Origin of the sequence: Pseudomonas sp. MAG002Y (assembly GCF_019400845.1) — a bacterium.
GTDB classification, from domain to species: domain Bacteria; phylum Pseudomonadota; class Gammaproteobacteria; order Pseudomonadales; family Pseudomonadaceae; genus Chryseomonas; species Chryseomonas luteola.
Window position 1 is genome coordinate 1 of sequence record NZ_WOEJ01000013.1, and the last position, 57305, is coordinate 57305.

The window sequence follows — 57305 nt, forward strand, 5'->3', positions numbered from 1 at the left end:
AGTGAAACGATGCATCGCCGATGGTAGTGTGGGGTTTCCCCATGTGAGAGTAGGTCATCGTCAAGCACCTATACCCAAAACCCCCAGGCCTAACCGCCCGGGGGTTTTGCTTTTGCAGCAGAAATAAAAAGAGATAGGCTGCTCTTTCTTGCGTGGCCTGCTGGCTAATCTGGTAAGGCGATATGATATAGCAGCCGTATAGACAGCTGCTATGCGAAGGCTTTCTATGGCTTTTCGGCTATGAATGTGGCACGCAGTGGGGCCGGAAGACCTTCTATAGTGCGGCTCATATCAGTAGTGTCAAGAAAGTCGGGCAAAGATTGAAATTTCATCCATTCAGTAGAGCGCTGCTCCTGAATAGAGGTTCTGCTGATATCCGCCAGTCTTATATTTTTGAATCCCGCCCGGCGCAGCCATAGTTCTAATGCTGCAGGCGAGGGCAGGAACCAGACATTTCTCATTTGAGCATAACGATCTTCTGGTACCAGTACAGTCTGCTCGTTTCCTTCTACAACTAATGTCTCGAGTACTAATTCACCTGATGAGCGCAGACATTCTTTCAGTGCTAGAAGATGATCAATAGGCGAGCGTCTATGGTAAAGCACGCCCATCGAGAAGACGGTATCGAACCCGTTGAGAGAGGGGGGAAGCTCTTCAAGCGTTAGAGGAAGACTCCAAACTGGAATATCGGGCAAATACTTTTTCATGGCCATAAACTGACATAAAAAGAGCCAGTTAGGATCAATCCCGATTACTGTATGAGCGCCGGCACCTACCATGCGCCATGCGTAATAGCCGTTCCCGCAACCTACATCCAAGACAACCTTATTGTTCAGATCCAAGTGTTTGGACACGCGCTCCCACTTCCAGTCGGAACGCCATTCTGTGTCGATGTGAATACCGAAGATATCGAAAGGGCCTTTGCGCCATGGTGATAATTGAAGTAGCGCGTTTTTTAAGGTTTGTTGAGCCTCAACGTCTAAAGGCTTTTCTAGACAAAACCTATCCTTTAAAACAATCGAGTCGGGTTTTAAGTCAGGCAGGGTCTTGAGAGCCGTTTGCCATCTCGTGAGGTCGCCATGACCTTTTTCAAGCTTTGCTGCAATCGCAGGTGGCAGACTGGCTAACCACTTTTCTAAGGGGCCTTCACCCAAGCGATTGGCAAGGCCTTCAATATTTAGTGTATTGATCATGGAAGAGCTATAAATGAAGCGAAGTTGAAGCATTGAAACCAAGGGATAACCGAGCTAAAGCCAGCCTCTTTCAAGCGCGCACGATGTACTTCAATGGAGTCAATCATCATGACATTCTCCAAAGCGCTACGCTTTTGAGCGATTTCCATTTCGCTGTAGCCGTTAGCTCGCTTAAATGCGATGTGAAGGTCGTTAAGCAGTACTTGCTCTTCCTGAAATTCAAATCTGATCTTTTCCGATAGAAGCAAAGCGCCCTTTGGGTGAAGGGTGCTGTGAATTTTACGCAACAGGCCTAGGCGTTTTTCAGGGGCGATAAACTGCAAAGTGAAATTCAAAGCCACCACTGATGCGGGCTGAAAATCCAGCGAAAGGATATCCGTTTCAACAATATCAATAGGTAGCAGTTGCTCATACATTGAGCTTTGCGCAGACATGTATTCACGGCAACGCTCAATCATGGCCGCTGAATTATCAACCGCAACAACCTTTGTTGATTCACTCTGAACGTGCCGTCTCAGCGACTGGGACACCGCGCCTAGAGAGCAGCCTAGATCATAGAGAATCGTGTTAGGCTGAGCGAATTGTGCAGCAATAACGCCTATATTTTCGACGATAGTGGGATAGCCTGGTACTGAACGCTTGATCATGTCGGGGAAGACCCGAACGACATCTTCGTTAAACGCGAAGTCGGCAACAGTAGCCTGTGGCTTGGCAAATAAACGGTCCTGCTCACTCATTAAGAGGTACCACTAGAAAATGTAAATGGTGTAGCCGAGCGGCGAGTGGCTATTTTACTTCGATACGACAAGTAAAGGCCTTTTCGGGAGCGCTATCTGCGTCCCATGGCTGCTGATATTGCAGCTTAAGCTCAGTCGCTCCTGATTGAATCGCTTGGAAGCGCCAGGAAGATATTCCTGCCGAGCCTATTCCATCTTCGCTCTCGTCAGAGGATGAAAATACCTCAGGCCCTAGGCTTTTCAGCACGGAAGGAACCGTGTTTTCGAGCTTCCATCTATAGCCTGTTGTAGGGTCGCTGGGAAGTGAGAGGTGTAGCTCTTGACCTTGTGTTAGTAAAAGAGGTTTACAGCGCGTGCGCTCGTTGATTGCGACGGTATGCTCGGGGCTGCTTGCACAGCCGGTCATTAGCAGCGTTGTCAATAAAGCGCAAAGCGTAGCTGATTTTAACATTCGTATCTCCAACCAAACTCTTCAACCGGCTGCAAGGATAACGAAGTTAAGGTAGGCAAGGGCAAGCTTGTACACAAACTGCCCTTGCTAATGGATTAAAAAAGGATTTTGGCTACATCTGCAAAACGCTTTGCAAAGTGGACAGTCAGCCCCTCCTTCAAGTACTCAGGAAGCTCTTCGAAGTCTCCTTTGTTGGCGTCTGGCAAAATAAGCTCAAATATTTTCTGCCGACGTGCTGCGATAACTTTTTCCCTGACGCCACCGATGGGCAAAACCTGGCCAGTTAAAGTCAGCTCGCCTGTCATGGCTACGTTTTTCTTGGGTGCCTGATTTCGTGCCAGAGATAACAAGGCGCTGGCCATGGTAATACCGGCACTTGGTCCGTCTTTAGGAGTAGCACCCTCTGGAACATGCAGGTGTACAAAGGCTTGGTCGAAGAACGTAGGATCTCCCTTGAATTCCTTCAGGTGGGAGGTAACGTAGCTGTATGCAATTTCAGCAGACTCTTTCATGACCTCGCCCAATTGACCGGTCAGTTTGAATCCACGGTTTAAGGTATGAATGCGCGTAGCTTCTACAGGTAAGGTAGCGCCTCCCATGCTGGTCCAAGCCAGGCCGGTGATAATGCCTACGCCGTTTAGAACCTGTTCCTTACGGAAAACAGGCTTCCCTAGATAACTTTCGATGTCACTCGCCCCAACCTTTATTCGGAGCTCAGGTTCCTCAATGAGCTGTAGAACAGCCTTACGCACCAACTTACCCAACTGTTTTTCAAGTTGGCGTACGCCAGCCTCTCGAGCATAGCCTTCAACGATACTTTTCAACGCACTGTCGCTGATGATCAGGCGCTCTTTAGGCACACCGGCTTTTTCCAATTGCTTGGGCCACAAGTGGCGTTTGGCAATCGCTTGCTTTTCTTCCGAGATATAACCCGAGAGGCGAATGACTTCCATGCGGTCCAGAAGAGGCCCAGGAATGGAGTCCATGGTGTTTGCGGTGCATACGAACAATACATTAGATAGGTCTAGCCGCAGATCCAGATAGTGATCCAGGAAATCTACATTCTGTTCAGGGTCCAGCGTTTCCAACAAGGCAGACGCAGGGTCACCTTGATAGCTGGCTCCCATCTTGTCTATTTCATCCAGCATAATGACTGGATTCATTACTTTCACATCACGTAAAGCTTGAACAAGCTTGCCCGGCATGGCTCCGATATAGGTGCGACGATGCCCCTTAATCTCTGCCTCGTCTCGCATACCGCCCACGCTGAAGCGATAGAAGGGGCGGCCCAGTGATTCGGCAATCGATTTGCCGATACTGGTTTTACCTACGCCTGGAGGGCCTACCAAAAGCACGATGGAGCCAGATACTTCTCCTTTGAAAGCGCCAACAGCCAGAAATTCGAGAATGCGGCTTTTGATGTCATCAAGGCCGGCGTGGTGACGGTCCAATACCTTGCGCGCACGTTTTAGATCAAGGTTGTCCTTGCCCTGTATACCCCAGGGTAAATCGGTAGCCCAATCCAGATAATTGCGCGTGACACCATATTCAGGCGAACCGGTTTCAAGAATGGATAACTTATTGAGCTCGTCGTCGATGCGTTTACGTACCGGTTCCGGTAGGACTTTGCCCTCCAGGCGCTGCCTGAAGCTTTCGAGATCGCTGCTGCGGTCATCTTTCGTTATACCCAGCTCCTGCTGGATCAGTTTGAGCTGCTCTCGAAGGAAGAACTCTCGTTGCCGCTCATTGATTTTTCGGTTGACCTCAGCAGACAGTTCTTTCTGCAGGCGTCCGACCTCGACTTCTTTACGCAGCAATGGCAAAACCTTTTCCATGCGCTTAAGGATCGGGACGGTATCCAAAACCTGCTGCAATTCCTGGCCAGGTGCGGTTGTCAGGGCAGCAGCGAAATCTGTTAAAGGCGAAGGGTCGTTGGGGCTGAAGCGGTTGAGATAGTTCTTTAGCTCTTCACTGTAGAGTGGATTGAGCGGAAGCAGCTCCTTGATGGCATTTATCAATGCCATGCCATATGCCTTGACCTCATCGCTTGGGTCAGTCGGGGTCTTGGCATGCTCGACTTCAACAAGGTAAGGATGCTTACGTCTCAGCCAACCGCTGATCCTGACGCGTGAAAGACCCTGCGCTACGAATTGCAGCTTGCCGTTTTCCCGACTGGCATGATGGATACGAACCAGTGTGCCGTGCTCTGGCAGGTTATCAGGGTCGAAGCTGTTTCCATCCTCGGGAGGATTGTCCATATAGAACAATGCCAGACAGTGATGATCGGTTTTGGCCACCAGCTCCAACGTTTCGGCCCAAGGCTCTTCATTCACAATAACAGGCAATACCTGCGCTGGGAAAAAAGGCCGGTTATGGATGGGAATGATGTAAAGCTTGTCGGGAAGATTTTGTCCAGGCAGTGCAAGGCCGGTCTTTGAACCGTCGCCACTGATGATTTCGGGAGTATGTTCCTGATCGCTCATTGACTTACCTTAGAATGACTATTTGCGACCAACATGGGGAGGGCTTTGAAGCTTTTCAATGTGGTCGATGGCTCCTCTAGACTTGACCGCAGATAAATAGGCAAGTGCGCTTCATTTGAGTAAGTGCACATAAACAAACTGGCTCCGTCCTATGTTGTTTGCTTGGCTATTATCTCTGTAAGGGCGAGGTAGAGAGCGTGCCGCCTGCAAGCCTGCACTGCTCTTGGCGAACGTGTTTATGCTTTTGCAAGGTTAGGCGATAACCAGACGTTGATTGTCTATCTTGATGAAGATGACATGACGGAAAACGTTTCTGATGTCATGGAAAGGTTGCGTGTTTTAGCGCGTTATCCTGCGCCGGACCCAGTTTTCAACACATGTTGTATTACGCCTGTGAAGAACTGTTCTCGTTACGGCAATGACCAGCCTCTTTCCAAAGCTCTGTTGACGGGCCTGCTTCAGGCGCTTTATGCCCTTTAGATCGATAAGTGATCATTTCCATTGCCGGGGCGTTGGATTTTGAGGCGATTGAGTACTATTTAAGTGTTCACCTTGATCGCCGAATCACGATGGCGAATTAGCCTGTCAAGTCTCGCTAAGCCTAGTCATTTCCATATCCAGTTTAGGACGTTACAGGCATGACGCCGTATTGATAGCTGTTGAAGGCTCGCCTGGGTTAGACGCTCCATCTGCTGAGCGAGACGGAGATACCCTTCAGGCGAGTAGCGGCCAGATGCGGCGTTTCCTGCCTATTGGGCTTCGCCTTGGCTAGAGAGCGCTAGATTCCTTTACAAACATCATAGCGCCTCAACTATCCCGACACTGTGCCGATAAGGACGAGTAGGTAATTGCCAAGCCGTGTTCGAAGGATAACCTCATGTCTTCATCTATGATGCGTATAGCGCGGTGGCTAACCGGTGGGCTTATGGCGCTCTCTGTTCCGGCATGGGCCACTCAAGCGAATATCGCAGTTATCGATGGACAGGATAATCCGTCAACGGATGCGGTTGTTACGTTAAGCGGAGGCACTAATCCTGCTGTGCTCCAGCCTTCGGTCATGTATCAACGGGAACGTCGTTATGTGCCGCATGTACTGGCGGTTCATACCGGAACGCAGGTCAGTTTCCCTATTAGTGATAATGTTCGTCATCAGGTGTATTCCTTTTCACCTGCCAAACGATTCGACTTGCCTCTTTATCACGGCATTCCAGCTGATCCAGTAACTTTCGACAGACCAGGCGTTGTTGTGTTGGGTTGCAATATCCATGATTGGATGGTGGGTTATATCGTTATTACCGATGACCCATGGTTTGCTGTCAGTAACGAAAAAGGTGAAATAACGTTCGATTTGCCACCCGGCAAGTACCATGTCTCTTTATGGCACCCCTTTGCAAAGGCCAGACAGCTGCCTCATGGAGGGGATCTGATTGTATCGGCCACTGCGGGCACAGCTCGATACGCTATTGAAATAACACCTGATAATGAACCCTCAGAGCCGGCGCCGAGTGCGTTGGAGCAAGCCTTTCGGAGCGCTGCCGATGACGCTGCGAAATAGCTTTCAGGCGCGCATCGCTAGCGCCATGTTCATCCTGGCGTTGCTAACCATCGGAACGGTTTATTTTGCCGTAAAGGCTGCTACCCAATCATCTGTACGGGCTGAGTCGCTTTCACAGCTCAATACCGGCGCTCGGGTATTCGAGCGTCTTGTGGAAATGCGCGGACGGCAACTGCATGACACGGTACAGGTTCTGACATCCGATTTTGCTTTCAAAGGAGCTGTCGCTTCTGGAGATGGGCTAACAATAACTTCAGCGCTAGCTAATTATGGCGCTCGGATCAAGGCGGATGAGGTGTTGCTGCTTGACCTGACGGGAAGGGTAATCAGTAGTACCGTTTCGCTCTATACAGTTGGGTCGATATTTCGCGAGGGTAATAAGGTCCAGATAGACGGTGCGACTGATCAAGCGATGCGTATCGTTTCCCTGCAACGTGTTCCGCATCTGATGGTAGAGGCTCCTGTACTTGCTCCTCTACCAGTTGCGCGCGTGGTAATGGGCTTTGCCATGGATCAGAGCCTGGCGAGCGAATTGCGCTCGCTAAGCGGCCTGGATGTGTCTTTTATTGCGCAAGAGGGGGACGTTCCAGGTGAGCCGATCAGTACCCTTTCGGATCAAGCCGCTGACGAACTGCTAAGCCATCCGGCCAATGAAATCAGGCTAGGCAAACCGTTGCCGCTCAGATTGGATGGTCGTAACTATCTGACGGAGCGGCTGACGTTAACTGATGCCGATACCTTCAAGGTATCCGCTTTTCTGCATCGCCCGCTCGACGAAGCTATGAAAGCGTTTTCTCCTCTGATGCATCAGTTGTTCTGGATAGCCATACTGACGCTTGTCCTGGCGCTGGGTCTGGCTTTACTTATTGCAAGAGGGGTTGCTGAGCCTGTTCGACGATTGGCAGCTGCTACCCAGCGGATCGGTAACGGCGATTACACCACGCCAATTGCCCTGGCGCGAAGTGATGAGTTTGGCCGGTTAGCCAGCACACTTGACACCATGCGGATCGGAATCGCCGAACGAGAACGGCAATTGAGTCATAACGCACTCCATGATGCGCTTACAGGGCTTCCCAATCGGGCGTTGGCCATGGAGCGACTGTCTCACGCCATTGCGGGAGAACAGTCTGTTGCGGTCATGTATCTGGGGCTTGAGCGTTTTCGGGAGGTCAATCAGAGCAGTGGTACTGCAGGTGGAGATGTGGTTCTGCAAACCATTGCAGATCGACTTAAACGTCTTGTAGGAAATGGAGATTGTGTTTCTCGTCTGGTTGGCGATGAGTTCCTGCTCCTGCTCAATCCAGGTACTCCTGATACTGCTCTGGCAACTGCGGAAGAAATTCAGCAGGCAATTGCTTTGCCTATTGCTGTAGGGCTGAACGAATTCAAGATGAGCTGCCGCGTAGGGGTGGCTTGCTACCCTCAGGATGGTCATGAGGCCCATGAGTTGCTCCTGCGGGCTAGTATTGCAATGCGGGACGCAGGCAGCCAGGCCGGGCGTCTGCAGCTTTACGAGAATGGTCGGGATGATGCTTATTATCGTCAGATCAGTCTTATCAGGGATCTTCAGCATGCAGGCTCAAGGGGTGAGCTGCTCTTGCATTATCAGCCCAAGCTGAGTCTGGATGGACGGGGGCCTTTCATGGCTGAGGCGCTTCTACGTTGGCAGCATACTCAGTTCGGTATGGTATCGCCTGGGGAATTTATCCCGTTGGCTGAGCGTACCGGCAGCATCACCCTATTGACGATTTGGGTAGTCGAGGAGGTGTTTCGGCAGTTGGAAGAGTGGAACGAGCGAGGCCTTACTGCACGAGTGTCTCTCAATATATCCGCTGCCGACTTGGTTGATGGCGATCTCCCCAATCGTTTGGAGCGACTACTTAAAGGTTCGACTGTACGAGCAGACCAGCTTGTTCTGGAGGTAACGGAAAGTGCCATCATGCAGGATCCTGAGCGAGCAGTAAGCATTCTGCAACGTCTCCGGGATCAGGGTATTAGTCTGTCCGTAGATGACTATGGCACCGGCTATGCCTCATTGGCTCACTTGAAACGTCTGCCGGTAAGCGAGTTAAAGATCGATCAGTCGTTTATTCGCGACCTGAGTGATAACAGCGAGGACGCTGTGATTGTTCGCTCCACTATCGATATGGGGCATAACCTTGATATGAAGGTTGTTGCCGAAGGTGTGGAATATGCTCAGGCGCTGGAGTTGTTGACGCTATGGGGCTGCGACATGGTGCAGGGCTACCTGATCAGTCGTCCGCTGCCGGCGCAGGCGTTTGAACATTGGATGAATGACCGCCGTGTTCAGACCCCTGTTGAGGCGCTAGCACTGTGACGCGCTCATAGATCGCCGTGGTCGCGATACTGCTTGTCATGAGCTTCCGACCCGCTTGGACGAATGATGGGTGTCTGCTGGCTACCCTGTTCCGACGTAAAACAGATTACTTGCGCGTCTTTCGCCTATGCGCAAAGACATTATTCATCAATGATAAGCGTGTGAGGCGCAACCAATCGGTTGCACCTGTCTCTTTCGTCGCTCAATCAATCCTGCTGACATAGAAGGTTAAGACCTTGTTTCAGGAAGCGTTTTTGATTGTCAGTGGCTATCCCAACTTGTTTGCCAATTCCGTAGAATGTTCATCCGGCTACGGTTGCACTTCGTCTGATGACGCTTTTGTCGTCTGGTAGCCCAAGGTAATACCTAGTTTGATCCAAACACGCCAGGAAACTGGTAGTTCCAGAAGACAGAATGGAACTCTGTCTGGTGCATACCTGATGGGTTGCCCAACGGTGACGGCATGTGCGTCGCCCTCTGCCAACGTGGGAGCGATGAGTAATTGATCCCACAACAACAAATAATGAGGGAATAATGAGCGTCAATACTCCAACGTTGATCACTTTCCTGATCTATATCGCTGCCATGGTCCTGATCGGCTTTCTGGCATGGCGATCTACAAAAAACTTCGACGATTACATCTTGGGGGGAAGAAGCCTCGGTAGTGTAGTGACAGCGTTGTCCGCCGGTGCTTCGGACATGAGCGGCTGGCTGTTGATGGGCCTGCCAGGCGCTATTTTTCTCGCCGGTATTTCTGAAAGCTGGATTGCCATTGGCCTGATAGCAGGTGCCTGGCTGAATTGGCTTCTGGTTGCAGGTCGGCTACGTGTCCATACCGAGCACAACAATAATGCTCTGACACTGCCAGACTATTTTACGCATCGCTTTGAGGATCACAGTCGTGTCCTGCGTATTTTCTCGGCAATCATCATCCTGGTTTTTTTCACCATCTACTGTGCTTCCGGTATTGTGGCTGGGGCTCGTCTGTTTGAAAGCACCTTTGGCCTCTCGTATGGGACAGCCTTGTGGGCGGGTGCACTGGCGACCATTCTCTATACCTTTGTAGGTGGCTTTCTGGCAGTAAGCTGGACGGATACTGTGCAGGCTACGCTCATGATCTTCGCCTTGATTCTGGCGCCAGTCATGATACTCAATGCCACAGGTGGTCTTGAGCCAGCATTTGCTGCCATCGAAAGCGTAAACCCCGCCCATTTCGACCTTTTTAAAGGGGCTACCTTCGTTGGCGTTATTTCATTACTGGCCTGGGGACTGGGTTATTTTGGCCAGCCTCATATCCTGGCACGCTTCATGGCTGCAGATTCGGTCAAGTCAATGCGCTCAGCACGTCGAATTGGTATGACCTGGATGATTCTGTGCCTGGCGGGTGCGGTGGGTGTAGGCTTCTTTGGAATTGCTTATTTTGCCGCGCATCCTGAGCAGGCTGGCGCAGTGACAGAAAACCCTGAGCGGGTTTTCATCGAGCTGGCGAAGCTGCTGTTCAATCCATGGGTGGCCGGTGTTCTGCTGTCAGCCATTCTGGCAGCTGTCATGAGTACGCTAAGCTGCCAGCTGCTGGTCTGCTCAAGTGCGCTAACTGAAGATTTCTATAAGGCTTTCCTTCGCAAGCACGCATCCCAGAAAGAGTTGGTGTGGGTAGGACGTCTCATGGTTCTTCTGATTGCAGTCATTGCGATCGCAATCGCTTCCAATCCTGAAAACCGCGTATTGGGATTGGTCTCCTACGCCTGGGCAGGTTTTGGTGCAGCCTTTGGTCCGGTTGTCCTCTTCTCGCTCCTATGGAAGGGAATGACACGTAACGGTGCATTGGCCGGCATGATCGTTGGTGCTGTGACTGTGGTGGTCTGGAAGCAGCTGGGATGGCTTGGCCTGTATGAAATTGTGCCTGGCTTTATTCTTGCGAGCCTAGCTATTGTTGTATTCAGCCGACTGGGTAGCGCTCCGAGCGCATCAATGAAGCAGCGCTTCGAGGTCGCGGAGCAGGAATACCGCAATAGCTGAGAGGTGTGTCAGCTAAGCGTAAAGAATGGTGAGCAGGGGTAAAGTCGTTCGAGAAAGAACGATGTGCCGGGTAGTGTTAGCTTTAAAGGCTCCTTTGAGGAGGAGCCTTTAAATAAGCTGATCGACCCACGAGGTAAACCATGCGTCATCGTGTTTTGCTAGCGACTACTTTAGCGGTCAGTTTGCTGCTGAGCGGCTGCTGTGGATGGTGGGGGCCTCATGGAGGTCACCATAGAAGTCCCGGTGGGCCAGGGCCAGGATTTGAACAAGGGCATGGCCGTCCGTAAAAAAGCCGGAGCAATTGCTCCGGCTTTTTTATCGCTGCTTTGTAGCGTCAAACCTGGTACGTCATTTGCTCAACCGATGGTTATCGGTCAAGTATTTATCCAATAGTGTTCGGAGAATAATCATGCCATGGCTTTTTCGACATAGCCGCTGGACAACAGGCTTGTTGCTGATTGTGAGCCTAAGCGTAGCCGCAGCGCCTGCACCTTTCTTCAAATGGCGTAGCAAGTTCAACGGGCAGGTGGTATGTCAGAGGACATCGCCCGGCGATGGATGGGAACGACTGGCAGGGCCGTTTCGAGATATCGGCTGTCAGCAGTCTGGAGAGAAGCCGTTACAGCGATGGGACAGGGTAACTGCTTCCCCACGGTCCTAAGGAAGCAGTATTTATCAGGTCAAGGCGTCTCGTTGGTGTACAGGGCGGCCTTGATCAAGTCCTGCCCGATCTGTTTCTCGAAGTGCTGCCATACAGGTTGCATGGCTGCTCTCCAGCGCTGACGCTGATCATTGGTTAACGTGATGACTTCATTGTTACCAGCACTCACGATCTTGGCCTTGTCTTTCTGATTGAGTGCGTCTGCCTGTCGATTCACCTCATAGGTCACTTCGCCAAGAATAGTTTCCAGCTTGATGCGAACGTTAAAAGGAATCTGGCGCCAGAAGCTGGCGTTGGTAATAAGCATGTAATCCAGAGAGCCATGGTTGCTCTCAGTGATATAGCGCTGCTGCTCGTAAAGATGCTTGCTATAAAGGTTGGTCCAAGGGTTTTCTGCCGCGTTGATGGTCCCGTCAGCAAGTGCCTGGTTTACCTTGCTGAACGACAGCTTGACGGGCGTAGCACCCAACGACTGGAATTGAGACTCAAGGACGTCCGAATCCTGAATGCGAACCTTTAGGCCTCGCATGTCTTCCGGCTCACGCAGCGGCTTCTGAGCGGAAAGCTGCTTCATTCCGTTATGCCAGTAAGCCAGCCCTGCGATGTTCTGCTTTTCCATGGACAGGAGCAGCTGTTGTCCGGTTGGCTTGCTTTGGAACCGATCCAGTGCGGCCTGGCTGTCAAACAGGAAGGGTAGGTCAAACAGCTTCAGTTTGGGTGAATAAGTACCCAGTTTGGCCAATGCCACTGCCAGCATTTCTACCTTGCCATCTTGAAGCGCCTGAATTTCTTCCTTATCGCCATACAAGGATGAGTTGGGGTATACCTCTACCTTGACGGTCCCTCCCAGCTGTTCCTCTACCTTCTTCTGAAACAGTAGCGCACCCTGGCCTTTAGGCGTATCTGGCGCGGCAACATGCGAGAAACGGATAACGATAGGGTCGGCTGCCATGCTTATTACAGGAGAAAGCATGGTGAGCGTGCATACCAGGAGTTTGGAAAGAGAGCGGTACATGTAGAAGTCCTTGAGGCGCATCAAGTAATTGCCAGTTCCAGGTTTGGCGGGGGCGCCACTTTATCAGTGAGATCCGTCTCAATCGAGTGCCGACAGGCAGGCGACGTATGGTCATTCCGACCTTTTGACAGAACGCAAGACAAACACGGCGTCTAAGTTCAATAGACTTCAGGAGGATCGTTCATGACTTCTATCCCTTCGGCGGCACATGGCTTTGCCATTCCCTACCTTCGCTACCACGACGCCCCCGCTGCCATTGACTGGTTACGCCTGACGTTTGGGTTCGAGGTAAAAAGCCTGATCTCGAATGAAGACGGCAGTATCGAATATGCACAGCTTGTTTATGGACAGGGAATGCTCATCGTAACGTCCGTGCTGCATAACGATGTGGATGCCTATATGGTCCAGCCGGAACAGGCCAGAGGGGTTACTCAAGGAGTGTATCTGGTAACCGATGAACCTGATGTCTTATGCGAGCGTGCCAAGGCATCGGGTGCCGATGTGATCATTGATATCCGTGAGGCGCCTTATGGAGGCCGTTCCTTTACTTGCCGGGACCGTGAAGGGCATCTCTGGAGCTTTGGCAGTTTTAATCCGTGGAAGGATGAGCCTGCCAAAACATCGGGTAACGGGTATGCCACCGAAGGGTACACGTCATGAAAACGGTTCGTTTACCTGACGGCACAACTGTCCCTGCGCTTGGCCAGGGTACTTGGCATATGGGTGAACAGGCATCAGCGCGCGAAAGAGAGATACGCGCTCTACGCCGTGGGATCGAGCTGGGTATAACCTTGATCGACACGGCTGAAATGTATGCCGAAGGAGGTGCTGAACATGTCGTTGGCGAAGCCATTCAAGGTCAGCGTGACAGTATTTTCCTAGTCAGCAAAGTCTATCCCCACAATGCGAATCGCGAGGGTGTTTTGCAGGCATGCGATCGCAGCCTCAGTCGTCTGCGTACAGATCGTATCGACTTGTATCTTTTGCATTGGCGGGGAAGAACACCGCTGAGCGAAACGGTAGAAGCATTCGAGACGCTGCGAGAACAAGGCAAGATTCTGCATTGGGGCGTGTCGAATTTTGACGTGGACGATATGCTTGACCTTGCGGACGATCGCTGTGCCGCGAATCAGGTCCTGTATAACCTGGAGGAGCGAGGCATTGAGTTTGACCTCCTGCCTTGGTGCCAACGGCAGCAAATGCCTCTTATGGCTTATTGTCCGGTAGGGCAGGGTGGCGGCATGCTCCAGCATCCAGCTCTTCTGGCCGTCGCGGCGCGACTTGAGGTTACACCGGCTCAGGTAGCGTTGGCTTGGGTGCTTCGACAGCCTGGGGTGATTGCCATACCCAAGGCCGTCGGGCTTGATCATATCGAGCAAAATGCCAAATCTGCGACGCTTCAACTATCGGAGCACGATCTGGCATTACTTGACGCGGCGTTTCCTCCGCCCCAGCGAAAGCAGCGGTTAGCGATGGTATGAGTATGTCATCAAGCTTGGCCCCTGATAACGGCTCTCAGAGGAAACCGGTTGGGGTGACAGGCCTCTGCTACGGCACGAGGTAATGGCAGTGGCTCATTGTTCAACCAAGCCGCCAACAGCTCGCCGGAAAGTGGCGCGGTGATCAGGCCTCGAGAACCGTGGCCTGCGTTGACAAACAGGTTATTCAGCCAAGGTACCGGACTCTTCGGTACTTGCCGAGCATCTTTGCCGAGAATGGAATAAGTATGCGCAAAGGCGGCAGCATCAGCTATCGGGCCCACGACTGGAAGATAGTCAGGGGTCGTACAGCGATACGCAGCCCGTCCTTCCAATGTTGCTGGATCCAGTTGTTCGGCGCCAAGTGCCTTGGCCAGCACGGGTGAGAGGGCATTAAGTAATGCAAGATTACCTTTATGTTCTTCAGTGCACAGCTCAAGATCGTCACGCTTGAAGTCGAAGCTGGCTCCCAGCGTATGGAGATGATTCCGTGAAGGAGCAATGTACCCTTCACCGCAAACAACGCATTGCAGCGCCTGGCTTGCGCGTGTCGCTGGTAAATGAGTTATCTGTCCACGAATACGTTTGAGTGGTAGTTGGGTGTTCTCTATCAGTGTTGCCGTCTCGGTAGCGCTGGCCACCACAACAACAGACGCTTGAGCTAAAAGTGCTTCGTTGCCGTACACCTTCCATTGGGCGTGGTGACGCTCGAGCCGAATAGCCTCCTGATGGGTCATCAGCGTGATATTGGGATGCTGCAGTAAAAATCGACAGAGCGCAGGTGGATGAACCCAGCCCGACTCCGGAAAGTGAACTCCCCCTTGGGAAAGCTCAACCCCAGAAAGCTTTGAGGCTTCATCAGCACTGACTCGGCGCAGTAAAGCTGATGGCAACCGTTCTGCCAGTTGCTGCTGACGTTTGTCCTCGGCAGGGTCAGTAGCCAGTTGTATCGTACCGCACCCATCCCAGTTCAATGTTTTGTCCAGACCCTCCAGCAGACGACGGGTATAGCCAAAACCGCTTAAGGCTAAGCGGGTAAGGGGTGTGAAGTGAGGGGAGAGTTTAAGGTATAGAACGCCTTGCAGATTGCCAGACGCCTCTGCTGCAGAAGTTGCATGGCGCTCCAGAACCGTTACCTGCCAACCGCGCGTTGCGAGACTGGCCGCTGTCGAAGCGCCTGCCAGCCCTGCACCTATTACTATGGCTGTTCTAGGGCCAATATGGAGCGGCGGCCGCTCAAACCATGGTTTGACAGAGCCAGGTACCGGCGCCACAAGACTGCCTTTGAGCATTTCCCGCTTATGTCCAAAGCCTTGTACTTTCTTCATTGCAAAGCCCGCCTCTAGCAGACCGCGGCGAACAAATCCGGCACATGTAAAGGTAGCGAGTGTTGCATCATCAGCCGACAGCCGGGCTAGTTGCCCAAATAGAGCGCTTGTCCACATATCCGGGTTCTTGGCTGGAGCAAATCCGTCAAGAAACCAGGCATTGCACCGAGCATCCAGCTCCGGCAGACAATTGAGTGCATCACCTACCAAAAGCGTTAGCGTAACTCGGCCATCATCTAGGGAGAAACGCTGAAAGCCAGCATGTACGGCAATGTATTGAGCCAACAGAGCGTCGGCGTAATCCACTAATTCAGGCCAAAGGGCCAGCGCTTTTTTCAGGTCTGAAGCACTCAGCGGGAATTTTTCAACGCTAACGAAGTGCAGCCGTGCCTTAGCGGGTGCTGTCTGTGTAAAGAGCTGCCAGGCACAAAGAAAATTGAGTCCCGTTCCAAACCCTGTCTCACCAATCGTAAAGACCTCACCTGCATGAAGCGCGGCGAAACGACGTGGGAGCTCATTTTGAGCCAGAAAAACGTAACGGGTTTCTTCAAGGCCACTCGCCTTGGAAAAATAGACATCGCCAAAGGAGCGGGAGATCGGTTGACCCTGATCGTCCCAGTCCAACTCAGCGTGAAAGGTATCTGACATCGACTGCACTGCTTATTTGGGCCAAGCAAAGCGCAAGTCTAGCCGATCCGAACGCGAGATTTTAGAGGAATTAGCCAGCTCGCTTTTGAATTTCAGCGGCCTGGGTCATTCTGGAGATATACCGTCCGATCTGGTGCTCGGCCTCTTCACGGGTAAAAAAAGGTCCTTCGAGCGTACCTTCTCGCGTTGTGAAGAAATAATTGCCATTAACCCAGCTAATGCGCTCGCTGCGAAAATGAGTGGCTGAAGTACTATCTTCAGTGCGCTTACCAAACATGACTGATCTCCGAACCGATTTACTTTCTGACCGCGCAAAACAGCGTTGGTTTGCTTTACCGTCAACTATTTTGGCTATGGATATATTGCCAAGCGTTTCCAGAATGGCAGGGTTACAGCGCGAGTCGTATCACTAAAGGTGTAGGTGATAATTCGCTACCTGAAAAGCTTGAGATATAACCCCTGAACATTAGAGTTCAGTTTTTAGGTATCTGTTGCATCCATTCATCCAGACATGGTTGATTGGTAGTCGCCTCGCTGTTATCTGTATATACATCCACCCTGTGCTCGAAAGACCTCCTTCATTCAACTACGCAAAAACGGGTTTCTTTTGTTAAGGCCCGTAGCGGTACTGTGACCCTCCATGCACGCTACTCGAATTCTGGAAGATCCGTTTTATTACCTGAATAATTTCCACACGGTACTGGCCTGGACCGGCGAGCGTTACAGTGATCTTCTGAATGAGACGGAGAAGGTGTTTCTCCAGGTTTTTCCTTCGCTTCCTAAAGCCTCGCAGGCCCTCTTGGTTAGAATGGTCATGCGCAAAGGGGCGCTGTTCCGAGGCAGCAAGCTGTGCTACCAGGAGATTGGCTGCCCCCATCAAGCAGTGTTGCCACTGGTTGGGCTGGGCTGGGTATCGGATAGGCCAGTACTTTCTCTAGAGCAACTGTTCGGGTTGCTGAAAAAGGCAGAATTGGCTCAGGTCTTTCCTGAGCAGTTATCTCGCTCATCTTTAAAGAAGTCAGAGCAGCTTGAAGTGCTCAAGGCTGACTTTAATGATCCGAGGCTGCTGACGGAATGGTGCAGCTCGCTGGATGACCGCGTCTATGAAATTACCGTCACAAACATATGTGACCGATTAAGGCTTATGTTTTTCGGTAATTTACATCAGGACTGGAGCGAGTTCGTCTTATCGGATCTCGGAATTTTCCGTTATGAAAAGGTGGAATTTTCTGATTCATCACGAGGCTTCCGTGTCCGCAAAGACATCGATGATTACGTAGCACTGTATGACTGTCGTGAGCGCTTTCGTGACGGAACTGCATTGGACGACATTCTAGATGTGCTCCCCAGATTACCGTTAGATAATGATTGGCTGGAGGCACGCAGAGGTAAACTGACTTATGAGGTTGCCTACTGCTGTGAACAGCAGGGTAACTTTATTGCCGCCCTGGATCTCTATCAGAGTTGCCGGCATCCTGGCGCAAGAATTCGCGCTATCCGTGTACTCGAAAAAACCGAGCAGTATAAAGCCGCTTTCGAACTGGCCTGCCAGGCAGAGCGAGCTCCAGAAAGTGATAGTGAAGCCCAGCTATTGGCCCGTATGTTACCCCGGCTGCGGCGTAAGCTGAGTATGCCCAAGTTGCCCAAGCGCATCGAACGCTGCGTTGAGCGTATCGACCTGACGTTACATCGTCTGGATGCTTGTCGTCCCGTTGAGTTATGTGTTCAAGAGCATCTGTCGGAACCTGATGCGCCGGTCTTTTATGTTGAAAATATCCTGATCAATGCGCTACTTGGTCTTTTATGCTGGGACGCAATTTTTGTTCCTTTGCCTGGAGCCTTCTTTCATCCTTTTCATCGCGCTCCTGCCGACATTCATATGCCGCAATTCGCAACCAGGCGTGCACAGCAATTTGAAGCATGCCTGTCTCAGCTCGAAAATGGTTGTTATAAGGAAACCATCAAACGCAACTTCCTGGAAAAGCAGGGTATCCAGGCCCCTTTTATTGCATGGGGAGCCGTAACGGCAGAAGTATTGGAGCTAGCATTGCAGTGCTTGCCTCCCCAGCATTTACGCGTGTGGTTCGAGCGAATACTTCAGGATGTAAAGGTCAACCGGACAGGATTTCCAGACTTGATCCAGTTCTGGCCCCACGAGCGACGGTACCGCATGATCGAAGTGAAGGGGCCGGGCGATCGTCTCCAAGATAATCAGGTTCGCTGGTTGGATTACTGTATGGCTCATGAAATGCCGGTATGTGTGTGTTATGTGCAATGGGAGGAGTCTGTTGCGTGCAGTACAGCGTTGCTGTAAGAGCTCTGTGTGAGTTTGTTGCTAAGCAGGGAGACCTTGATCTACGTTTCACGCCATCACCGACAGCCTTTGAGGGCATTCAAGGACATGGCATCGTTACCGCACGTCGAAAGCAGTCTTACCAGCGGGAGGTAGCGCTGGAGGGTGAGTACAGGCATCTTCGCATCAAAGGGCGGGCCGATGGATACGACCCGGAGCTGAACCGGCTCGAGGAAATCAAAACTTACCGGGGCGACCTGACTCACATGCCGCCCAATCATCGTCACCTGCATTGGGCGCAAGCGAAGATATATGGATGGCTGTTATGCCAAAAATTGTCGCTTCATGAGCTTGAGCTGGCTTTGGTGTATTTTGACGTAGGCAGTCAGAAGGAAACTACTCTGCTTGAGCGGTTTACATCTGGAGTGCTTAAAGAGTACTTCGAACGGCAGTGCAGCCTGTTTCTGGACTGGGCTGAGCAGGAACTGACTCATCGCGAGCACCGCCAGCGTTGCCTGGAGACGTTACCCTTTCCACATGCCTCCTTTCGTACGGGGCAGCGTGATCTTGCCGAGGCTGTCTATAAAGCGGCCCATGTAGGCTGTAGCCTCATGATCCAGGCGCCCACGGGGATAGGCAAAACCATTGGCACCTTGTTTCCATTGCTCAAGGCTATGCCACGGCAAAATCTGGACAAGGTCTTTTTTCTTACCGCAAAGAATTCTGGTCGGCAGTTGGCTTTCAATGCGATGGGCGCTATCACCCAAGCCGCACCAGAGCTTTCGCTGCGTATTCTGGAACTGAGGGCACGCGACAAGGCATGTGAACACACGGATAAAGCATGCCATGGTGAATCCTGTCCTCTGGCCAAGGGATTCTATGACCGTTTGCCCCAAGCCCGGCAAGCTGCCTTGAAGGAAAAGGTACTGGATCATGACTCGCTACGCACCATAGCGCTTGGGTGGCAGGTTTGTCCCTATTACCTGAGTCAGGAGATGGCGCGCTGGTGCGATGTCATTGTAGGGGATTACAACTACTACTTTGACAGCAGCGCTATGCTTTTTGCCTTAAAGGAGCAGAGCCAATGGCGGATAGGAATCCTCGTTGATGAAGCTCATAATCTATTGGAGCGTGCGCGGGGGATGTATACCGCCTCTCTGGATCATGCTGTGGTAGCGTTACTTCGCAAAGAGAGACCTCCAGTGCTGAAGCAACCACTGGATCGGATCAATCGTTGCTGGAATGCCTTAATCAAGGAACAACCTTCAACCTATCAGGCATACGACGAAATTCCCGCGAAGTTGTTATCCGCGCTGCAAAAAGCGATTTCAGCTATAAACGATCTGCTTAACGAGACGCTGGCTCCACTGGATGCCACGCTTCAGCGTTTCTATTTCGATGCAATTCAATTCGTTCGGATGGCTGAAAGTTTTGGTGAGCACTCACTGTTCGAATTACTGAAAAAAAATGAGCTGGCACGTAAACCAGCCGTGCAACAGTCCGTTGTAACCATACGGAATGTGGTCCCGGCACCTTTTATCGGCCCGCGATTCAACGCAACCCATACCGCTATTCTTTTTTCCGCGACCTTAAGTCCACCTCACTTCTTGCGGGATACGCTTGGGCTTGCAGCGGGTACACCTTGGGTTAATGTAAAGTCCCCGTTTGCGGCGGAACAGTTATCGGTTCGCCTCGTAGACAACATTTCGACGCGTTATCAACACAGAGAGCAATCCCTGCGACCCATTGCAGAGTTAATGGCTTGGCAGTACAGACAGGAGCCAGGAAATTATCTGGCTTTCTTTAGCAGCTTCGACTATCTCGAAAAGACCGCATCGTTATTTTCCAATCTTTTCCCGGATATTCCGCTTTGGCTCCAGGCACGGCAGATGAATGAGGCAGACAAGGCCCAGTTTCTGCAACGGTTTACAAACACCAGCAGCGGTGTTGGTTTCGTAGTGCTAGGGGGAAGTTTTGGCGAGGGTGTCGACTTGCCAGGGCAGAGGCTGATAGGAGCTTTTATCGCAACACTTGGGCTTCCTCAGATCAATCCTGCCAATGAACAGATCAGGACGAAGCTCGACCGGCAATTTGGTACCGGTTATGACTATGCCTACTTTTATCCAGGTATGCATAAGGTCATTCAGGCAGCAGGTCGGGTCATAAGGACAACCTCTGATCGTGGTGTGCTGTACCTGATTGATGACCGTTTTGCTCAGTCCAAGGTCAGACGGCTATTGCCTGAGTGGTGGAAGGCGCAGACCTTTCGATGGACTTACAGCGTTAACCGGAAATAAGTCTGAAGGAAAAAGCGTAGGCTGGAAAGGCGGTAGTAGGGAGCAGGGGAGGGGACTCAGGACCTGAACGAGTTGTCCAGGCCCTGAGGTGAGGCACTGTTAGCGAGCCATCGCTACCAGTACTTCAGAGGCAGGAACATTGAAGTCTACCGACATCATCACGCTCAGCGCAGTGATCGTAACGATGGAGAAGACGAACAATTTTCTTGCCCAGGCATTGTCATCGTTGGTCTTGTAGCCCATTAGAGCCATGCGCAACCAGTAAACGCCCATGGCTGCTGCAACCACCAAGTACTTATAACCGGCGTAGCCCCCAATCGTGAGCGCTAGCGTAGCGGCCAGAAAGGCCAGGATATAGACCGTAATATGGCGCTTGGTTACAGGGATACCCTTCATGACTGGCAATACCGGAATTGAAGCTGCCCGATAGTCGTTCAGTCTGAAGATTGCAATGGCGTAGGAGTGCGGCATTTGCCAGAGGCAGAAAATCAGCAGAAGGATAGCGGCACCCATATCGAACTCATTGCTAACGGCGCAATAGCCGATTACAGGAGGAGCCGCACCCGACAGGCTACCCACTAGGGTGCCATACACAGATTTACGCTTCAGGCACAGGCTGTATAGACCCACATACACAACGAATCCCATGAGCCCAAAGGCTGCGGATAGCGCATTTACCTTGAAGTAAAGAAGTGCGATACCCGCAATGCCCAAGAGCGTGGCATAGGACAATGTGACACTTGGAGAGATAAGTCCTTGGACGAGGACACGATTTTTCGTCCGTTCCATGACCTTATCAATGTCACGGTCAATATAGTTATTGAAGACGCAGCCGGAAGCGATGACCAGAGACACCCCTACTGCGGTAGCTAAGAAAAGTGCTAAGTCGATGCTTCCTTTCGAAGCAAGGAAAAAACCTCCGGCAACCGAGATCAGGTTGCCGAAGATAATGCCTGGCTTCGTTATAAGTAGGTATTTCTTGATCATCGAAGCGACTCTTAGTGGGCGAGCATATTGCTATGCATGCCGTGAATGATCCACAGCGAGCCCGCGACCAAGATAACAGTGATCAGAACGGTAAACGCAAAGGCAATTACGTTCCAACGCTGCTCAGACGACGTGTTCATGTGCAGGAAGAACACCAGGTGTACAAAAATCTGCACAAGCGCCATTACCCAAATCACGATCAGCGTAGCCGACTGTGATAGTACAGGGTTCATAACGATGCCGAATGGGATCACGGTCAGGATGACGGACAGAACGAAGCCGATAATGTAGGACTTCACAGTGCCGTGGCTAGAGCCCGCGTGGACGATATGTCCGTGTTCGTGAGCCATTACATAACCCCCATCAGATATACAACGGTAAACACGCAAATCCAGACGATGTCCAAGAAGTGCCAGAACAGGCTCAGGCACATCAGGCGAGTCTGATTGGTCGCAGTCAAGCCTTTCTGGCTAACCTGAATCATCAGGATCGCCATCCAGATCAGACCGGATGTTACGTGCAGACCGTGAGTACCAACCAAGGTAAAGAAGGCTGAGAGGAAGGCACTGCGCTGAGGGCCAAAACCTTCTGCAATCAGGTGATGGAATTCGTTGATTTCCATCACGATGAAGCCTAGACCGAACAGGAAGGTAATCGCCAGCCAACCCAGGACTTTGCTCTTCTGCTCTTTGTGCGCAGCGATCATGGCAAAGCCATACGTGATACTACTGAACAGCAGCAAGAAGGTTTCTACCAGAACGTAGGGCAGTTCGAAGATCTCTTTGCCGGTAGGACCACCAGCAAAGCTGCCACTCAGAACAGCATAGGTTGCGAAAATAGTCGCAAACAGAATGCAGTCCGTCATCAGGTAGAGCCAGAAGCCGAATACAGTCATGGATCCGGCATCGTGGTGCCCATGCTCCTCAGCATGGGCAACTTGGTTATGAAGAACTTGACTAGACATAGGTTTAAGCCTGACTCGCTGCTAGTTTCTGGAGACGCTCATTCTCGATACGTGCCACTTCGGCGGCAGGTACGTAGTAGTCGATGTCATCATCGAAGCTACGAATGATGAACGTAACGATCATGCCGACGAATCCAACGATGGCCAGCCACCAGATGTGCCAGATAAGAGCGAAGCCAAAAGCCAGACCGAATGCGCTGATGATGAATCCAACACCGGTATTGCGTGGCATGTGGATGTCTCTGTAGTCAGCAGCCTTACGCTCGGCCAGACCTTTCTCTTTGGCACCCCAGTAAGCATCGATGTCATCAACAACCGGCTGTTCTGCGAAGTTATAGAACGGTGGCGGCGAGGAAGTGGACCATTCCAGAGTACGGCCACCCCATGGGTCACCGGTTACATCCTGGTTCAGCTTGCGGTCACGGATACTGACGTAGAACTGCAGCAGCTGGAAGATAACGCCACACAGAATGATGGCTGTACCGATGGCAGCCACGATCAGCCAAGGATGCCAGTCTGGGTTGTCATAATGGTTCAGACGACGAGTCATACCCATGAAGCCCAGGACGTAAAGCGGCATGAAGGCAACGTAGAAGCCAACCAACCAGCACCAGAAGGCACATTTGCCCAGTTTTTCGTTAAGCGTGAAGCCGAACGATTTCGGGAACCAGTAAGCTACACCCGCGAAGTAACCGAAGACCGCACCGCCGATGATCACGTTGTGGAAGTGAGCGATCAGGAACAGGCTGTTGTGCAGAACGAAGTCGGCACCTGGGACAGCCAGCAGAACGCCGGTCATACCACCGATACTGAAGGTGATGATGAAACCAATGGTCCACATCATCGGAGTAGTGAAGCGGATACGGCCCTTGTACATGGTGAAGAGCCAGGTAAAGATCTTCACGCCAGTCGGGATGGCAATAATAGTCGTAGCGATACCAAAGAACGCGTTGACGTTGCCGCCGGAGCCCATAGTGAAGAAGTGGTGCAGCCATACAATGAAGGACAGCACGGTAATAGCCAGCGTAGCCCATACCATGGATACGTAGCCGAACATGCGCTTGCCGCTGAATGTAGAAGCAACCTCAGAAAACACGCCAAAGGCGGGCAGAATGAGGATATATACTTCCGGGTGACCCCACGCCCAGATCAGGTTGACGTACATCATGGGGTTGCCACCAAGCTCGTTGGTGAAGAAGTGCATACCCAGATAACGGTCAAGCGTGAGCAGAGCCAGGGTAACAGTCAGAATCGGGAAGGCTGCGAGGATCAGAACACTGGTGCACAGGGCGTTCCAGGTAAAAATCGGCATTCTCATCAGCGTCATGCCTGTAGTACGCATCTTAAGAATGGTAACTACAAAGTTCACGCCTGTTAGAAGTGTACCGATACCTGCAAGCTGAAGTGCCCAGATATAGTAATCCACACCAACACCCGGGCTGTATTGAATGCCCGACAGTGGGGGATAGGCCACCCAACCTGTTGCAGCGAACTCACCGACGCCCAAGGACAGGTTGATGAGCACAGCGCCCGTCACGAAGATCCAGAAGCTGAACGAGTTCAGGAAAGGGAACGCGACGTCCCGCGCACCGATTTGCAGCGGCACCACAACGTTCATCAGACCTGTCACCAAAGGCATGGCCACGAAGAAGATCATGATCGTGCCGTGTGCGGTAAAGATCTGGTCGTAGTGATGTGGAGGTAAATAGCCTTCCGCACCGCCGGCTGCGATCGCCTGCTGTGCACGCATCATGATGGCGTCGGAGAAACCGCGCAGCAACATGATGAGCGCTACCAGGATGTACATTACCCCGATTTTCTTGTGGTCAACCGTCGTGATCCACTCGGACCACAGGTAGCCCCATTTCTTGAAATAGGTGAGGCCGATAAATACGGCTATCGCACCCAGAATCATGGCACCGACCGCACCTACGATGATCGGTTCATGATAAGGAATGTCTGCAAGACTTAATTTTCCGAACATGATTTACTCCGCCGCACCTTCGTGCGCACTCTTATTCATTGCCTGATCCATTACCTGATCTACGCGCTTGCTGTAATCGCCTTTCAAGTATTTATCGATGATGTCCTGGAAAAGGTGAGGAGCCACGGATGAGTAATACTCAATCGGGTGCTTCTCGCTAGGCATGGCCAGGTCTGCATAAATCTCGGAGCTCAGCGTCTTGGGAGAGGCCTTGACCTTGGCAACCCAGGCGTCGAACTCTTCAGGTGTCGTAGCATGGGCGATGAACTTCATGTCCGAGAAGCCAGCGCCACTGTAGTTGGCCGAACCACCGCCATACTGGCCGGTTTCATGGGCCATCAGGTGCAGCTGGGTCTGCATGCCGCCCATGGCATAAACCATGCTGCCCAATGCCGGGATAAACAGGGTGTTCATGACCGAGTCAGAAGTAATGCGGAAGTTGACCGGTGTATTAGCCGGGAAGGCAATCTCGTTAACTGTAGCAATACCCTGTTCCGGGTAAACGAAAACCCATTTCCAATCGGTAGAAATAGCTTCGATGGTAATCGGCTTGACGTCAGAGTCTATCGGCCTGAAAGGGTCAAGAGAGTGGCTGGTCTTCCAGATGAGCACGGCCAGAATAGCCACAATCACCAGCGGAACACCCCACACAATCACTTCGACCTTGGTCGAGTGCGCCCAGTTGGGTGCGTAATCCGCATCCTTGTTGGAGGCGCGATATTTGATTGAGAAAAGGATCGCCATGACGATGACTGGGATAACCACAATCAACATCAAGCCGAAGGCAGTTAATATAAGATGCTTTTCTTCTAACCCTACTGGACCTTTAGGATCTAAAAGCGTCATGTTACAACCACTGAGTAAACCAGTGGCACCTAAAGCCAATAGGCTAGAAAAAATACTATGTTTCTTTTTTCTCATCTCACGACCTCGGTTGAGGGGCACTCTTCGTTTCAGGGGATAGCCAGTAATCGGTACCATCACTAATTTAGTGCGGCGCAGAAATAGGTCAGGCTGATGAAGCTTTGGGTGTCGCGGTCATTACAAACGTGTCGATAACGTCAAATGCGTCATTGAGCCACATGTAAGGATATGTTACGACCGAAATCCATTTGAGCCAAGCTGAGCCAGTCTTGGGCCTACGTCTGGATTGCACGTTTCACCAGTCCTCCTTACCTAGCCTGCGTAGAGTGCGGGCTTGTTCGGGCCTTAATGTTGAAATCGATCGCGACTGGAAAACAGGACTCTTCCAGACAGGCTACGCGCTCGTGGTAGTACCAAGCATAGCAGGGGATACATTTAAGGCTTGGCCGTGCCATGAATCTTATTCACGTCAGTGCCGTGTACCAAAAATAACGCTGCAACTTGGGTAGCGTAAGCTGTACCAATAAGCACGAGGCCTATGCGGACGCGCTAATGGGCAGCATCCGGACCAATCTCGCTTGCTTACCAACCCGGTGGACTTGAAGCCATCTGCTTGCTAGTGAGCATATTGTTGCAAGTTGAAAATTCACCCTGCCTTATATAGGCATATTGCTATCAATCAGGTGTTTTTTCTCTCTCAAGAGCGCTTCAAGGCACGCCTTATCGGGCCGTGCGCAGTTTAAGTTCATCTAGGGTTCACGTCTATCATTGAGTCGCTTTTAGGCGATACAAGGAGCTAGCTAAGTCCTTGATTTTTCAATGCCTGCTTCAATATGTCGCACCTTGATTGAGAGATTGTTGATTGTAGGGAATTGACAGCAGGCAAGTACTACAAAAAGAAGCGGAAAAGGAGTCGAAGCGAGAGTGCTAAAAACAAAGATTGTTACATAATATGAAATTATGTTTTGTCATGAAAGGGCGCTGACAAGCATGCGCCAGCGCAACTCAAATAAGGTTTGGTTTCTACGAAGTCAGTTCTGTTATGCATATTGGGGCTTTCTTATTAAAAGACTATTTATCAAGTTCGAGTAATTAATTTAGCAGCATACCTTTTAATAAAGGTTTCTAGTTCAAGTGCGACCCCATTCTTTGCACATCTTGAAGCCATCTTAATCGTTGTTCCTCGCTACTTGCTCTTATTGGTGCGAATTCCAGGTGATCACGAATCTGTATGCCACACACATCCAAGGCCTCTCGCATCATGAGGCGATGCGGAGAAAGTCCTCTCAGGCGCTTCCAAGGAGTAGGCAGACTGTCAGCAGTGACGATAAGGTCAGCGCTTCGGCCTGATAGAAGTTGTTCGCCTCCCCAGATCTGATCGCGATAAGCGAATGCAAAGCCTGGCAAGAAAACACGCTCGATAAAGCCGCTTAAAAGGGCAGGTAGACCACCCCACCAGATGGGGTAAACAAATAGAAGATGTTCTGCCCAATGAATCAGTCGTTGAGCTTCCAGCAAATCTTCTTCAAGAATCTGGCTCTTATCGTAGCCTTCTCGAAGTACCGGGTCGAAACTAAGCTCTCTCAGTCGTAATTCACGTACTACATGATTATGTTGGCGAGCCCCTTGTATATAGGCTGCGCTCAGCGCATGACAGAAGCTTTCGCTCTTGGGCGAGCCCTGGATAACCAGGACTCGTTTGCCATCGCCCTCTAGAGGTGTTGCGCCCGTTCTTGGCTCAGCCATGGCTGCCTGCTTCCAGCATGGTTTCAGGCCTTACCCACTCATCGAACTGCGCCTCGTTCAGATGACCAAGCTCAAGGGCTGCTGTTCTGAGGGTCTTATTTTCGGCATAAGCCTTCTTCGCAATTTCAGCGGCCTTGTCATAACCAATGTGGGGGTTCAAGGCTGTTACAAGCATCAGACCTTGCTCAAGGTGAGCTGCCATTTTCTCGGCGTCAGGCTCCATGCCGGCTACGCAATGTTTGTTGAAATTGCGGCAGCCGTCGGCCAGTAAGCGAATGGATTCAAGAATGTTATAGGCAATGACAGGCTTGAAGACGTTCAGCTGCAGATGCCCCTGGCTGGCAGCGAAAGTGATGGTGGTATCGTTCCCCATTACCTGGCAGGCCAGCATGGTCAATGCTTCCGCCTGGGTTGGATTGACCTTGCCGGGCATAATGGAACTGCCAGGCTCATTGGCTGGTAGCTTGACCTCGGCAAAGCCTGCCCTGGGGCCGGAGCCTAGCAGGCGCAGGTCGTTACCAATCTTCATGAGGGCTACGGCCAGCGTTTTCAGTGCGCCTGACAGTGCGGTAAGTGGTTCGTGACCTGCCAGGGCAGCAAACTTGTTAGGTGCGGTGACAAAGGGTAGGCCGGTAAGTGATGCAATTTCTTTTGCAATCGCCTCGTCGAAGCCTTTGGGAGAGTTGAGGCCAGTTCCTACTGCCGTTCCGCCCTGAGCAAGTTCATAAATGGCTGGAAGGGCTGAGCGAATGGCGCTCTGAGCGATGTCGAGCTGAGCGACGTAGGCCGATACTTCCTGGCCGAAAGTAATAGGTGTTGCGTCCATCATATGGGTACGGCCAGTTTTGACCAGACTCATATGGCGTGCGGCCTGCTGGGCCAGACCTCCGGAAAGCTCATCGATAGCAGGCAGCAGATCTCCCAGTACGGCTTGTGCGGTTGCGATGTGCATTGCAGTCGGGAAGCAGTCGTTGGAGCTTTGGCCGCGGTTGACATGGTCGTTAGGGTGCACAGGCTTCTTGCCACCCTTGCCCTGGCCTGCAAGTTCATTGGCGCGCCCCGCGATCACCTCATTGACGTTCATATTGCTTTGGGTGCCGCTGCCGGTTTGCCAGACAACCAAGGGAAACTGATCATCATGACGCCCTTCAAGCACCTCATTGCTTGATTGCTCGATAAGGTCCGCTATCTCTTGCGGCAATTCGCCTAACCCTGCATTCACCCGAGCCGCTGCTTTCTTGATCAGCGTAAGTGCATGCACGATCGCCAGCGGCATTTTCTGGCCACCAATGGCGAAGTTTTCCATAGAGCGCTGTGTCTGAGCTCCCCAATAGGCATTTTCGTCGACTTCTACAGGACCTAGGCTGTCGGTTTCGGTACGGCTCATGATGCTCTCCTGCATGCAAATTTTGGGTGGTCGGCGCGCTGGCCAATGAAAGGCTTTCAAGCAGTAATGGGAAACCAATAGGGCCAAGGCTAGCGCTTATCGGTGATTAGTCTATTCAGATGTGGGGTGGGTTCCGAAAACATTAGGCGGGTCAGATTTCAGCTAGATTTACCATTGAAGATGCTGAAGCTTGCCTGAACGGAGCCGGAATACGACTTGAGTCATCGGGAAACACGTGGGCAGAATACAGATCTTTTAGCTATCGCTATTCATGTTTAAAGGATGTCCGATGAAGACTTTTCGTGCTGTCTGCACCGCTGTGATGCTCTCTGGTGTCAGTGGCCTGGCCCTGGCTGATGCGGCTAGCCATGCTGCCCAAGCCGAGCGGTTTCTAAAGCTGGCCAACGCCGACAAGCTCACTACACCGGTTTATGCCCAAGTGCATGAATTGTTTGATCAGCATTTCGCCCAGGCCAAGGCTCCGAGCAAGAAGGCTGTTCTTGAAAGCTACATTGCGCGTGCTAATGCAACACTGGACAAGTCGATTGGTTGGGACAAGGTTAAGCCTGATCTGGTCAAACTCTATACTCAGAACTTCAGTGAAGCCGAGCTGAAAGACTTGATCGACTTCTACCAGTCTCCACTGGGTAAGAAAATGATGAATACGCTACCGCAGATCTCCATGCAGTCTGCCCAGCTGACCCAGGGCAAGCTCGAGCAGGCAGTTCCCCAGGTCAACAAGCTGCTGAGTGATATGGATAAGGAGCTGGGTGTTAAGCCACAGGCTGCTCCTGAAGGTAGCGGTTCTAAGAAATAAGCGAGACCTATCCATGAGTATGCGCGACCGTATTCTTTCAACGTTAAGCATGCTGCAGCCGCAGCATCTTGATGTTGTTGACGAAAGCCACATGCACAGCCGTGGTCAGGAAACCCATTACAAGGCTGTAGTGGTCAGTGAACAATTTGAAGGGTTGAATGCCGTTAAGCGGCATCAGAAGGTCTACGGGGCGCTGGGTGGGCTGATGGGTGAGTTTCATGCCCTGGCGCTTCATACCTACACACCCGAAGAGTGGGCCAGACAAGGAATGGCACCTGAGTCGCCGACATGTCGCGGTGGCAGCAAGCATGACGGACTGCACGACTAGAAGTGGCTGTGATCCGCTTGAGGGCTCTGTTCAAGCCCGTCGCGCTTCCTTAGACTTGTCGCTCCAGCGCCGGCCTTTGCCGGCGTTGTGCATTAACCGGTCCGTCCCTTACGAGGACGACCACTGGAGAAGTTGACATGTCTGGTTCTATTGTTGTAGCTGCACTGTATAAATTTGTCACTCTTGAAGATTACGTCGAGCGCCGTGAGCCCTTGCTTACTGTCATGTTGGACAATGAGGTAAAGGGCACCCTGCTACTGGCGCAAGAGGGCATCAATGGCACCATTGCTGGCTCTCGGGCCGGAATTGATGCGGTTCTGGCTTTTTTGAAGGCAGACTCGCGTCTGGTTGATCTTGAGCACAAGGAATCCTATTGCGATGAGCAGCCGTTCTATCGGACCAAGGTCAAGCTCAAGAAGGAAATTGTTACCTTGGGCGTGCCGGGCGTCGATCCCAACAAGAAGGTTGGAACCTACGTAGATCCGAAAGACTGGAATGCGCTTATTTCAGACCCTGATGTTGTATTGATTGATACGCGCAATGATTACGAGGTCGGTATCGGGACCTTTACCAATGCGGTGGATCCCAAGACCAAATCCTTCCGCGAGTTTCCTCAGTATGTCAGGCAGAATTTTGATCCTTCCCGTCATAAAAAAGTGGCCATGTTCTGCACTGGTGGTATCCGCTGCGAGAAAGCGTCGAGCTTCATGCTCAATGAGGGCTTCGAAGAGGTCTATCATCTTAAGGGTGGTATTCTGAAATATCTGGAAGAGGTGCCGCAGGAAGACAGTCTTTGGCAGGGCGACTGTTTTGTGTTCGATAACCGTGTAACGGTCAGGCACGATCTGAGTGAAGGGGAGTATGATCAGTGTCATGCTTGCCGGACGCCCATATCAGCTGCAGATCGGGAATCTGAGCACTACGTGCCTGGCATTAGCTGCCCTCATTGCTGGGACTCATTGCCAGAAAAAACACGTATCAGCGCACGTGAGCGTCAGAAGCAGATTGAGCTGGCCAGGCAGCGGAATCAGCCGCATCCCATTGGCCGGGATCCCCGACAAGTTTCCAAGCTATCGCAGGAGGCTTGACCTATGAAGGCGCGATTGCTCTATGTAATGGATCCTATGTGTTCCTGGTGCTGGGGGTTCGCGCCTGTCATGGAAGCACTGGCTGAGCAGGCACGTCTCTATGGCGTGCCCATGCATCTTGTCGTAGGTGGGCTGCGTAGAGAGCGAGTCGCCATGGATGCCGCAGCGCGGGTGCGTACTCTGTCTTATTGGCAAGCAGTCGAGGAAACTACAGGCCAACCCTTCACGGTTGACAATGCGCTGCCTGAAGGGTTTGTCTACGATACAGAACCGGCCTGTCGAGCACTGGTTGCAGCAAGAGGATTGGGTGAGCAGGCGGTATGGCCGCTGGCAAAGCTTATCCAGCGTGCTTTTTATGTAGAAAACCGCGATGTTACCCAGCCGGCTGTTCTTGTTGAGCTGGCGGAGAAGGCAGGGCTGCCTCGCATTGAGTTTGCTCCGGCTTTCGATGCCCCAGAAACAAGAGCCGCAACCCAGGCGGACTTTGACTGGGCTCTCAATTTAGGCATTGCAGGCTTCCCAACCTTGCTGGCGGAGCGTGAGGGTCAACTAGCACTTGTCACCAATGGTTATCAGCCCCTCGATAACCTCTCCGAGCTTTTGGGCATGTGGTTGGTGCGCGGTACTGAGTTCTAGTCCGCCTATTGTCTTTAAACCCTCATGATCCCTTGAGGTCTATCAAGGTACGTCCTTGCTTATGGCTGCATATCAATGATTAGTATATCCAATACTGTTTCCCTGCCAGATACTGAAGTGGAATTGACGGCGGTGCGTGCTCAGGGGGCGGGCGGCCAAAATGTAAACAAGGTGTCCAGCGCTATTCATTTGCGTTTCGATATTCGGGCTTCGTCGCTCCCGGATTTTTATAAGGAAAGGCTGCTGGCTCTGCAGGACACGCGTATTACGCGTGAAGGTGTTGTGGTACTCAAGGCGCAGCAATACAGAACGCAGGAGCAGAACCGTGAAGATGCATTAACGCGTCTTGCTGAGCTTATTCAGAGTGTTACCCGCGTTAAAAAAACACGTCGCCCAACCAAGCCAACGCTGGCGTCCAAAAAGAGACGACTCGAAGGAAAGACCAAGCGCAGTGCAGTCAAGGCAGGGCGTGGCCGGGTTGATTTTTCATAGAGGAGTTTGTACGGGCATTTGATTTGTCTGCAGTGTTTCCTGAGCATGACTCCCTTCTTTTGATGTAAGCCTGCCTTTTTGATGGTAATTAGATTATCTGGCGCCTCGGCTGTCTTTCACCGGGACATCAGCGATTTACGTTCCTGTCCATGATCAAGCAGCATCAGTACTGAGATAGCCGTTAAGACCTTTGTCGAATAGTTACCAAGGCGCTCAGCCAGTAAAACGGAACTACAAAAACAACAAACTTCTCCGTTGAGGTAACCGCCATGAGTGCCGCATCCCTCTATCCCGTACGTCCTGAAGTAGCCGCCCTGACGCTGACTGATGACGCTAGCTATAAGGCTCTATATCAGAAGTCCGTGATTAATCCAGACGGATTCTGGCGGGAGCAGGCCCAGCGGATCAGCTGGACAAAGCCATTTACTCGCGTCAAACAAACTTCATTTGACGATCACCATGTCGATATCAAGTGGTTTGCCGATGGAGCGTTGAACGCGTCTTACAATTGCCTTGATCGTCATCTCGAAGCGCGGGGTGATCAAGTGGCTATTATCTGGGAGGGCGATGATCCTTCCGAGCATCGTCACATTACCTATCGTGAATTGCACGAAGAGGTCTCCAAGTTTGCCAATGCACTGCGTGGCCAGGATGTACACCGTGGCGACGTAGTCACCATCTATATGCCGATGATTCCAGAAGCAGTAGTGGCCATGTTGGCGTGCGCTCGCATCGGTGCGGTGCACTCTGTCGTCTTTGGCGGCTTTTCTCCCGAGTCATTAGCGGGTCGTATCAGTGACTGTCGCTCTAAAGTCATCATCACTGCGGACGAGGGTATCCGAGGCGGCAAGAAAACACCTCTGAAAGCCAACGTTGACGAGGCCTTGACAAATCCGGATACATGCTGTGTCCGTAAGGTCATTGTATGCAAGCGCACGGGTGCTCCCATTGCTTGGCATGCGCACCGCGACGTCTGGTATCACGACGTAACTCAGGTTGCCTCCGCGCACTGCGAGCCCAAGGAGATGGATGCCGAGGCGCCACTGTTCATCCTGTACACCTCAGGCTCTACCGGTAAACCCAAGGGCGTCATGCATACTACTGGCGGCTATATGGTTTATGCGTCACTCACGCATGAGCGGGTGTTCGACTATAAGCCAGGCGAGGTTTATTGGTGTACGGCTGATGTAGGCTGGATTACCGGTCATAGCTACATTGTCTACGGGCCTTTAGCCAATGGGGCTACCACATTATTGTTCGAAGGGGTCCCTAACTATCCGGACGTAACCCGTGTCGCCCAGATTATCGACAAGCACCAAGTAAATATTCTGTATACCGCTCCGACGGCTATCCGAGCGATGATGGCCCAGGGGGATGCGGCTGTTCGAGGGGCCGATGGTAAAAGTCTGCGCCTGCTGGGGTCAGTAGGTGAGCCGATCAACCCTGAGGCGTGGCACTGGTACTACAAAACCGTAGGACAAGAGCGCTGCCCGGTTGTTGATACCTGGTGGCAGACCGAGACAGGCGGTATTCTTATCAGTCCGTTGCCTGGCGCTACGGCCTTGAAGCCTGGCTCCGCCACTCGTCCTTTCTTTGGTGTCCAGCCGGCACTGGTCGACAATGAAGGCAATATCATCGAAGGTGCCGCGGAGGGCAATCTGGTTATTCTGGATTCCTGGCCGGGACAGGCACGCACGATTTACGGCGACCATGATCGTTTTGTGGATACCTATTTCAAAACCTTCAAAGGTATGTATTTTACCGGAGATGGTGCGCGTCGCGATGAGGATGGTTACTTCTGGATTACTGGTCGCGTTGATGATGTCCTTAACGTTTCGGGGCACCGCATGGGTACTGCGGAGATCGAAAGCTCAATGGTTGCGCATTCCAAGGTGGCCGAGGCGGCTGTCGTAGGGATGCCTCACGATCTCAAGGGGCAAGGGATCTATGTCTACGTTACCCTCAATTCAGGTGAAGAGCCTTCTGAAGCGCTACGCCAAGAACTCAAGCAGTGGGTGCGTAAGGATATAGGGCCTATTGCAACGCCTGATATCATCCAGTGGGCGCCGGGACTGCCCAAAACACGCTCTGGAAAAATCATGCGTCGGATCCTGCGCAAGATTGCTGTGGGTGAATATGACTCGTTAGGCGATATTTCAACGTTAGCCGATCCGGGTGTTGTTCAGCAGCTTGTTGATACCCATCGTGGCATGACTCAAGCTGTAGCATGAGTATGTAACGGCAGATGCGCCGAAATGAGGCCATGGGTAACGTCTTGGCTTCATTTCGGGGTAATTTTTCTTTCCTGTTTCCACACGACTTGAGCTAAGCAGCGGTTTCATAAGGAAATATTTCCCTTGGGCGCGCTTATTGCTTCGTATATCTATTTTTAATTTTTTTCAAGCATGCTATTGTATAGCCTGTCAAGACTGTTTAGGTCTGTCTAAAACCCTTCTGTAATTACTTGTCGCATAGACGAAATAACCCTTACTAGGCTGCCGCTAGAATGCCGCTACCCACGCTGCTGCATTGCTGGTGCCATGCATGTGCATAGAGTGTTGCCATGCGTATTGGTGGCCTGGGCTATTAACCAACGTCCGCAGCCCATTCCTTCGTAGGAGCTTGCATGAAAAAGCTGGCATTGCTTGGCGCTCTCGCGCTGTCTGTTCTCACCAACGTATCCGTGGCGGCCGATGGCAAGCCGGTTCGCATCGGAATTGAAGCAGCGTATCCGCCCTTTGCCTCGAAAGCAGCCGACGGCAGTATCGTGGGTTTTGACTATGACATCGGTAACGCGCTGTGTGCTGAAATGAAGGTCAAGTGCCAGTGGGTTGAGCAGGAGTTTGATGGTCTTATCCCTGCACTCAAAGTACGCAAGATCGACATGATCCTGTCATCGATGTCCATCACCGATGAACGTAAGCGTTCCGTTGACTTCACCAATAAGTATTACAATTCGCCAGCCAAGCTGGTGATGAAGGAAGGCGCTCAGGTCAACGATATCAAGACTGACCTGAAGGGTAAGAAGCTAGGTGTACAGCGTGGCAGTATTCATGACCGCTTTGCTACCGAGGTACTGGAGCCTGCCGGCGTGAGCATCACCCGCTATAGCTCTCAGAATGAAATTTATCTTGATCTGACCGCGGGCCGTCTCGACGGCACATTGGCCGATGCTACCTTATTGGACGACGGCTTCCTGAAAACCGATGCAGGCAAAGGGTTTGCCTTTACCGGGCCTGACTTCAATGATTCCAAGTATTTTGGCGAAGGTATCGGTATCGCTGTACGCAAGAACGACGGTGAGCTGAAAGAGAAGCTGAACACTGCAATCAGCACCATTCGCGAGAACGGTACGTATAAGAAAATTCAGGACAAATACTTTAATTTCAATATTTACGGAAATTAACGAATCCTGATGAGGCGTGGTGGCTTCACTGCCATCGCGCCTGTTTTGTATCTGGGCGCTTGATTTTGTTGCGCTGAGGAGTTGTCCACTATGCTCAACGGCTACGGGGCGAATATTGTCGATGGTGCCTGGCTTACCATACAGCTGGCCCTGATATCCATGGTGTTGGCCTGCGGCCTGGGTCTGGCTGGCGCTGCCTTTCGCCTTTCACCGGTACGCTGGCTGGCTTGGCTGGGCGATCTGTATTCGACAGTCATTCGGGGAATTCCCGACCTGGTATTGATTCTGCTGATCTTCTACGGTGGTCAGGATTTGATCAATCGTCTGGCTCCTATGGTGGGGTATGACGATTACATAGATATCAATCCGTTTGCAGCAGGTGTTTTTACTCTGGGTTTCATCTTCGGCGCATATTTGTCCGAAACCTTTCGAGGCGCTTTTTTGGGTATTCCAAAAGGGCAGGCTGAAGCGGGTGTTGCCTATGGCATGAGCGGCATCCAGGTATTTTTCCGAATTCTTGTCCCGCAAATGATTCGACTGGCCATCCCTGGATTTACCAATAATTGGTTGGTACTGACCAAGGCAACCGCGCTGATCTCTCTGGTGGGACTGCAGGACATGATGTTCAAGGCCAAGCAGGCGGCCGATGCTACCCGCGAGCCCTTCACGTTTTACGTGGCTGTTGCGGCGCTTTATCTGATTATCACCAGCGTGTCGCTTCTGTTGTTGAGGCTGGTTGAAAGACGTTATTCCGCAGGCGTTAAGGTGGCTGACCTATGATCTTTGACTACAACGTCATCTGGGAAAATTTGCCGCTTTATTTTAACGGGCTTTTGGTTACCTTGAAGTTGCTGGCTGTTTCTCTGGTCATTGGGCTGGCCGCTGCCATCCCGCTGGCGTTTATGCGGGTATCCAAGCGTATTCTGATCAATTTTCCTGCCTGGCTTTACACGTATGTAATTCGAGGAACACCAGGCTTGGTGCAGCTTTTCCTGATCTATTACGGCTTGGCTCAATTCGAGGTGATAAGGGAAAGCTGGCTCTGGCCTTGGCTCTCGAACGCCACGTTTTGTGCATGCCTGGCCTTTGCCATCAACACGAGCGCTTATACCGCCGAGATCATTGCGGGTAGCTTGAAGGCAACGCCGCACGGTGAGATCGAGGCGGCTCAGGCGATGGGAATGTCCCGTTCGCTCATGTATCGGCGGATCGTATTACCTTCTGCATTGCGTCGCGCACTGCCTCAGTACAGCAATGAGGTCATCATGATGCTGCAGACGACTAGTCTGGCCTCGATCGTAACCCTGGTCGACATTACCGGCGCAGCCCGTACAGTCAATTCCCAGTTTTATCTGCCTTTCGAGGCCTATGTCACCGCCGGCGTGTTCTACCTTGCGCTGACGTTTATTCTGGTCCGGCTATTCAAACTGGCCGAGCGGCACTGGCTCGCCTATCTGGCGCCTCGTAAACATTAAATATCGAGTACGAGCCGGGGCCTGTGCACTGGCTAGACTAATCAAGGCTTTGAAACCATGTTCAAACTTGAAATACAGGATCTACACAAGCGTTACGGTGATCATGAGGTGATCAAGGGGGTTTCGCTTGCGGCCAAGGCCGGCGATGTCATCAGTATCATCGGCTCCAGCGGCTCGGGTAAATCGACGTTGCTGCGTTGCATCAATATGCTGGAGCAGCCCCATGCGGGCAAAATCCTGCTTAATGGCGAAGAGCTCAAGCTGCAGTCTACTAAGCAGGGTGCGCTCAAGGCTGCTGATCCAAAACAGCTGCAGAAGATGCGCTCGCGCCTGGCAATGGTGTTTCAGCATTTCAATCTGTGGTCACACATGACGGTGATGCAGAATGTGATCGAGGCGCCAATTCATGTCCTGGGTGTTTCCAAGGCTGAAGCCATTGAACGGGCTGAGCGTTATCTAGCCAAGGTAGGGGTATCTCATCGTAAGGATGCATACCCTGCCCATATGTCCGGAGGCGAGCAGCAGCGCGTAGCAATAGCTCGCGCGCTGGCCATGGAGCCGGAGGTCATGCTGTTCGATGAACCGACCTCTGCGCTGGATCCTGAGCTGGTAGGAGAGGTGCTCAAGGTGATGCGTGATCTGGCGCTTGAAGGGCGTACCATGGTGGTGGTTACCCATGAGATGGGCTTTGCCAGAGAGGTCTCCAATCAGGTTATCTTTCTGCATCAAGGGCGCGTCGAGGAGTCTGGCAATCCTCGTGAAGTCCTGGCTAATCCGAACAGTGTGCGACTACAACAATTCCTGTCTGGCAGCTTGAAATAACATATGGCCATTCGTATAGGCTTTTTGATTTGGCCCGAAACCCGCCCTTTGACGGTAGCCCTGGCCGAAGAAGCCTTTCGAGTGGCTAGACGGCAGCAGGCCAGCGCTGAATACGTGCTTGAATTGATACGCATCGATCAGGCCGAACAGCGCTTGACGCATATCTCCTGGCCCGCTCAACTGGAGCACTTCCAAAGAGTGTTTTTGTTGGCGGATGAGATTCCGCAGTCACTCTCGGTCCCGCTGAGTACGGCGCTAAAGCAGTGCGCTCGATCCGGAGTGCAGGTAGGGGCCATTTCAGCAGGCGTATTTCCGCTGGCGCAGTCAGGTCTGCTTGATGGTTACCGCGCTGCGGTGCACTGGCGCTGGCTGGATGATTTCACAGAGCAGTATCCCAAGGTTATCGCAACCAATCATCTGTTTGAGTGGGACCGTGACCGGCTCTCTGCCTGTGGTGGCCTGGCTATCCTGGACATGGTCTTGGCCATGCTGAGCCATGACCATGGGGCGGACCTGGCTGGTGTTGTTTCGGAAGAGCTGGTTGTCGAGCGAATCCGCGAGGGCAATGAACGCCAGCGAATCCCGCTGAAAAACCGGCTGGGCTCCAGTCATCCAAAGCTGACCCAGGCAGTCATGCTCATGGAGGCCAATATTGAAGAGCCGCTTACCACTGATGAAATCGCACAGCATGTCTGCGTGTCACGTCGTCAGCTCGAGCGCATTTTCAAGCAGTACCTGTCACGTGTGCCAAGCCAATACTATTTGGAGCTTCGGCTAAATCGGGCACGCAAGATGCTGATGCAGACCAGCAAATCCATTATTCAAATTGGGCTGTCGTGCGGTTTTTCGTCGGGGCCTCACTTCTCCAGCGCCTACCGAAATTTCTTTGGTGTAACGCCGCGTGATGATCGTAATCAGCGGCGTGGGGCAGGACCGGATGTCGCGGTTGTTACCGAGCGTTGAACCGCGGCTTCGGCTTGCTCAGCCAAACAGTAGAGACAGTTCATGCGCAGGTAATGCCTTGCTGAAATGAAAGCCCTGTACCTCGTCGCAGGCATCGCCACGTAGGTGCTCAAGTTGCTCTGCTGTTTCTACGCCTTCAGCCGTAACCGTCATGCCAAGGGATTGGCCCAACGTAATGATGGCCTGGACGATAGCGCGATCGTCTGGGTTTGTACCGATACCAGCGACAAAGCTGCGGTCTATCTTGATGCCATCAAAGGGGTAGCTGCGTAGGTATCCCAGAGAAGAAAAGCCTGTACCAAAATCGTCCATGTGGAGACGTATCCCGAGCGCCTTCAGGCTGTTGAGTGTCTCCAGCGCTCCGTCAGCATCGTCCAGCATGACGCGCTCGGTAATTTCCAGTTCAAGTCTGGAAGGATCCAGCCTACTCTCGGTCAGCGCATTTTGTACCTGATTGATCAGGTCGTGACGACCAAACTGTCGGGGCGAGAGATTCACAGAAATACCCACCGGTTGTGGCCATTTGACGGCTACGTGGCAGGCGCGTTTCAGTACCCAGTTTCCGATGGGAACGATAAGGCCGGTGTCTTCTGCCAGTGCAATGAAACTATCGGGTAGCAGCATGCCATGTTCAGGATGCTTCCAGCGTAATAGCGCTTCGAACCCGGTCAGCCGATTTCCTGTAAGCGAATAACGTGGCTGAAAATGGAGGCTCAATTCTTCTCTTTCCAGCGCCTGACGGAGATCGTTCTCCAAGCGTCGACGGCTGGTAATCAGCTCGTTCATTTCGTGGGAGTAGAAACGCCATGTATTACGGCCCGCAGCCTTGGACTGATAAAGCGCAATATCGGCGAGCCGCAGAAGCTCCTCTGCGTTATTTGTATCAGAGGGCGCTAGTGCAACGCCTATGCTTCCTCCAATAAACACGGTCTGGTCATCCACTTTGATAGGCTGATGGAGCTGATCAATGATTCGTGAGCTCAGTGCAGAAATTTCTTCATGGTTCTGAAGGCGGGTCATCACGACAATAAACTCATCACCACCGACCCGCGCGACTAGATCGGCTTCTCGAATGCAATTACGCAGGCGCTTGGCTACTTCCCTGAGCACTCTGTCGCCCGCTGCATGACCCAGCGCATCGTTGACCGGTTTGAAGCGATCCAGATCCACACTTAACAAGGCCACAGGGGCAACGCGTGTTGATGGGCCTACATGCTTTTTTAGAAACTCGTTCAAACGGTTGCGATTGGGCAGATCGGTTAAGGGATCATGCAGAGACAGGTGCCTTACCTGAGCTAGCGCCTTGACCTCGTCGGTAATATCGCTGGCCGTGCCGCGAAACCCTTGCGTGCCGTCTTTTATCGGTCGCGCCGAGACGCGGCAGGTCCGCTGCTTACCTTGTCGGTCATGATAATGACAGACGAGTGGAGTAGATGTAGAGGCGTTCCTTCGATGGTTCAGCCATGTTGTTAATGACTCATGGTCTGCTGTCAGCAGTTCATCAAGGTTTTTACCAAGCCACTGCTCAGGTGTAGTGCCTGTAACTTCCTCGAAGCGCCCTGAAAGATAGGTCAGGCAGTACTGAGCATCGATTTCCCACAGCCAGTCCGACGCGGCTTCTGCTACGTCTCTAAAGCGCTCCTCGCTAACCGCTAAAGCTTCCTTGCTCTGAGTCAATTCAACGTAATGAGCCTCCATGAGTCGTGCGGTAGAAAGTGCATTACGCAGGACTAGCCAGGTTGACGCGATCAGCATGAGGCCCGCGATACCGAAGTAGGGAAGAATCGAGTCAAGCAGCGCCTGGCCATGACGGGGCGGGTCCCAGGCCAAGTAGCTATCAGCGGCAGGTGCTAGACGAAGCGTGGACGAGCCTTCAATCTGAGGCGTCTGTGTAGTCCGCAGATTGATTAATCCATATTGCGTACCCAGCGCCTTGAGCTTGTCTGGTGTAAGGATATTGACGAAGAGAAGTACTGAGCGGGTGCCGGGCCGCTCCTTAACGGTTGGGTCTTTTCCTGGCGTGATGGATCCAGCCGCAACGATGGCAGGTACTGAGTCGACTTTCAGGAGTTCACTGACTACCTCTTCCTTATTTTCAGGCGCGCGTGCCTTGTTCAGCAGAGCGTCAAAATCGCCTTGTAGCCATTGCCGGGCATCAAGAGGAGTTTGCTCACCTTCAATCAGCGAATAGACGGTTTTGTCCTGCGCATTTAGAACAAGTAACCCCTGAAAGCCATAGAGCTCATAAATAGACTCGCCCAGGTTTTCTCCGTCATACGCCCAGCTGATGTTGAGCTTAAGGTGCATGTTCTTGTAAAGCTCACCCCATTTGGAATAGTCAGATATGTCCTTTTTTATGCTTGTATTCAGGTCTTCAAGGGCTTTTTGAGCAGCGTATAAGGTGTCTGCCTGAGCCTGTTGATCCTGGCTACGAGCGTTGTGGATCAATAGCCCACATGCGAGCGAAAACATCAGGAACAGCAATACTGTAACCAGAGGGAATACGCGGCGGGTAAAAGTAGTACTGAGCATAGTAGGCAAAGGCGGCGCAGAGTGGTCTTGAAATATAGGCATTGATGGCAGATGGCCACTCTTGGGGAGGGGAGGCATCCTATAAGATGTCGACTGATGTGTGAAATAGTTCAGCTAAAACAGATATTAAACTAGCAGGCCTAGTAAGCTTGGCGAAATAGATATTCGTCTGATGTAAGGCGGGCGGCCATGAGGCAGTAAACGAAGAGCCTTGGATAAGAGGCTTTCATTGCAAATGCGTGCTGTTTGAGGCTTGGTAACAGCACGCAGGACTGGATTTCTTTAATGAGTGTCAGTAGCACCGCCATAGTGCGCGCAGCCTGACATGCTCTTGCCATTGACGCGCAGCTCCGCCTGAAGGGATTGAACCGTACCAGTGCTTTCATCAACACAGCGCTGCGGACTAACCCATAGCTCGACACGCTCGCCGTTGGCTTCGGTAGACAGGCTACGACTACCGTCGGGTAGTTGCTCCTGCAAATATGGAAGAGCCTGCTGGCTGCGATCGTTCGAGGCTATAACCATGCCCTGGCCACTTACTACCACATTCCATTCTGGAGTATGACCGGCTGCGCGAAGCGTCAGGCGCTTGAAATTAGGGTCTGAACAGCCGGGCCCGGTGTACTGCATGCGATACACTTCGGAAACGGCAAATACGCCATCGCTTCCAGCTGGCCCTCCAGATTTCATCTTTCCGCGTAAATCTGCGAATAGGCTGCTGGCACCGCTATCGGCCGTCAACTCATGAGCATCGTTGATAATAGACGTGTTGGCCGCATCGTCTATTTGAAAGTAGCGATGCCCCTGACAGGGGCGAAAGAGTAACTGGTCATTCGCTAACCGCAAATCACCTTGCAGGCGTACGCCTTGAGACGCCTTGGACGAAGCGATGCTATCGCTCGGGGTGCTATGGCAGCCTGCCAGCAACGTGGCCAGCAAGGTCAGGGGCAGCAGCAAGCGTGGCGCTAACATCTAGAGCTCTCCATTGAAACAAGGGTGGCAACGTTACTGAGCTATATCCGTTAGGACAAGGCTGAAATGAACTTGTGCGCTCTTTTTGAACGGAGCGCACAAGCGATCCTTTAGCCTCCCAGGTAGGCCTTGCGTACGTCAGGGTTGGCCAATAGGGCTTCGCCGGTATCCTGCATGACGATATGACCATTTTCTAGAACGTAGCCACGGTCTGCCAGTCTGAGCGCTTGGTTGGCGTTCTGCTCGACCAGAAATACCGTTACGCCATCCTCGCGCAGTTGTTCGATGATATCGAAAATCTGCTGAATGATGATGGGGGCTAAACCCAATGAGGGCTCGTCAAGCAGCAGGAGACGCGGATGACTCATCATCGCACGACCGATGGCAAGCATCTGTTGCTCCCCACCGGACATCGTGCCTCCGCGCTGGTGATAGCGCTCCTTCAAGCGAGGAAACAGGCCAAGAACCTTTTCAAGCTGACGATCATAGTCATGCTTGTCGGTAAAAAAACCGCCCATGGCGAGGTTTTCCTCGACAGTCAGGCGAGCAAAGACGCGGCGACCCTCAGGAACCACGGCGATACCCTTGCGCATGATTTCGGAGGAGTCTTTTCCGACCAGCTCTTCACCTTCGTAACGAATACTACCGCCAGCTGCCTTAGGAGAGCCGCATAGCGTCATCAGGAGGGTAGACTTGCCAGCGCCATTGGCGCCGATGAGTGTCACGATCTCCCCTTTGTTGACCGACAGGCTGACCCTATGCAGCGCCTGGATCTTGCCATAGAAAGTCGAAACGTTTTCGAACTGCAGCATCACGCTTCTCCCAAATAGGCTTTGATCACGTCAGGGTTATTACGGATTTGCTCCGGCTTACCATCGGCCAGGGGGGTGCCCTGATTGATAACGACAATATGATCCGAGATGCTCATGACCAGGTGCATGTCGTGCTCAATGAGCAGAACAGTTACGCCATGCTCGTCTCGCAGCAGGGAAATCAGCGCTTTCAGGTCTTCCGTCTCGCGAGGATTAAGGCCGGCGGCAGGTTCATCAAGCATGAGGAGTTGAGGGCGTGTCATCATGCAGCGAGCAATCTCAAGACGGCGCTGTTGGCCATAGGCCAGATTGCCGGCAGGTCGGTTGGCGACCTCGGTGAGGTTGACCTGCTCAAGCCAGTGGCGGGCAAAGTCCATGGCTTCAGATTCTGCGCGGCGAAAGTCGGGAGTTTTGAAAAGGCCAGCTAGAAAATTCGTATTCAGATGGCGGTGTTGAGCAACCAGCAGGTTTTCAACCGCCGTCATTTCCTTGAACAACCGAACATTCTGGAAGGTGCGTACGATGCCGCGTCGGGCGATCTGGTGACCCGGCAAGCCATGAATGGGCGTACCTCTAAGTAGAATTTCGCCTCCTGTTGGCTGATAGAAACCGGTCAGGCAGTTGAACACGGTTGTCTTGCCAGCGCCGTTCGGTCCTATCAGGGAAACGACCTGCTTTTCCTCGACGCTGATATTGACGCCATTGACTGCCAAGAGGCCGCCAAAACGCATGGTCAGGTCTTTAGCTTGAAGAATAGGTTGGCTCATTTACGCAGCTCCAAATGGGGGCGCTGCATCGGGAGCAGGCCTTGCGGCCGCCAGATCATCATCAGGACCATCATGGCGCCAAACATCAACATGCGATATTCACTGAACTCACGCATCAGCTCTGGAAGCAGAATCATGACAATGGCTGCCAGAATGACGCCCAATTGTGAGCCCATTCCACCCAGAACAACGATCGCCAAGATGATGGCTGACTCAATGAAGGTGAACGACTCCGGCGACACCAGCCCTTGGCGAGCCGCAAAGAAGCTGCCTGCGAAACCTGCAAAGCAGGCACCCAGCGTAAAAGCGGAGAGTTTGATAAGGGTCGGATTCAAGCCTAATGCACGGCAGGCGATCTCATCCTCGCGTAGGGCTTCCCAGGCGCGACCGATGGGCATGCGCAGCAATCGGTTGATCACGAAAAGAGTAAGCAGGACGAGCAGTAACGCAACCAGATAAAGAAAGATCACCTTATAGTTCGAGTTGTAGGCGATGCCAAAAAACTCATGGAATGTCTGCATGCCTTCGGGGGCACGCCGCTCAAACGTCAGGTTGAATAGCGTAGGCTTGTCGATTCCGCTAATGCCGTTGGGGCCGCCGGTGATGCTGGTAAGGTTGCGTAGCAGAATGCGGATGATCTCGCCGAAACCGAGCGTCACGATGGCGAGATAGTCACCTCGCAGGCGCAGCACGGGAAAGCCCAGCAAAAAGCCGAATAGCGCAGCCATCAAACCGGCAATGGGCAGGCAGATCCAGAATCCAAGGCCGTAATAGTGGGAGAGCAGGGCGTAACTGTATGCCCCTACGGCGTAAAAGCCGACGTAGCCCAGATCAAGAAGACCCGCCAGGCCGACCACAATATTCAGACCAAGCCCCAGCATCACATAGATGAGAATCAGCGTAGCGATATCCACGGCTCCCCGTGAGCCGAAGAATGGCCAGACTAGCGCGACAAGAACCAGCCCGAGGATGACCCAGCGTTGAACAGATGGCTCGGTGAGCTGGGTGCCTAGTTTGGTCAGTGGTGAGGTGTGGGTGCCCCTGGTTCGGCGCGGCATGGGAATGCGATCACGTACCAACTGCCATACGAACATAAGGGCGGCCGCCCCAAAAATGATCGTCAGGGTGGTTGGGCTGGCGCCATGGACTTCGAGCCCGATACCCACTGTGGTCAGTTTTAGCCCCAAAACAGGGTAGGCCACTGCGAGTACGAGAAGCGCACTGAAAAAAGCCGTTTTAAGCTGTTTGTTGAAAGGGGTACTGCTCATACTTTTTCTACCTCCGGACGGCCCAGAATGCCGGTCGGCCGGAACAACAAAACGAGGACAAGAAGTGTGAATGCCACGACATCCTTGTACTGATCACCAAAAATATCGGCCCCGAACGCTTCGGCTACCCCTAGCACCAGTCCGCCCAGCATGGCGCCTGGAATACTGCCGATCCCGCCCAGTACTGCGGCAGTAAACGCCTTGATACCTGCCAGAAATCCCAGGCTCGGATTAATGACGCCGTATTGCATACCGAGCAGAACAGCCGCGATGGCTGCCAGGGATGCGCCGATAACAAAGGTCAAGGCGATAATGTTGTTGGTGTTGATGCCAAGCAGGTTGGCCATCTTGATGTCTTCGGCGCAGGCTCGGCAGGCGCGGCCGAGACGCGAGCGTGAGATGAACAGTGTCAATCCGAGCATGGCCAGAAACGTGACCACGAAGATCAGAATCTGCATATACGAAATGACGACTCCACTCATGGCATCATTGCCAAATATGATGTTGCCAGGCAGCAGGCTGGGAATGGCCTTGTCCTTGGAGTCCTGTGCCAATAGCACTTCGTTTTGCAGGAAGATGGACATGCCGATGGCTGAGATCAGCGGAATCAGGCGATTACTGCCACGTAGCGGACGGTAGGCAATACGCTCAATACTGTAGCCATAGGCACTGGCAACAATAATGCTGGCAGCAAAGGCCGCAATCATGATGATCGGCAAACTATGAATGCCCATGAGTGCTAATCCGGCGATGACAATGAAGGCTACATAGGAGCCAATCATGTATACCTCGCCATGGGCGAAGTTGATCATGCCAATAATGCCGTAGACCATTGTGTAACCAATGGCTATCAAGGCGTAGGTGCTGCCAACGGTCAAACCGTTTACCAGCTGTTGAAGATAGTGGTAGAGCTCAGGCATTACTTTCTCCTGAATAGCGGCCACAGTGCTTTTGGCGTCTTGGCACGCCTACTCATTTGGAATGAACAAAGCCCACGGAGGATACCGTGGGCTTTTGAGGACGTTTGCCAGACAACGTGCTGGCAAGTTCCTGCTTAACGGTTACTTGGCTTCGGTCTTGGTGCCGTCGGCGTGCCACTCATAGACGACAAATTCGAAGTTTTTCAGGTCGCCTTTTTCGTCAAACGCCAGGTCGCCTGTAGGTGTGCTGAACGTATTGCTGCGCAGGGCCTCTGCTACAGCATCGGTTTCAGTGTTGCCTGCCTTCTTGATGCCATCAGCAATAACTTGCACGGCTGCGTAGGAGGGGAAGACGAACGGGCCGCTCGGATCCTGCTTCTTGGCTTTGAATGCTTCAACCAGGGCTTTGTTTTTCGGATCCTGATCGAAAGAGCGGGGAAGGGTTACAAGCATGCCCTCTGAGGATTTGCCTGCAATGGCGGAAATTTCAGAGTTACCCACACCTTCCGGCCCCATGAAGCGAACTTTCAAGCCTTTTTCCTGTGACTGGCGCATCAGAAGGCCGAGCTCCGGGTGATAGCCGCCGTAATAGACGAAATCCACACCCGCCTGCTTCAGCTTGGAGATCAGAGAAGAAAAGTCCTTGTCGCCGGCATTGATACCTTCGAATACGGCAACTTTGACATTGGCGCCTTCAAGTGTCTGCTTGACGGCCGTGGCAATGCCTTCACCGTACTGCTGCTTGTCGTGGATGATGGCGACTGTCTTGGGCTTGATATGCTCGGCTATATATTTGCCGGCAGTAGGGCCTTGCATGTTGTCAAGACCAATGGTGCGGAAGATCAGTTTATGTCCGCGTGCCGTGAGATCAGGGCTGGTTGATGCTGGGGTGATCATCAGGATGCCTTCGTCTTCGTAGATATCGGACGCCGGCTGGGTGGAGCTGGAGCACAGGTGGCCAACCACGAATTTCACTTCGTCATTGACGATCTTGTTGGCAACGGCAACCGCTTGCTTGGGGTCACACGCATCGTCGTAGACTACGCCTTCGAGCTGCTGGCCATTGACGCCGCCAGCCTTATTGATTTGCTCGATAGCCATTTTGGCGCCGACAAATTCCATTTCCCCATATTGCGCTACAGGGCCGGTAACCGGGCCGGCCAGAGCGATTTTTATTGTATCGGCAGCGACGCTGTAGCTGGTGAGTCCAGCCAGGGCCATAGCGGCGAATAGTCGGGAAAGACGCTGAGTTGCCTTATTCATAGTGCTCCACTCGAAATGCTTATTGGTTTTGGCAGATCACAAACGTTTATTGCAGTATTTATTCTTATTGCTGGCTTTCTTGTTATGACGATAAATCGGCATCGCAACGTGCGGAGTGTAGAGTGCCGATCACGGAATTGAAAAGTGGCACATCGACTGTATCGATACACTTTGTCGCATCATGTATCGGATACGAGCCGAAACCGGGCTGAAGACATGTCAATCCTGTCGACAATAAGCGACAGCCGCTATCATGTCGCTTTATTTTTAGGGGTGACGTGATGTCCGAAACCAGCACTCTGTACGCTACGCTGTTGGGCCAGACCGCTGAAATCTCATGGCAAGAGTTACAGCCGCACTTTGCCAAGGGTTCGTTGCTTCGGGTGGATGCCGAGATAGACTTGATAGAGGCGGCAGAAGCCATTGTTCAGGACAATACAGGCAAGGTTTCTGCCTGGCTGACGTCCGGGCAAATGGCCAAGGTGGCCGAGGATGAGGCACGGGGTTTTCTGGTAAGCGATCCAGTCTTTTGGGCAGTGGTCGTTGCGCCCTGGGTGCTTATACAGGCTAGAAACGGTAACAGCGGCGAGGCATGAGACCGCCAGGGTGGATCAATGATTGATCCACCGCTGACGGATCCAGGCACTAAAAGCGTCCACCAGCAGTACCAGGGTCAGCATGGCCAGGATAATGGTTGCAGCCTGAGCGAGTTGAAACAGGCTGAGGCTGATTTGAAGCATTTGTCCTAGGCCGCCAGCGCCCACGAATCCCAATATCGTCGCCATGCGGATATTGTTTTCCCAGCGATAGAGAATATAGGCAAGCAGCTGAGGCCAGACGCTTGGCAGAATGCCATAGGCGAAGGCGGCAAGGCGTCCGCCGCCAGCCAGTCTGATCGCATCGCTGGGGGCGGACGGAGTGTTTTCCAGCGCCTCGGCAAACAGGCGACCCAGTACACCCGCCGTATGCAGTGCTAATGCAAGCGTGCCGGCGTTGGGCCCTAGCCCTGCAGCCAGTACCATCAGTGCCGCCCACACCAGTTCCGGGACGGCGCGGAGGGCATTGAGCAAGAACCGCGCAACTGCTTTGAATAGAGTACCGAGTCGGCCTGCCGCAGGCAGGGCCAGTATTATGCCAAACAGGGCTGCCAATAGGGTTCCCATGGCTGACATGGCCAGTGTTTCCAGGCAGGCCCAAGCGATGGCGTATAGGTGACTGCGGGAAAAGTCCGGGGTAAGAAATCCGTTGGCAAATTTTGCCATTTGCGCAAGAGAGGTCCGCGAAAACAGCTCGATAAAATTCGTCTCAAGGTAAGCAAAGGACGAGGCAATGGCGGCTAGTACTACGATAACGGCGGCAAGACCCTTGATTTTCATCGTTACGGCTCTCGCAGCAAGCGGCTGATCAGGTCGGCCAGCATGACCAGTATCAGAAAGGTCAGCATCAGGCTGGCAACTTCTCCGCCAGCAAACATTCGCAGAGACAGATCGACCTGTTGCCCCAGCCCGCCAGCGCCGACAAATCCCATGACGACCGATGCACGGATAGCACACTCCCAGCGGTAGATCGTATAGGAGATCATTTCGCCGCTGGCGGCCGGTAGCAGTCCATATGCGAATGCCTGAAGTCGCGAGCTGCCACCCAAGAGCAATGCTCGCGTCGCGTCAGCAGGTACGGATTCGAAAATCTCAGCGTACACCTTGCCCAGCATGCCACCGTACGTGATGGCAATGGCCAGGACGCCCGCAGTTGGACCCAGGCCTACCGCTCGTACAAATAACAAGGCCCAGACAATTTCAGGAATGCTGCGCAGAATTACAAGAACGATACGTACCGTATTGCGAGTCGCCTGACCCAGCCACGAAGGGCGTCCTTGCCGATGAAGCGCGGAGATGGAAAGCGAGCGTGTTGCCAGCAGGGCTGCTGGAAAGGCGATCACCCAGGCGAGCGTCATGCCGGCCGTGGCAATGGCTAGGGTTTCCAGCGTGGCTTTGCCAACTATCGAGAGAAACTCCGAATCGTAGGCTAGCGGCCAGAATCCTGCCAGAAAGCTACCCATGATTCTGGCGTTCTCGCCGGTGAGCAAACCAGGAATATCCAGCTCGGACAGGTGAAGCCCAGGCCAGAGCAGTATGATTGCCAGCAGGCTGATGCCTAGACGAGGCAGGGCGGCAGGATCACGCGAGGGGGCAATCAGCATCGCGGTGGTGTGGCAGGCATGAAATAAACACTGGATGAGTTCTCTGGTGCCAATTGCTCATTGGCATACAACTGCTCCAGATCATCGGAGGTAACGGCTTGCGTTGCTTTGTCGAATACAATAACGCCTTGGCGTAGCCCAATGATTCGCGGAAAGTGTTTGAGCGCCAGCTCTACGCTGTGCAGGCTGGCAATCAGCGTTGCGCTTCGTGTTTCGGCCTCACGAGCGAGAATGGTTAGTGTATGGCTGGCAAGTACCGGATCCATGGCGGAGACAGGCTCATCCGCCAGTATCAGCTCAGGCGCCTGGTATAACACGCGGGCAATGCCGACGCGCTGGAGCTGGCCCCCCGAGAGCTGATCGCAACGCTGATACAGCTTTTCTGACAGGTCCAGCTTTGCCAGAGCCTGTTGGGCGCCCGGACGATCCAGTGGATAGACAAGGCTGACCAGGCTCTTCCATAAAGGCCATTGGCCCAGGCGCCCAGCCAGTACCGCCGTTACGACGCGTTGCCGCGCCGGGAGGGGAGGTGCCTGGTGAATCAGACCGATATGGGCACGAAGTGACTTCAATCGGGACACGCTCAATGACCACGGATCGGTCTGCAATACGGTGAGCTGTCCTGCCGTTGGCTTATGGCTTGTCGCCATCAGGCGGAGCAAGCTGGTCTTGCCTGCTCCAGAAGGGCCAATCAGTGCTACGCGTTCACCTTTGGTGATCTTCAGGTCAAGCTTTGAAAGCGCGCGATGCCCATTGGCGTGAAGAAGCTCCACGCCAGCTAACTGGACGCTCACTTCAACAGACCGGCCGCACGTGCAGAGCCTTCGATGCCCTTATAGTTTTCAGGAGAAGTTTCTACAAAACGACTGGCTGCCTGTAGATCCAGAATGGCTTTGTCTTCAGGCTTCGAAGGATCCAATGCAAGAAAGGCCGCCTTGATTTTGGCCGCCAGTTGCGGATCCAGATTGCCTCTGACGGTCCAGTTGTAATCGTAATAGGGCGGAGTGGTCGCGAAGACCTTGACCTTGCTTGTGTCTACTTTCTTGGCATCAACCAGCTTCTGCCAGACCGAAGCGTTCAAAACGCCTCCATCCACTTTTCCAGCCTGTACCCAGGCGGCAGTTGCATCATGGGCTCCAGAATAGGCTATACGTGAGAAAAACTGCTCCGGTATTATTCCTTCCTGCTGCATGAAGTAACGGGGCATCAGGCTGCCGGAGGTCGAAGAGATCGAGCCAAAGGCGAACGTTTTGCCTTTTAGGTCTTGAACCGATTTGACGTTTGGATCAGCTGTAATGAATTTGCTGGTGAATTTCTGATCTTCTTCCCGTTGTACCAGCGGATTCATGGGCGCTTTGAGTTGGGCCTGGACAAAGGTAAAGCCACCCAACCATGCCATGTCCAGTCTGTCAGAGGCCAGCGCTTCGACCACGCCTGCATAATCGGAGACCGGCACGAAGGTAACAGGCATGCCAATCTGCTTTTCCAGGTACTCTCCCAGCGGTTTGAACTTGCGAAGCAATTCGGTAGGTGCTTCATCCGGGATAGCCGAGACGCGTAGTGCATCTGCTGCCTGGGTAAGAAGGGAAGTGGCGCACAGGGTAAGACCGGCCACGAGGGCCAGGGAACGCTTCAACATGAGTTTCTCCGGTTCAATAGCGGAAAAAATAGAGCCGCGAAGTATACGGAGATTGACGAAATTTCACAGCCGCTTAATGGCACCCTGGTGTGGCGACGTGTAACGAGGCAGGAGCTGCAAAGCTATTGCAGCTCCTGCTTAAGTCATCAAGTTTCGTCAAAGAAGCGTTCGTGCCACTCTACCAGTGGCTGAGGCGTATTGAGTTTTTGGCCGTAGATGACCGCATACGCTAGCACGTTTTGGACATATTGACGGGTTTCGTCAAACGGAATGGTTTCTACCCAGACATCGAACGCCAAGTGCCGGGCGTCCTTCAGCCATCTTTTTACACGTCCGGGACCGGCGTTATAAGCCGCTGAGGCTAGAACACGGTTACCGTTGAATTGTGCATGAACCATGCTCAGGTAAGCGGTGCCCAGCTGGATGTTTGTGTCCGGTTGCAGGGCTGATTGAGGGCTGGCCAATGGAATAGAAAACTTGCTGGCAGTATGTTTTGCCGTCGCAGGCATCAACTGCATCAAGCCCATGGCTCCCACGCCTGAACGGGCATCGGCCATGAAGCCGCTCTCTTGCCGGGTGATAGCGAAGACCCAGCTGCTATGCAAGCCTCGCTGGCGCGCTTCACGAACGAAACTGTCGCGGTAGGCGATAGGGAAGCGGATGTCCAGATCGTCCCAGTACTTGGCTTGGCTAATTGAGCGAATAGCCGGGAAATACCATTGCATGTCGTAGGCCATGCGGGCCTGGGCAACCAATTCGTCCCGGTTGAAGCTGCGGCTGACATGAAACCACTCGCGCCGCGCATTTACAAATTCACCACGTGCATAGAACTCGAGCGCGCGCTGAATACCAGGCGTGGTGCGTACGCGGTTGCGAAGGCTATTGCTCAGTACGAGCGGACGATTGTTCAGCTGATAAGGCGCCTTGATGCGGTCGGCTGCTAGAAAGCCGTAGAAATCGCGCTCACGCGAGACTGGCTGGTAATCAGCCAGTACGCTTGAGCTTTGCGGCTGAGACAGCTCCAAGGTACGGGCGCGCCAGTATTGCCAGCGGTTGGTTTCCAGAAGCGATGGAGGAAACCGCTGGATTAACTGGTAAGTCTCTTTCCAGCGGGCCAGACGCAGTAGAAGGCGCGCACGCCATTCGCTGACCGTGTCATCACGGAGTTCCGGATCGTAACGCTCCATGAGCGGAAGGGCTCGTGGGTCAAAGTTCTTGGCCAGGGTCAGCCCGATCTCACGCGCAATGGATACTTTTTCGTCGCGCGAAAAGGGCAGGCGCTGACTATAGGTATCGAGTAGGCCCAATGCTTTCTCGGGATCCTGTTTGGCAAGGCGTCGCAAACCCAGACCAACCACATCGGCCATGGGCTCGCTGGCAGGTGTGAAGCGCTGCACATCGGCTAGCTGTTGGGGTTTCTGAGCGATATCGCTCATCAGGTTGGCAAGTGAGCCCAGGGTGGGCATCTGCTGTCCCAAATGGGTGACTAGCCCGTAATTACGCGCTTCGGCCGCCAGCTTGGCACGTTTCCAAACCATGCTTTCAGGCATCTGGCCGCGAGCAGCCCAGGCACTGAAAAGGCCATCACAGGCGGCTGGTTGTGACTTGCCTACCAGCCAGAGCTTTTCCGCTGTCTTGAAGGGTTGTGTTGTCTGGCCTTCCTGAATCTGGTGCTGGGCATTCAGGCAATCCAGTTCGGTAAAGTTGAGCTTGGAGTCATAGTAGCGGTCAAAGGTACTCCAATCGCCGCGCTCGGAGAGCCAGCGCAGCCAGCGCAGCTTCATCCAGTTTGCCTGCGGGAGATCGCCATGCTCGGCAAGAAAGGCTTCTATTTCTGTATTGCTGGCGTTCTTGAGGCGTGCGGTCAGCTCGTCATATTGCAGGTAGGGCTCCAGGGGATACCCTTGCAACGCATTGCGTGACTGCAAATAGAGACTGGCATCTCCCTTGGCCAGCGCTGCCTTGGCTTGGTCGTATAGGAGACGTTGTTGCTCAATGGGGGCCGCGTGAGCGGTTTCCAATCCAATGAGAGAAGCAAAGACACAGGTCAACAGCTTGAACAGACGGCCGCGCATGAGATTCCCGGAGAAGACTGCTGGTACATGCGGCTCGGCCGCACAAAGGCGATTACTTTAGCTTGTCGGCCATTACGACGAAAGCGTATGAGCTACCAACGGTCAGGCTAATAATCTTGTCGTCATGGGTACGAAAACATTAAGTGCCGTCGGTAGGAAAACATGCAGTTCGTACGGATGGGCACTAGAATGCACGTCCTTTTTCTTGGAGATGCCTATGACCTTGCTCAAATTCACCGGCGTATCCCTGGCTTTCGGTGCCATGCCATTGCTGGACGGAGTGTCCTGGCAGATTGCTCGGGGTGAGAGAGTCTGCGTGATCGGGCGCAACGGTACTGGCAAGTCCAGCATGCTGCGCCTGGTCAAGGGCGAGCAGATGCCAGACGATGGCGAGATCTGGCGTGCTCCGGCGCTGAAGATCGGAGAGTTGCCCCAGGAGTTGCCTCGGGCAGATGATCGTACCGTATTCGATGTTGTGGCCGAGGGATTGACTGGCGTAGGGGAGTTGCTGGCGGAGTATCATCGACTGTCCCAGAACATTCACACTGACGAAGACCTGACGCGTCTGATGCGCGTTCAGCAGGATTTGGAAGCCAAGGATGGCTGGCGACTGCAGCAGCTGGTCGAGAGCACGCTGAGCCGCCTTCAGTTGCCTGCAGAAAAGACCCTTGCAGAGCTTTCCGGAGGCTGGCGTCGGCGTGTGCTATTGGCGCAGGCCCTGGTGGCCGAACCTGACTTGCTGTTGCTCGATGAGCCAACCAACCATCTGGATATCGGGGCTATTGCCTGGTTGGAAGAGGCCTTGAGTCAATATCCGGGTGCGATTCTGTTTATCACCCACGACCGAGCCTTCCTGCAAGCCCTGGCGACACGTATTCTTGAGTTGGATCGGGGCCATCTCATCGACTGGCAGGGCGATTACGCCAGTTTTCTGGTGCATAAAGAGCAGCAGCTTGCAGCGGAAGAGACTGCCAACGCACTGTTCGATAAGCGTCTGGCTCAGGAAGAGGTCTGGATTCGTCAAGGCATCAAGGCTCGACGTACCCGCAACGAAGGGCGAGTGCGTGCATTGAAGGCCATGCGCTTTGAACGCAGCGAACGACGCGAACGCCAGGGTAAGGCAAATCTGCAGCTGGAAACCGCCGACAAGTCTGGAAAACAGGTCATTGTTGTCGAGCACGTGGATTACGCCCATCCAGGCAGCGAACCCATTATCCGTGATTTTTCCCTGGTGGTGCAGCGAGGCGACCGGATGGGCTTGTTAGGCCCCAACGGCTCTGGAAAGACAACGCTGCTCAAACTGCTGCTGGGTGACCTTGAGCCGACAGCAGGAAAAATCGTGCATGGCACCAAGCTTGAAGTGGCCTATTTCGATCAGTTGCGACATGCGCTTGAGCCTGAAAAAACCGTCATCGACAATATGGCTGAAGGACGTGAAATCATCACGATCAACGGTCAGGATCGTCATGTCCTCAGTTACCTGGGAGATTTCCTGTTTAGCCCACAGCGTGCCCGGACGCCCGTGAAAGCGCTTTCAGGTGGCGAACGTGCCCGACTGCTGCTAGCGAAGCTGTTCAGCAAGCCGGCCAATCTGCTGGTGCTCGACGAACCCACCAACGATCTGGATGTGGAGACGCTGGAACTGTTGGAAGAAGTGCTTCTGAGCTTTGAGGGCACCGTGCTGATGGTCAGTCACGATCGGGCGTTTCTTGATAACGTCGTAACCAGCACCCTGGTGTTTGAAGGCGAGGGCCTCGTGCGCGAGTACGTCGGAGGCTATCAGGATTGGCTACGTCAAGGTGGATCGCCTCGCTTGTTAGGTGCGACAGGGTCGAAAATGGAGGCCAAGTCGGATGCGGCGGCCACTCAAGCGACGCCAGTAGAAGCATCCAAGGCAGCAGCGCAGCAGGCGCCGGCCCGTAAAAAGCTCAGTTATAAGGATCAACGCGAGCTGGATGCCTTGCCGACACAGATCGAGGCGACGGAAAACGAGCTGGCGAGACTGCAAAGCCAGATTTCCGATCCGGCGTTCTACCAGCAGCCGCTTGAAACGACGCGTGTCGTTGTTGAGCGCTTCGAGGCTTTACAGCGTGAGCTCGATCAGCTGCTGGAGCGATGGGCTGAACTGGAAGAATGAAAAAAGGGCTCCTGAGGGAGCCCTTTTTAGTGTTACTTCCGGGTCAGGGAGACCGCTAAAGTGTCACACGGGGCACCATGTAACAAGTCATTGGCGGTCGAGCCCAGAAGAAGGGCAAGGCCATGGCGGCCGTGGCTGCCTACAACGATCAGATCACAGGCATTTTCGCGAGCAAAGCGGTGGATTTCCTGGCGAGGCTGCCCATAGGCCAACTGGCACTGGCCCTCCAGAAGACTGTATTGCGCAACAAAGCTGTCCAAGCGCTCACGGGACTGTTCGATCTGCTGTTGTTGAAGGGAAGAAAGGTCCATGGGCACGTCACCGCCGAACGCCATAGCCATTGGTTCGACCACATGGACCAGGGAAACCTTGCTTTGGAGGCCGGTAGCCAAGTCGACAGCACGACGGATTACGGCATGGCATTCATCAGTCAGGTCGATGGCTACCAGAATGTGTTTATAAGACATTTTATTTCTCCTCCTTAAGGATGGCGAACATTTCAAGTATGGCCTGTCTGGTGCGGCTCGCACCTGCTATCCAGATACCGTTTGGACCGCATTTCGCGGTACTTGCTCCTTGCTGCGGGTGTTGCGCCTCGCTGTTGTTAACAGATCGCTGCGCCAATTGCACCTATCCTTTGTAGAGATTGACGATTTTTCCGCTCCATGCCCTCTGGGTTCAATGGGTTGTTATGCCACGTTAACGCATGGGTCGAATTGACATAACGCAGGTTTTGAATGATCGTGTAGGGGCTGTCAAACACTTGTATGAATCAGATGTTTGTCTTGCGGGCCCTGTAGTGCTCGGGCAGAGAAGAGAAGGTTGCCGCAAGGTATAGCTTTCGCGTTTCGCCCGGGCTTAACGAATCCTAGTATCACGCCATGCAGTTGGCTGCCTGCCTGAATGGGCAACAAGGCTTGGATGTGAGTGTTCCGCTTCCACGTATGGAGATCAGTTGATGATTTACGAAGGTAAAGCCATCACGGTTAAGGCTCTAGAAAACGGTATCGCCGAGTTAAAGCTTGATCTTACTGGCGAGTCGGTCAATAAATTTAATCGCCTGACCTTGAACGAGCTGCGCCAGGCTGTCGATGCCCTCAAGGCCGACACTTCGGTCAAGGCCGTCATTCTCAGTAGCGGAAAGGATGTTTTCCTCGTAGGGGCAGACATCACCGAGTTTGTCGAAAGTTTCCGTATGCCAGACGAGGATCTGCTGGCAGGGAACCTCGAGATCAATCAGATCTTCAATGACTTTGAAGACCTCAACGTCCCTACCGTAGCGGCAATTAACGGCATCGCGCTTGGCGGTGGCCTTGAAATCGCCATGGCTGCCGACTTCCGGGTCATGAGCGAGACCGCAAAGGTTGGTCTGCCAGAAGTAAAACTGGGCATTTATCCCGGTTTTGGCGGGACTGTTCGGTTGCCTCGTCTGATCGGTAGCGACAATGCCATCGAGTGGATTGCTTCGGGCAAAGAGAACTCTGCTGCCGAGGCGCTCAAGGTCGGTGTCGTAGATGCAGTTGTTGCACCCGACAAATTGCAGGCCGCGGCGTTGGATCTGGCACGTCGAGCCATTTCTGGCGAGCTTGACCACAAGGCCCGTCGTCAGCCCAAGCTTGAAAAGCTCAAGCTAAACCCCATTGAAGCCATGATGGCATTCGAGTCGGCCAAAGGCTACGTTGCAGGTCAGGCGGGTCCGAATTATCCCGCGCCAGTAGAAGCGATCAAGACCATCCAGAAGGCCGCTAATTTCGGACGAGAGAAGGCGCTTGAAGTCGAAGCCAAAGGCTTCGTGAAGCTCGCCAAGACAATTGTTTCGCAAAGCCTGATCGGTCTGTTCCTGAATGATCAGCTGCTCAAGAAAAAGGCTAAGGTTTACGATCAGCAGGCGGGTGAGATCAAACAGGCCAGCGTCTTGGGGGCAGGTATCATGGGCGGTGGTATCGCCTATCAGTCTGCGCTCAAAGGCACGCCGATTCTCATGAAGGATATCCGTGAGGAAGCCATTCAGCTCGGTCTTGATGAAGCGAGCAAGCTTCTCAACAAGCGCGTCGAGAAGGGCCGTCTCGAGCCGGTGAAAATGGCTGAAGCGCTCAATCGTATTCGCCCCACTTTGTCCTATGGCGACTTCAAGTCGGTGGATATCGTGGTTGAGGCTGTTGTTGAGAATCCCAAGATCAAGCAGGCTGTGCTGGCAGAGGTCGAAGATCAGGTTGGTGAAGAAGCCATTCTGGCGTCCAATACTTCGACCATCTCGATCAGCTT

At 52.9% G+C, this 57305-nt stretch carries 49 protein-coding genes (1 of these 49 running past the window's edge); 22 read left to right on the plus strand and 27 right to left on the minus strand.

Going from position 1 to position 57305, the window contains the following annotated elements; genetic code table 11:
- Window positions 1-224 precede the first annotated feature (224 nt).
- The 4 genes from cmoB to lon form a co-directional block, all read right to left on the minus strand.
- Window positions 225-1193, minus strand: a complete 969-nt coding sequence (gene cmoB, locus GM154_RS17920) for a tRNA 5-methoxyuridine(34)/uridine 5-oxyacetic acid(34) synthase CmoB (protein WP_219652964.1) — start codon at window positions 1191-1193, stop codon at window positions 225-227.
- Window positions 1190-1930, minus strand: coding sequence for a carboxy-S-adenosyl-L-methionine synthase CmoA (gene cmoA, locus GM154_RS17925; protein ID WP_219652965.1), 741 nt, complete (start codon window positions 1928-1930; stop codon window positions 1190-1192). The genes cmoB and cmoA overlap by 4 nt, the downstream gene beginning before the upstream one ends.
- Window positions 1931-1979: 49 nt before the next feature.
- Window positions 1980-2381: a protease inhibitor I42 family protein gene (locus GM154_RS17930; RefSeq protein ID WP_074827557.1), complete on the minus strand. Its 402-nt coding sequence runs from the start codon at window positions 2379-2381 to the stop codon at window positions 1980-1982.
- Window positions 2382-2476: 95 nt separating this feature from the next.
- The gene (gene lon, locus GM154_RS17935; RefSeq protein ID WP_010797647.1) at window positions 2477-4864 is read right to left on the minus strand and encodes an endopeptidase La; all 2388 of its coding nucleotides are present in this window, start codon (window positions 4862-4864) and stop codon (window positions 2477-2479) included.
- A gap of 877 nt (window positions 4865-5741) precedes the next feature.
- Between lon and GM154_RS17940 the strand changes: the two genes are divergently transcribed.
- From GM154_RS17940 to GM154_RS17955, 4 genes are all read left to right on the plus strand, one after another.
- Window positions 5742-6419, plus strand: coding sequence for a methylamine utilization protein (locus tag GM154_RS17940; RefSeq protein WP_258019896.1), 678 nt, complete (start codon window positions 5742-5744; stop codon window positions 6417-6419).
- The gene (locus GM154_RS17945) at window positions 6403-8757 is read left to right on the plus strand and encodes a bifunctional diguanylate cyclase/phosphodiesterase (RefSeq protein WP_219652966.1); all 2355 of its coding nucleotides are present in this window, start codon (window positions 6403-6405) and stop codon (window positions 8755-8757) included. The genes GM154_RS17940 and GM154_RS17945 overlap by 17 nt, the downstream gene beginning before the upstream one ends.
- Before the next feature lie 534 nt (window positions 8758-9291).
- The gene (putP, locus tag GM154_RS17950; protein WP_010797651.1) at window positions 9292-10776 is read left to right on the plus strand and encodes a sodium/proline symporter PutP; all 1485 of its coding nucleotides are present in this window, start codon (window positions 9292-9294) and stop codon (window positions 10774-10776) included.
- Window positions 10777-10995: 219 nt separating this feature from the next.
- On the plus strand, window positions 10996-11169 hold the full coding sequence (locus GM154_RS17955) for a hypothetical protein (RefSeq protein WP_167517249.1): 174 nt from the start codon (window positions 10996-10998) through the stop codon (window positions 11167-11169).
- A 287-nt stretch (window positions 11170-11456) separates the two neighbouring features.
- Here GM154_RS17955 and GM154_RS17960 read toward each other — a convergent pair whose 3' ends face one another.
- Window positions 11457-12452 carry a DctP family TRAP transporter solute-binding subunit gene (locus GM154_RS17960; protein WP_010797653.1) on the minus strand — a complete coding sequence of 332 codons (996 nt, stop codon included), beginning with the start codon at window positions 12450-12452 and terminating at the stop codon, window positions 11457-11459.
- A gap of 183 nt (window positions 12453-12635) precedes the next feature.
- On the opposite strand from GM154_RS17960, the gene GM154_RS17965 reads away from it, so the two are divergent.
- Both GM154_RS17965 and GM154_RS17970 read left to right on the plus strand, forming a co-directional pair.
- The gene (locus GM154_RS17965) at window positions 12636-13112 is read left to right on the plus strand and encodes a VOC family protein (protein ID WP_219652967.1); all 477 of its coding nucleotides are present in this window, start codon (window positions 12636-12638) and stop codon (window positions 13110-13112) included.
- Window positions 13109-13933 carry an aldo/keto reductase gene (locus GM154_RS17970; RefSeq protein WP_219652968.1) on the plus strand — a complete coding sequence of 275 codons (825 nt, stop codon included), beginning with the start codon at window positions 13109-13111 and terminating at the stop codon, window positions 13931-13933. Before GM154_RS17965 ends, GM154_RS17970 begins: the two co-directional genes overlap by 4 nt.
- An 8-nt stretch (window positions 13934-13941) precedes the next feature.
- On the opposite strand, the gene mnmC is transcribed toward GM154_RS17970, so the two are convergent.
- Both mnmC and GM154_RS17980 read right to left on the minus strand, forming a co-directional pair.
- Window positions 13942-15906, minus strand: a complete 1965-nt coding sequence (mnmC, locus tag GM154_RS17975; protein WP_219652969.1) for a bifunctional tRNA (5-methylaminomethyl-2-thiouridine)(34)-methyltransferase MnmD/FAD-dependent 5-carboxymethylaminomethyl-2-thiouridine(34) oxidoreductase MnmC — start codon at window positions 15904-15906, stop codon at window positions 13942-13944.
- 70 nt (window positions 15907-15976) lie between these two features.
- On the minus strand, window positions 15977-16183 hold the full coding sequence (locus GM154_RS17980) for a DUF6316 family protein (protein ID WP_010797657.1): 207 nt from the start codon (window positions 16181-16183) through the stop codon (window positions 15977-15979).
- A 363-nt stretch (window positions 16184-16546) separates the two neighbouring features.
- On the opposite strand from GM154_RS17980, the gene GM154_RS17985 reads away from it, so the two are divergent.
- The gene (locus tag GM154_RS17985) at window positions 16547-18220 is read left to right on the plus strand and encodes a VRR-NUC domain-containing protein (RefSeq protein WP_219652970.1); all 1674 of its coding nucleotides are present in this window, start codon (window positions 16547-16549) and stop codon (window positions 18218-18220) included.
- Entirely contained in the window at window positions 18181-20496 is a 2316-nt protein-coding gene (locus tag GM154_RS17990; protein WP_219653027.1) for an ATP-dependent DNA helicase, read from the plus strand. The genes GM154_RS17985 and GM154_RS17990 overlap by 40 nt, the downstream gene beginning before the upstream one ends.
- A gap of 99 nt (window positions 20497-20595) precedes the next feature.
- Here the strand turns inward: GM154_RS17990 and cyoE are convergent, their stop codons facing one another.
- The 7 genes from cyoE to GM154_RS18025 form a co-directional block, all read right to left on the minus strand.
- Window positions 20596-21483, minus strand: coding sequence for a heme o synthase (gene cyoE / locus GM154_RS17995; RefSeq protein WP_010797660.1), 888 nt, complete (start codon window positions 21481-21483; stop codon window positions 20596-20598).
- 11 nt (window positions 21484-21494) lie between these two features.
- Window positions 21495-21833, minus strand: a complete 339-nt coding sequence (cyoD, locus tag GM154_RS18000) for a cytochrome o ubiquinol oxidase subunit IV (protein WP_219652971.1) — start codon at window positions 21831-21833, stop codon at window positions 21495-21497.
- The gene (locus tag GM154_RS18005; RefSeq protein ID WP_219652972.1) at window positions 21833-22447 is read right to left on the minus strand and encodes a cytochrome o ubiquinol oxidase subunit III; all 615 of its coding nucleotides are present in this window, start codon (window positions 22445-22447) and stop codon (window positions 21833-21835) included. The genes cyoD and GM154_RS18005 overlap by 1 nt, the downstream gene beginning before the upstream one ends.
- A 4-nt stretch (window positions 22448-22451) precedes the next feature.
- Window positions 22452-24431 carry a cytochrome o ubiquinol oxidase subunit I gene (cyoB, locus tag GM154_RS18010; protein WP_219652973.1) on the minus strand — a complete coding sequence of 660 codons (1980 nt, stop codon included), beginning with the start codon at window positions 24429-24431 and terminating at the stop codon, window positions 22452-22454.
- Between the two features lie 3 nt (window positions 24432-24434).
- The gene (cyoA, locus tag GM154_RS18015) at window positions 24435-25352 is read right to left on the minus strand and encodes a ubiquinol oxidase subunit II (protein ID WP_219652974.1); all 918 of its coding nucleotides are present in this window, start codon (window positions 25350-25352) and stop codon (window positions 24435-24437) included.
- Between the two features lie 1068 nt (window positions 25353-26420).
- On the minus strand, window positions 26421-27041 hold the full coding sequence (locus GM154_RS18020; protein ID WP_219652975.1) for an NAD(P)H-dependent oxidoreductase: 621 nt from the start codon (window positions 27039-27041) through the stop codon (window positions 26421-26423).
- Window positions 27034-28428 (minus strand): class II fumarate hydratase, encoded by a 1395-nt coding sequence (locus GM154_RS18025; RefSeq protein WP_074827527.1) that lies wholly within the window; start codon window positions 28426-28428, stop codon window positions 27034-27036. The genes GM154_RS18020 and GM154_RS18025 overlap by 8 nt, the downstream gene beginning before the upstream one ends.
- A 289-nt stretch (window positions 28429-28717) precedes the next feature.
- On the opposite strand from GM154_RS18025, the gene GM154_RS18030 reads away from it, so the two are divergent.
- The 11 genes from GM154_RS18030 to GM154_RS18080 all read left to right on the plus strand — a co-directional run bounded on the left by GM154_RS18030 (window position 28718) and on the right by GM154_RS18080 (window position 38455).
- Window positions 28718-29245: a DUF2059 domain-containing protein gene (locus tag GM154_RS18030; RefSeq protein WP_074827526.1), complete on the plus strand. Its 528-nt coding sequence runs from the start codon at window positions 28718-28720 to the stop codon at window positions 29243-29245.
- A 13-nt stretch (window positions 29246-29258) separates the two neighbouring features.
- The gene (locus GM154_RS18035) at window positions 29259-29573 is read left to right on the plus strand and encodes a BolA family transcriptional regulator (RefSeq protein ID WP_010797668.1); all 315 of its coding nucleotides are present in this window, start codon (window positions 29259-29261) and stop codon (window positions 29571-29573) included.
- Window positions 29574-29710: 137 nt separating this feature from the next.
- Entirely contained in the window at window positions 29711-30661 is a 951-nt protein-coding gene (locus tag GM154_RS18040; protein ID WP_019365884.1) for a rhodanese-related sulfurtransferase, read from the plus strand.
- Window positions 30662-30664: 3 nt separating this feature from the next.
- Window positions 30665-31297, plus strand: a complete 633-nt coding sequence (locus tag GM154_RS18045) for a DsbA family protein (protein ID WP_219652976.1) — start codon at window positions 30665-30667, stop codon at window positions 31295-31297.
- Between the two features lie 75 nt (window positions 31298-31372).
- Window positions 31373-31789: an alternative ribosome rescue aminoacyl-tRNA hydrolase ArfB gene (arfB, locus tag GM154_RS18050; RefSeq protein ID WP_219652977.1), complete on the plus strand. Its 417-nt coding sequence runs from the start codon at window positions 31373-31375 to the stop codon at window positions 31787-31789.
- Window positions 31790-32058: 269 nt separating this feature from the next.
- Window positions 32059-34020 carry an acetate--CoA ligase gene (gene acs / locus GM154_RS18055; protein ID WP_219652978.1) on the plus strand — a complete coding sequence of 654 codons (1962 nt, stop codon included), beginning with the start codon at window positions 32059-32061 and terminating at the stop codon, window positions 34018-34020.
- A 395-nt stretch (window positions 34021-34415) separates the two neighbouring features.
- On the plus strand, window positions 34416-35195 hold the full coding sequence (locus tag GM154_RS18060) for an ABC transporter substrate-binding protein (protein ID WP_074827516.1): 780 nt from the start codon (window positions 34416-34418) through the stop codon (window positions 35193-35195).
- Between the two features lie 90 nt (window positions 35196-35285).
- Window positions 35286-35975 (plus strand): ABC transporter permease, encoded by a 690-nt coding sequence (locus GM154_RS18065; RefSeq protein WP_010797674.1) that lies wholly within the window; start codon window positions 35286-35288, stop codon window positions 35973-35975.
- Window positions 35972-36670: an ABC transporter permease gene (locus GM154_RS18070; protein WP_010797675.1), complete on the plus strand. Its 699-nt coding sequence runs from the start codon at window positions 35972-35974 to the stop codon at window positions 36668-36670. The genes GM154_RS18065 and GM154_RS18070 overlap by 4 nt, the downstream gene beginning before the upstream one ends.
- A gap of 57 nt (window positions 36671-36727) precedes the next feature.
- Complete coding sequence (locus GM154_RS18075; RefSeq protein WP_219652979.1) at window positions 36728-37492, plus strand: ABC transporter ATP-binding protein; 765 nt, start codon at window positions 36728-36730, stop codon at window positions 37490-37492.
- A gap of 3 nt (window positions 37493-37495) precedes the next feature.
- Entirely contained in the window at window positions 37496-38455 is a 960-nt protein-coding gene (locus GM154_RS18080) for a GlxA family transcriptional regulator (RefSeq protein WP_019365888.1), read from the plus strand.
- Between the two features lie 18 nt (window positions 38456-38473).
- Here GM154_RS18080 and GM154_RS18085 read toward each other — a convergent pair whose 3' ends face one another.
- The 7 genes from GM154_RS18085 to GM154_RS18115 all read right to left on the minus strand — a co-directional run bounded on the left by GM154_RS18085 (window position 38474) and on the right by GM154_RS18115 (window position 46989).
- Entirely contained in the window at window positions 38474-40987 is a 2514-nt protein-coding gene (locus GM154_RS18085; RefSeq protein ID WP_219652980.1) for an EAL domain-containing protein, read from the minus strand.
- 282 nt (window positions 40988-41269) lie between these two features.
- Entirely contained in the window at window positions 41270-41959 is a 690-nt protein-coding gene (locus GM154_RS18090; protein WP_219652981.1) for a hypothetical protein, read from the minus strand.
- Between the two features lie 110 nt (window positions 41960-42069).
- Window positions 42070-42771 carry an ABC transporter ATP-binding protein gene (locus tag GM154_RS18095; RefSeq protein WP_219652982.1) on the minus strand — a complete coding sequence of 234 codons (702 nt, stop codon included), beginning with the start codon at window positions 42769-42771 and terminating at the stop codon, window positions 42070-42072.
- Window positions 42771-43538 carry a high-affinity branched-chain amino acid ABC transporter ATP-binding protein LivG gene (livG, locus tag GM154_RS18100; protein ID WP_074827509.1) on the minus strand — a complete coding sequence of 256 codons (768 nt, stop codon included), beginning with the start codon at window positions 43536-43538 and terminating at the stop codon, window positions 42771-42773. The genes GM154_RS18095 and livG overlap by 1 nt, the downstream gene beginning before the upstream one ends.
- Window positions 43535-44806, minus strand: coding sequence for a high-affinity branched-chain amino acid ABC transporter permease LivM (locus GM154_RS18105; protein ID WP_219652983.1), 1272 nt, complete (start codon window positions 44804-44806; stop codon window positions 43535-43537). Before GM154_RS18105 ends, livG begins: the two co-directional genes overlap by 4 nt.
- Window positions 44803-45726, minus strand: a complete 924-nt coding sequence (gene livH / locus GM154_RS18110; RefSeq protein WP_010797684.1) for a high-affinity branched-chain amino acid ABC transporter permease LivH — start codon at window positions 45724-45726, stop codon at window positions 44803-44805. Before livH ends, GM154_RS18105 begins: the two co-directional genes overlap by 4 nt.
- A 141-nt stretch (window positions 45727-45867) precedes the next feature.
- On the minus strand, window positions 45868-46989 hold the full coding sequence (locus GM154_RS18115; RefSeq protein WP_074827508.1) for a branched-chain amino acid ABC transporter substrate-binding protein: 1122 nt from the start codon (window positions 46987-46989) through the stop codon (window positions 45868-45870).
- A gap of 281 nt (window positions 46990-47270) precedes the next feature.
- Here GM154_RS18115 and GM154_RS18120 point away from each other — a divergent pair, with 281 nt between their 5' ends.
- Complete coding sequence (locus GM154_RS18120; RefSeq protein ID WP_074827507.1) at window positions 47271-47585, plus strand: DUF2288 domain-containing protein; 315 nt, start codon at window positions 47271-47273, stop codon at window positions 47583-47585.
- A gap of 15 nt (window positions 47586-47600) precedes the next feature.
- Here GM154_RS18120 and phnE read toward each other — a convergent pair whose 3' ends face one another.
- The 5 genes from phnE to GM154_RS18145 all read right to left on the minus strand — a co-directional run bounded on the left by phnE (window position 47601) and on the right by GM154_RS18145 (window position 52903).
- Window positions 47601-48365, minus strand: coding sequence for a phosphonate ABC transporter, permease protein PhnE (gene phnE / locus GM154_RS18125; protein ID WP_074827505.1), 765 nt, complete (start codon window positions 48363-48365; stop codon window positions 47601-47603).
- Window positions 48366-48367: 2 nt separating this feature from the next.
- On the minus strand, window positions 48368-49189 hold the full coding sequence (locus GM154_RS18130; protein ID WP_019365896.1) for an ABC transporter permease: 822 nt from the start codon (window positions 49187-49189) through the stop codon (window positions 48368-48370).
- On the minus strand, window positions 49183-49983 hold the full coding sequence (locus GM154_RS18135) for a phosphonate ABC transporter ATP-binding protein (RefSeq protein WP_019365897.1): 801 nt from the start codon (window positions 49981-49983) through the stop codon (window positions 49183-49185). The genes GM154_RS18130 and GM154_RS18135 overlap by 7 nt, the downstream gene beginning before the upstream one ends.
- Window positions 49980-50828: a putative selenate ABC transporter substrate-binding protein gene (locus GM154_RS18140; RefSeq protein WP_219652984.1), complete on the minus strand. Its 849-nt coding sequence runs from the start codon at window positions 50826-50828 to the stop codon at window positions 49980-49982. Before GM154_RS18140 ends, GM154_RS18135 begins: the two co-directional genes overlap by 4 nt.
- Before the next feature lie 146 nt (window positions 50829-50974).
- Entirely contained in the window at window positions 50975-52903 is a 1929-nt protein-coding gene (locus tag GM154_RS18145) for a transglycosylase SLT domain-containing protein (RefSeq protein ID WP_010797691.1), read from the minus strand.
- 217 nt (window positions 52904-53120) lie between these two features.
- On the opposite strand from GM154_RS18145, the gene GM154_RS18150 reads away from it, so the two are divergent.
- Complete coding sequence (locus tag GM154_RS18150; RefSeq protein WP_074827500.1) at window positions 53121-55040, plus strand: ATP-binding cassette domain-containing protein; 1920 nt, start codon at window positions 53121-53123, stop codon at window positions 55038-55040.
- Window positions 55041-55072: 32 nt separating this feature from the next.
- Here GM154_RS18150 and GM154_RS18155 read toward each other — a convergent pair whose 3' ends face one another.
- Window positions 55073-55507: a universal stress protein gene (locus tag GM154_RS18155; protein ID WP_010797693.1), complete on the minus strand. Its 435-nt coding sequence runs from the start codon at window positions 55505-55507 to the stop codon at window positions 55073-55075.
- Between the two features lie 491 nt (window positions 55508-55998).
- On the opposite strand from GM154_RS18155, the gene fadB reads away from it, so the two are divergent.
- Window positions 55999-57305, plus strand: partial view of a fatty acid oxidation complex subunit alpha FadB gene (gene fadB / locus GM154_RS18160; RefSeq protein WP_219652985.1) — the 5' portion only. 841 nt of this gene lie beyond the right edge of the window; only the first 1307 of its 2148 coding nucleotides appear in the window; the start codon lies at window positions 55999-56001; its stop codon lies beyond the right edge, outside the window.

What these genes read in the sequence shown, in the direction of transcription:
- GM154_RS17960 (WP_010797653.1), bottom strand. Translation starts at nt 12,452, where the DNA reads ATGTACCGCTCTCTTTCCAAACTCCTGGTATGCACGCTCACCATGCTT.
- cmoA (WP_219652965.1), bottom strand. Translation starts at nt 1,930, where the DNA reads ATGAGTGAGCAGGACCGTTTATTTGCCAAGCCACAGGCTACTGTTGCC.
- cyoD (WP_219652971.1), bottom strand. Translation starts at nt 21,833, where the DNA reads ATGGCTCACGAACACGGACATATCGTCCACGCGGGCTCTAGCCACGGC.
- acs (WP_219652978.1), top strand. Translation starts at nt 32,059, where the DNA reads ATGAGTGCCGCATCCCTCTATCCCGTACGTCCTGAAGTAGCCGCCCTG.
- GM154_RS17970 (WP_219652968.1), top strand. Translation starts at nt 13,109, where the DNA reads ATGAAAACGGTTCGTTTACCTGACGGCACAACTGTCCCTGCGCTTGGC.
- GM154_RS18115 (WP_074827508.1), bottom strand. Translation starts at nt 46,989, where the DNA reads ATGAATAAGGCAACTCAGCGTCTTTCCCGACTATTCGCCGCTATGGCC.
- GM154_RS18040 (WP_019365884.1), top strand. Translation starts at nt 29,711, where the DNA reads ATGTCTGGTTCTATTGTTGTAGCTGCACTGTATAAATTTGTCACTCTT.
- GM154_RS18065 (WP_010797674.1), top strand. Translation starts at nt 35,286, where the DNA reads ATGCTCAACGGCTACGGGGCGAATATTGTCGATGGTGCCTGGCTTACC.
- GM154_RS18025 (WP_074827527.1), bottom strand. Translation starts at nt 28,428, where the DNA reads ATGAGCCGTACCGAAACCGACAGCCTAGGTCCTGTAGAAGTCGACGAA.
- GM154_RS17990 (WP_219653027.1), top strand. Translation starts at nt 18,181, where the DNA reads ATGGGAGGAGTCTGTTGCGTGCAGTACAGCGTTGCTGTAAGAGCTCTG.
- GM154_RS18060 (WP_074827516.1), top strand. Translation starts at nt 34,416, where the DNA reads ATGAAAAAGCTGGCATTGCTTGGCGCTCTCGCGCTGTCTGTTCTCACC.
- arfB (WP_219652977.1), top strand. Translation starts at nt 31,373, where the DNA reads ATGATTAGTATATCCAATACTGTTTCCCTGCCAGATACTGAAGTGGAA.
- cyoE (WP_010797660.1), bottom strand. Translation starts at nt 21,483, where the DNA reads ATGATCAAGAAATACCTACTTATAACGAAGCCAGGCATTATCTTCGGC.
- GM154_RS18120 (WP_074827507.1), top strand. Translation starts at nt 47,271, where the DNA reads ATGTCCGAAACCAGCACTCTGTACGCTACGCTGTTGGGCCAGACCGCT.
- GM154_RS18005 (WP_219652972.1), bottom strand. Translation starts at nt 22,447, where the DNA reads ATGTCTAGTCAAGTTCTTCATAACCAAGTTGCCCATGCTGAGGAGCAT.
- GM154_RS17965 (WP_219652967.1), top strand. Translation starts at nt 12,636, where the DNA reads ATGACTTCTATCCCTTCGGCGGCACATGGCTTTGCCATTCCCTACCTT.
- livH (WP_010797684.1), bottom strand. Translation starts at nt 45,726, where the DNA reads ATGCCTGAGCTCTACCACTATCTTCAACAGCTGGTAAACGGTTTGACC.
- GM154_RS18095 (WP_219652982.1), bottom strand. Translation starts at nt 42,771, where the DNA reads ATGCTGCAGTTCGAAAACGTTTCGACTTTCTATGGCAAGATCCAGGCG.
- GM154_RS18030 (WP_074827526.1), top strand. Translation starts at nt 28,718, where the DNA reads ATGAAGACTTTTCGTGCTGTCTGCACCGCTGTGATGCTCTCTGGTGTC.
- GM154_RS17930 (WP_074827557.1), bottom strand. Translation starts at nt 2,381, where the DNA reads ATGTTAAAATCAGCTACGCTTTGCGCTTTATTGACAACGCTGCTAATG.
- GM154_RS18085 (WP_219652980.1), bottom strand. Translation starts at nt 40,987, where the DNA reads ATGCTCAGTACTACTTTTACCCGCCGCGTATTCCCTCTGGTTACAGTA.
- cmoB (WP_219652964.1), bottom strand. Translation starts at nt 1,193, where the DNA reads ATGATCAATACACTAAATATTGAAGGCCTTGCCAATCGCTTGGGTGAA.
- cyoA (WP_219652974.1), bottom strand. Translation starts at nt 25,352, where the DNA reads ATGAGAAAAAAGAAACATAGTATTTTTTCTAGCCTATTGGCTTTAGGT.
- phnE (WP_074827505.1), bottom strand. Translation starts at nt 48,365, where the DNA reads ATGAAAATCAAGGGTCTTGCCGCCGTTATCGTAGTACTAGCCGCCATT.
- GM154_RS18140 (WP_219652984.1), bottom strand. Translation starts at nt 50,828, where the DNA reads ATGTTGAAGCGTTCCCTGGCCCTCGTGGCCGGTCTTACCCTGTGCGCC.
- GM154_RS18145 (WP_010797691.1), bottom strand. Translation starts at nt 52,903, where the DNA reads ATGCGCGGCCGTCTGTTCAAGCTGTTGACCTGTGTCTTTGCTTCTCTC.
- GM154_RS17980 (WP_010797657.1), bottom strand. Translation starts at nt 16,183, where the DNA reads ATGTTTGGTAAGCGCACTGAAGATAGTACTTCAGCCACTCATTTTCGC.
- mnmC (WP_219652969.1), bottom strand. Translation starts at nt 15,906, where the DNA reads ATGTCAGATACCTTTCACGCTGAGTTGGACTGGGACGATCAGGGTCAA.
- lon (WP_010797647.1), bottom strand. Translation starts at nt 4,864, where the DNA reads ATGAGCGATCAGGAACATACTCCCGAAATCATCAGTGGCGACGGTTCA.
- livG (WP_074827509.1), bottom strand. Translation starts at nt 43,538, where the DNA reads ATGAGCCAACCTATTCTTCAAGCTAAAGACCTGACCATGCGTTTTGGC.
- GM154_RS18130 (WP_019365896.1), bottom strand. Translation starts at nt 49,189, where the DNA reads ATGCTGATTGCCCCCTCGCGTGATCCTGCCGCCCTGCCTCGTCTAGGC.
- GM154_RS17955 (WP_167517249.1), top strand. Translation starts at nt 10,996, where the DNA reads ATGGAGGTCACCATAGAAGTCCCGGTGGGCCAGGGCCAGGATTTGAAC.
- GM154_RS18150 (WP_074827500.1), top strand. Translation starts at nt 53,121, where the DNA reads ATGACCTTGCTCAAATTCACCGGCGTATCCCTGGCTTTCGGTGCCATG.
- GM154_RS18045 (WP_219652976.1), top strand. Translation starts at nt 30,665, where the DNA reads ATGAAGGCGCGATTGCTCTATGTAATGGATCCTATGTGTTCCTGGTGC.
- GM154_RS18020 (WP_219652975.1), bottom strand. Translation starts at nt 27,041, where the DNA reads ATGGCTGAGCCAAGAACGGGCGCAACACCTCTAGAGGGCGATGGCAAA.
- GM154_RS17985 (WP_219652970.1), top strand. Translation starts at nt 16,547, where the DNA reads ATGCACGCTACTCGAATTCTGGAAGATCCGTTTTATTACCTGAATAAT.
- GM154_RS18070 (WP_010797675.1), top strand. Translation starts at nt 35,972, where the DNA reads ATGATCTTTGACTACAACGTCATCTGGGAAAATTTGCCGCTTTATTTT.
- GM154_RS18105 (WP_219652983.1), bottom strand. Translation starts at nt 44,806, where the DNA reads ATGAGCAGTACCCCTTTCAACAAACAGCTTAAAACGGCTTTTTTCAGT.
- putP (WP_010797651.1), top strand. Translation starts at nt 9,292, where the DNA reads ATGAGCGTCAATACTCCAACGTTGATCACTTTCCTGATCTATATCGCT.
- GM154_RS18090 (WP_219652981.1), bottom strand. Translation starts at nt 41,959, where the DNA reads ATGTTAGCGCCACGCTTGCTGCTGCCCCTGACCTTGCTGGCCACGTTG.
- GM154_RS17945 (WP_219652966.1), top strand. Translation starts at nt 6,403, where the DNA reads ATGACGCTGCGAAATAGCTTTCAGGCGCGCATCGCTAGCGCCATGTTC.
- GM154_RS18075 (WP_219652979.1), top strand. Translation starts at nt 36,728, where the DNA reads ATGTTCAAACTTGAAATACAGGATCTACACAAGCGTTACGGTGATCAT.
- GM154_RS18035 (WP_010797668.1), top strand. Translation starts at nt 29,259, where the DNA reads ATGAGTATGCGCGACCGTATTCTTTCAACGTTAAGCATGCTGCAGCCG.
- GM154_RS18080 (WP_019365888.1), top strand. Translation starts at nt 37,496, where the DNA reads ATGGCCATTCGTATAGGCTTTTTGATTTGGCCCGAAACCCGCCCTTTG.
- GM154_RS18155 (WP_010797693.1), bottom strand. Translation starts at nt 55,507, where the DNA reads ATGTCTTATAAACACATTCTGGTAGCCATCGACCTGACTGATGAATGC.
- cyoB (WP_219652973.1), bottom strand. Translation starts at nt 24,431, where the DNA reads ATGTTCGGAAAATTAAGTCTTGCAGACATTCCTTATCATGAACCGATC.
- GM154_RS17940 (WP_258019896.1), top strand. Translation starts at nt 5,742, where the DNA reads ATGTCTTCATCTATGATGCGTATAGCGCGGTGGCTAACCGGTGGGCTT.